Origin of the sequence: Deinococcus arboris (genome assembly GCF_009755355.1) — a bacterium.
Taxonomy (GTDB): domain Bacteria; phylum Deinococcota; class Deinococci; order Deinococcales; family Deinococcaceae; genus Deinococcus; species Deinococcus betulae.
Genome location: NZ_WQLB01000006.1, coordinates 56185 through 113855 on the forward strand (window position 1 = coordinate 56185; position 57671 = coordinate 113855).

The 57671-nt window shown below is 64.8% G+C and carries 47 protein-coding genes (2 of these 47 only partly in view); 31 read left to right on the forward strand and 16 right to left on the reverse strand.

Features of this window, described 5'->3' with window-relative positions; all coding sequences use genetic code 11:
- On the forward strand, window positions 1-2055 hold the 3' portion of the coding sequence (locus GO986_RS06275) for an efflux RND transporter permease subunit (RefSeq protein ID WP_157458433.1). The gene continues 1362 nt to the left of window position 1, outside the view; the window shows 2055 of its 3417 coding nt (coding positions 1363-3417); its start codon lies off the left edge, out of view; the stop codon is at window positions 2053-2055.
- 473 nt (window positions 2056-2528) lie between these two features.
- On the opposite strand, the gene GO986_RS06280 is transcribed toward GO986_RS06275, so the two are convergent.
- Window positions 2529-3245 carry a DUF6923 family protein gene (locus GO986_RS06280; protein WP_157458434.1) on the reverse strand — a complete coding sequence of 239 codons (717 nt, stop codon included), beginning with the start codon at window positions 3243-3245 and terminating at the stop codon, window positions 2529-2531.
- Window positions 3246-3564: 319 nt separating this feature from the next.
- Here GO986_RS06280 and GO986_RS06285 point away from each other — a divergent pair, with 319 nt between their 5' ends.
- A complete protein-coding gene (locus GO986_RS06285) occupies window positions 3565-4584 on the forward strand; it encodes a GAF domain-containing protein (protein WP_198170446.1) in 1020 nt (339 codons plus the stop codon).
- Between the two features lie 547 nt (window positions 4585-5131).
- Here the strand turns inward: GO986_RS06285 and GO986_RS06290 are convergent.
- The gene (locus GO986_RS06290) at window positions 5132-6106 is read right to left on the reverse strand and encodes a FadR/GntR family transcriptional regulator (RefSeq protein WP_157458436.1); all 975 of its coding nucleotides are present in this window, start codon (window positions 6104-6106) and stop codon (window positions 5132-5134) included.
- Window positions 6103-7053 carry a methyl-accepting chemotaxis protein gene (locus GO986_RS06295; protein WP_157458437.1) on the reverse strand — a complete coding sequence of 317 codons (951 nt, stop codon included), beginning with the start codon at window positions 7051-7053 and terminating at the stop codon, window positions 6103-6105. The genes GO986_RS06290 and GO986_RS06295 overlap by 4 nt, the downstream gene beginning before the upstream one ends.
- 203 nt (window positions 7054-7256) lie before the next feature.
- Between GO986_RS06295 and GO986_RS06300 the strand changes: the two genes are divergently transcribed.
- The 8 genes from GO986_RS06300 to GO986_RS06335 all read left to right on the forward strand — a co-directional run bounded on the left by GO986_RS06300 (window position 7257) and on the right by GO986_RS06335 (window position 15918).
- Complete coding sequence (locus tag GO986_RS06300) at window positions 7257-8426, forward strand: ABC transporter substrate-binding protein (RefSeq protein WP_157458438.1); 1170 nt, start codon at window positions 7257-7259, stop codon at window positions 8424-8426.
- A gap of 75 nt (window positions 8427-8501) precedes the next feature.
- The gene (locus tag GO986_RS06305; protein ID WP_157458439.1) at window positions 8502-9476 is read left to right on the forward strand and encodes a branched-chain amino acid ABC transporter permease; all 975 of its coding nucleotides are present in this window, start codon (window positions 8502-8504) and stop codon (window positions 9474-9476) included.
- Window position 9477: 1 nt separating this feature from the next.
- Window positions 9478-10404 carry a branched-chain amino acid ABC transporter permease gene (locus GO986_RS06310; protein ID WP_369409192.1) on the forward strand — a complete coding sequence of 309 codons (927 nt, stop codon included), beginning with the start codon at window positions 9478-9480 and terminating at the stop codon, window positions 10402-10404.
- Window positions 10401-11174, forward strand: a complete 774-nt coding sequence (locus GO986_RS06315; RefSeq protein ID WP_157458440.1) for an ABC transporter ATP-binding protein — start codon at window positions 10401-10403, stop codon at window positions 11172-11174. Before GO986_RS06310 ends, GO986_RS06315 begins: the two co-directional genes overlap by 4 nt.
- Window positions 11171-11875, forward strand: a complete 705-nt coding sequence (locus tag GO986_RS06320; protein ID WP_157458441.1) for an ABC transporter ATP-binding protein — start codon at window positions 11171-11173, stop codon at window positions 11873-11875. The genes GO986_RS06315 and GO986_RS06320 overlap by 4 nt, the downstream gene beginning before the upstream one ends.
- A gap of 268 nt (window positions 11876-12143) precedes the next feature.
- Complete coding sequence (locus tag GO986_RS06325) at window positions 12144-13331, forward strand: aminotransferase class I/II-fold pyridoxal phosphate-dependent enzyme (protein WP_157458442.1); 1188 nt, start codon at window positions 12144-12146, stop codon at window positions 13329-13331.
- Window positions 13332-13510: 179 nt separating this feature from the next.
- Window positions 13511-14278 (forward strand): uroporphyrinogen-III synthase, encoded by a 768-nt coding sequence (locus tag GO986_RS06330; protein WP_157458443.1) that lies wholly within the window; start codon window positions 13511-13513, stop codon window positions 14276-14278.
- A 443-nt stretch (window positions 14279-14721) separates the two neighbouring features.
- Window positions 14722-15918: an acyl-CoA dehydrogenase family protein gene (locus tag GO986_RS06335; RefSeq protein ID WP_157458444.1), complete on the forward strand. Its 1197-nt coding sequence runs from the start codon at window positions 14722-14724 to the stop codon at window positions 15916-15918.
- Between the two features lie 206 nt (window positions 15919-16124).
- On the opposite strand, the gene GO986_RS06340 is transcribed toward GO986_RS06335, so the two are convergent.
- The 6 genes from GO986_RS06340 to GO986_RS06365 form a co-directional block, all read right to left on the reverse strand.
- Entirely contained in the window at window positions 16125-16778 is a 654-nt protein-coding gene (locus GO986_RS06340; RefSeq protein ID WP_157458445.1) for a hypothetical protein, read from the reverse strand.
- A gap of 8 nt (window positions 16779-16786) precedes the next feature.
- Complete coding sequence (locus GO986_RS06345; protein ID WP_157458446.1) at window positions 16787-18187, reverse strand: selenium-binding protein SBP56-related protein; 1401 nt, start codon at window positions 18185-18187, stop codon at window positions 16787-16789.
- A 134-nt stretch (window positions 18188-18321) separates the two neighbouring features.
- Window positions 18322-19308, reverse strand: a complete 987-nt coding sequence (locus tag GO986_RS06350) for a sulfate/molybdate ABC transporter ATP-binding protein (RefSeq protein ID WP_369409193.1) — start codon at window positions 19306-19308, stop codon at window positions 18322-18324.
- The gene (gene cysW, locus GO986_RS06355; RefSeq protein WP_369409194.1) at window positions 19305-20117 is read right to left on the reverse strand and encodes a sulfate ABC transporter permease subunit CysW; all 813 of its coding nucleotides are present in this window, start codon (window positions 20115-20117) and stop codon (window positions 19305-19307) included. The genes GO986_RS06350 and cysW overlap by 4 nt, the downstream gene beginning before the upstream one ends.
- Window positions 20114-20959, reverse strand: a complete 846-nt coding sequence (cysT, locus tag GO986_RS06360) for a sulfate ABC transporter permease subunit CysT (protein WP_369409195.1) — start codon at window positions 20957-20959, stop codon at window positions 20114-20116. The genes cysW and cysT overlap by 4 nt, the downstream gene beginning before the upstream one ends.
- 4 nt (window positions 20960-20963) lie before the next feature.
- Entirely contained in the window at window positions 20964-21944 is a 981-nt protein-coding gene (locus GO986_RS06365; protein WP_157458448.1) for a sulfate ABC transporter substrate-binding protein, read from the reverse strand.
- 173 nt (window positions 21945-22117) lie between these two features.
- Between GO986_RS06365 and GO986_RS06370 the strand changes: the two genes are divergently transcribed.
- From GO986_RS06370 to GO986_RS06400, 7 genes are all read left to right on the forward strand, one after another.
- Window positions 22118-22639, forward strand: coding sequence for an RrF2 family transcriptional regulator (locus GO986_RS06370; RefSeq protein ID WP_157458449.1), 522 nt, complete (start codon window positions 22118-22120; stop codon window positions 22637-22639).
- A 545-nt stretch (window positions 22640-23184) separates the two neighbouring features.
- Entirely contained in the window at window positions 23185-24201 is a 1017-nt protein-coding gene (locus GO986_RS06375) for a hypothetical protein (RefSeq protein WP_157458450.1), read from the forward strand.
- 11 nt (window positions 24202-24212) lie between these two features.
- Window positions 24213-26846 (forward strand): VcbS, encoded by a 2634-nt coding sequence (locus GO986_RS06380; RefSeq protein ID WP_157458451.1) that lies wholly within the window; start codon window positions 24213-24215, stop codon window positions 26844-26846.
- A gap of 9 nt (window positions 26847-26855) precedes the next feature.
- The gene (locus GO986_RS06385) at window positions 26856-27365 is read left to right on the forward strand and encodes a phage tail protein (RefSeq protein WP_157458452.1); all 510 of its coding nucleotides are present in this window, start codon (window positions 26856-26858) and stop codon (window positions 27363-27365) included.
- Window positions 27366-27379: 14 nt separating this feature from the next.
- Complete coding sequence (locus GO986_RS06390; protein ID WP_369409196.1) at window positions 27380-27901, forward strand: phage tail protein; 522 nt, start codon at window positions 27380-27382, stop codon at window positions 27899-27901.
- A 7-nt stretch (window positions 27902-27908) separates the two neighbouring features.
- The gene (locus tag GO986_RS06395) at window positions 27909-28424 is read left to right on the forward strand and encodes a phage tail protein (protein WP_157458453.1); all 516 of its coding nucleotides are present in this window, start codon (window positions 27909-27911) and stop codon (window positions 28422-28424) included.
- A gap of 62 nt (window positions 28425-28486) precedes the next feature.
- Window positions 28487-29608, forward strand: a complete 1122-nt coding sequence (locus GO986_RS06400) for a type 1 periplasmic-binding domain-containing protein (protein WP_157458454.1) — start codon at window positions 28487-28489, stop codon at window positions 29606-29608.
- 62 nt (window positions 29609-29670) lie between these two features.
- Here the strand turns inward: GO986_RS06400 and GO986_RS06405 are convergent, their stop codons facing one another.
- On the reverse strand, window positions 29671-31077 hold the full coding sequence (locus GO986_RS06405) for a replication initiator protein A (protein ID WP_369409197.1): 1407 nt from the start codon (window positions 31075-31077) through the stop codon (window positions 29671-29673).
- A 687-nt stretch (window positions 31078-31764) separates the two neighbouring features.
- Between GO986_RS06405 and GO986_RS06410 the strand changes: the two genes are divergently transcribed.
- The 3 genes from GO986_RS06410 to GO986_RS06420 are packed head-to-tail and all read left to right on the forward strand — an operon-like array spanning window position 31765 to window position 34308.
- Window positions 31765-32541 (forward strand): ParA family protein, encoded by a 777-nt coding sequence (locus tag GO986_RS06410; RefSeq protein ID WP_157458455.1) that lies wholly within the window; start codon window positions 31765-31767, stop codon window positions 32539-32541.
- Window positions 32538-33410, forward strand: a complete 873-nt coding sequence (locus GO986_RS06415) for a ParB/RepB/Spo0J family partition protein (RefSeq protein WP_157458456.1) — start codon at window positions 32538-32540, stop codon at window positions 33408-33410. The genes GO986_RS06410 and GO986_RS06415 overlap by 4 nt, the downstream gene beginning before the upstream one ends.
- A gap of 13 nt (window positions 33411-33423) precedes the next feature.
- Window positions 33424-34308, forward strand: coding sequence for an N-acetylglucosamine kinase (locus GO986_RS06420; protein WP_369409198.1), 885 nt, complete (start codon window positions 33424-33426; stop codon window positions 34306-34308).
- Between the two features lie 6 nt (window positions 34309-34314).
- Here GO986_RS06420 and GO986_RS06425 read toward each other — a convergent pair whose 3' ends face one another.
- Both GO986_RS06425 and GO986_RS06430 read right to left on the reverse strand, forming a co-directional pair.
- Entirely contained in the window at window positions 34315-35442 is a 1128-nt protein-coding gene (locus GO986_RS06425; RefSeq protein ID WP_157458457.1) for an HD domain-containing phosphohydrolase, read from the reverse strand.
- A 111-nt stretch (window positions 35443-35553) separates the two neighbouring features.
- Window positions 35554-36519: a sugar-binding transcriptional regulator gene (locus GO986_RS06430; protein ID WP_369409199.1), complete on the reverse strand. Its 966-nt coding sequence runs from the start codon at window positions 36517-36519 to the stop codon at window positions 35554-35556.
- 125 nt (window positions 36520-36644) lie between these two features.
- On the opposite strand from GO986_RS06430, the gene glpK reads away from it, so the two are divergent.
- Genes glpK through GO986_RS06445 form a run of 3 tightly spaced genes read left to right on the forward strand, consistent with a single transcriptional unit; the run spans window position 36645 to window position 41428 of the window.
- Window positions 36645-38144: a glycerol kinase GlpK gene (gene glpK, locus GO986_RS06435; protein WP_157458459.1), complete on the forward strand. Its 1500-nt coding sequence runs from the start codon at window positions 36645-36647 to the stop codon at window positions 38142-38144.
- Window positions 38141-39748: a glycerol-3-phosphate dehydrogenase/oxidase gene (locus GO986_RS06440; protein WP_157458460.1), complete on the forward strand. Its 1608-nt coding sequence runs from the start codon at window positions 38141-38143 to the stop codon at window positions 39746-39748. Before glpK ends, GO986_RS06440 begins: the two co-directional genes overlap by 4 nt.
- Before the next feature lie 12 nt (window positions 39749-39760).
- Window positions 39761-41428: a M3 family metallopeptidase gene (locus tag GO986_RS06445; protein WP_157458461.1), complete on the forward strand. Its 1668-nt coding sequence runs from the start codon at window positions 39761-39763 to the stop codon at window positions 41426-41428.
- 3 nt (window positions 41429-41431) lie between these two features.
- On the opposite strand, the gene GO986_RS06450 is transcribed toward GO986_RS06445, so the two are convergent.
- Window positions 41432-41746, reverse strand: coding sequence for a GNAT family N-acetyltransferase (locus GO986_RS06450; protein WP_157458462.1), 315 nt, complete (start codon window positions 41744-41746; stop codon window positions 41432-41434).
- 107 nt (window positions 41747-41853) lie between these two features.
- On the opposite strand from GO986_RS06450, the gene GO986_RS06455 reads away from it, so the two are divergent.
- Window positions 41854-43221: a DUF2252 domain-containing protein gene (locus tag GO986_RS06455; protein WP_157458463.1), complete on the forward strand. Its 1368-nt coding sequence runs from the start codon at window positions 41854-41856 to the stop codon at window positions 43219-43221.
- A 207-nt stretch (window positions 43222-43428) separates the two neighbouring features.
- On the opposite strand, the gene GO986_RS06460 is transcribed toward GO986_RS06455, so the two are convergent.
- Together GO986_RS06460 and GO986_RS06465 are read right to left on the reverse strand one after the other, a co-directional pair.
- The gene (locus tag GO986_RS06460; protein ID WP_369409200.1) at window positions 43429-43863 is read right to left on the reverse strand and encodes a MerR family transcriptional regulator; all 435 of its coding nucleotides are present in this window, start codon (window positions 43861-43863) and stop codon (window positions 43429-43431) included.
- Window positions 43860-44834 (reverse strand): NADPH:quinone oxidoreductase family protein, encoded by a 975-nt coding sequence (locus GO986_RS06465; RefSeq protein WP_157458464.1) that lies wholly within the window; start codon window positions 44832-44834, stop codon window positions 43860-43862. The genes GO986_RS06460 and GO986_RS06465 overlap by 4 nt, the downstream gene beginning before the upstream one ends.
- A 116-nt stretch (window positions 44835-44950) precedes the next feature.
- Here GO986_RS06465 and GO986_RS06470 point away from each other — a divergent pair, with 116 nt between their 5' ends.
- From GO986_RS06470 to GO986_RS06500, 7 genes are all read left to right on the forward strand, one after another.
- Window positions 44951-46747, forward strand: a complete 1797-nt coding sequence (locus GO986_RS06470; protein WP_157458465.1) for an acyl-CoA dehydrogenase — start codon at window positions 44951-44953, stop codon at window positions 46745-46747.
- A 424-nt stretch (window positions 46748-47171) separates the two neighbouring features.
- Window positions 47172-48173: a peptidoglycan-binding domain-containing protein gene (locus tag GO986_RS06475; protein ID WP_157458466.1), complete on the forward strand. Its 1002-nt coding sequence runs from the start codon at window positions 47172-47174 to the stop codon at window positions 48171-48173.
- Between the two features lie 3 nt (window positions 48174-48176).
- A complete protein-coding gene (locus GO986_RS06480; RefSeq protein ID WP_369409201.1) occupies window positions 48177-49274 on the forward strand; it encodes a peptidoglycan recognition protein family protein in 1098 nt (365 codons plus the stop codon).
- Window positions 49275-49796: 522 nt separating this feature from the next.
- Window positions 49797-52115 carry an Ig-like domain-containing protein gene (locus tag GO986_RS06485; RefSeq protein ID WP_157458467.1) on the forward strand — a complete coding sequence of 773 codons (2319 nt, stop codon included), beginning with the start codon at window positions 49797-49799 and terminating at the stop codon, window positions 52113-52115.
- A 75-nt stretch (window positions 52116-52190) separates the two neighbouring features.
- Window positions 52191-54284 (forward strand): S8 family serine peptidase, encoded by a 2094-nt coding sequence (locus tag GO986_RS06490; protein WP_157458468.1) that lies wholly within the window; start codon window positions 52191-52193, stop codon window positions 54282-54284.
- Between the two features lie 289 nt (window positions 54285-54573).
- Complete coding sequence (locus GO986_RS06495) at window positions 54574-55968, forward strand: DEAD/DEAH box helicase family protein (RefSeq protein ID WP_157458469.1); 1395 nt, start codon at window positions 54574-54576, stop codon at window positions 55966-55968.
- The gene (locus tag GO986_RS06500) at window positions 55955-57202 is read left to right on the forward strand and encodes a DUF790 family protein (RefSeq protein ID WP_157458470.1); all 1248 of its coding nucleotides are present in this window, start codon (window positions 55955-55957) and stop codon (window positions 57200-57202) included. Before GO986_RS06495 ends, GO986_RS06500 begins: the two co-directional genes overlap by 14 nt.
- A 329-nt stretch (window positions 57203-57531) precedes the next feature.
- On the opposite strand, the gene GO986_RS22560 is transcribed toward GO986_RS06500, so the two are convergent.
- A protein-coding gene (locus GO986_RS22560; protein WP_198170449.1) for a fibronectin type III domain-containing protein crosses the window boundary here: on the reverse strand, window positions 57532-57671 show its 3' portion. 1813 nt of this gene lie beyond the right edge of the window; only the last 140 of its 1953 coding nucleotides appear in the window; its start codon lies off the right edge, out of view — the gene reads right to left on this strand; its stop codon occupies window positions 57532-57534.

Consider the following 57671-nt stretch of genomic DNA (forward strand, 5'->3'; position numbering starts at 1 on the left):
GTGACCGCCGCCAGCTTCTCTCTGTTGGCCGTGCTGCTGCCCCTCAGCTTTATGCCGGGCATCCTGGGTCAGTTTTTCAGTCAGTTTGGGCTGGGGATTGCGGCGGCCATTGCGCTGTCGTGGCTCGAAAGCCTGCTGTTCCTGACCGTGCGGATGGCGTACACCCGTGACCCCGAGCCACTTACCTGGCGCGAGGTGCCCGGTGTGCTGGGGCGCTTTCCGCACCTGCTGCGTGCCAGTCTGATCGGCGTTCGCACCCTGCCCGGCCTGCTGGGCCTGGCCCTGGCCGGGGCTGCGCTCACGGCAGTGCTGGACCGCGTCGCTGGTCTGGCCCTGCCGTTGGCCCTGGGCCTGGGGGCAGTGCTGGCACCGCTGGCACTGGCGGCCGGGCGCTACCTCTTGACTGTCCTGTACGCCACCCTGGAGGCCCTGACCGGCACCCTGCACGGCGTGACCAACCGGGGCGTGCAGGCGGCGGCGCGCGCCTACGCCCGCAGCCTGGGCGGCGCGCTGCGGCGGCCCTGGGCGGTCATGCTGGTGGCGGGCCTGTTTCTGCTGAGTGCCGGCCTGGCCGTGCGCGGGCTGGGCTTCGCCTTCGTGCCTCAGACCGACAGCGGCTCGCTGAGCGTGGATCTGGAACTGCCCACCGGCACCGACCTGACCACCACCAACCGCCTGACCGGGCAGCTGGAAGACAACCTGCTGGCCCGGCCCGAGGTGCGCCTGGTGCAGACCAGCGTGGGCTCGGGCGCCCTGACGGGCGGCAACACCCCCAACTCGGCCAGCCTGACCGTAACCCTGGTGGACCGGGAGGCGCGCCCCGGCATTGAGGTGCTGGTGGCCCGGTATCTGGCGCAGTTGCGCCCGGTGACTGCCAGCGTGCCCGGCACCGAGCTGCTGGTGGCTTCCAATCAGGGTGGTCCAGGCGGCAGCGCCGACATTACCCTGGCCCTGACCGCCCCCAACCAGGCGCTGCTGATCGAGCGCAACCGCGCGGTGGTGCGCCTGCTGGCCCGGGACCCCAACCTGCGCAGCGTGGACAGCAGCCTCAGCGCCACCCGCCAGGAGCGCACCTTTGTACCGGACAGCACCGCGCTGGCAGGCACGGGCCTCAGCGCCAGCGACGTGGCCCAGGCGCTGCGCACCTACAACGACGGCAGCGTGGCCGGGCGCGTGCGCGACGGTGACCGCAGCGTGGACATCGTGGTCCGCCTGGACCCGGCCCTCATCAGCGGCGAACAGAGCCTGCTGACCCAGACGGTCTACTCGCCCGCACTGGAGGCCAACCTGAATCTGGGTGATCTGGGCGCCTTCTCGCTGGCCCAGGCGCCCGCCACCCTCAGCCGACTGAACAAGGCTTACACCGCCACGCTGGACATCACGCTGCAAGACGGCGGGCCCAACCCCTTCGCCTATCAGCAGGAACTGGTGGACCGGGTCGAGAAGGCGGGACTGCTGGCAGGCGGCGTGACCCTGGGCAACGCCAGCGCCTTTGGCAGCGCAGGCCTGACCGGCGACCTCGTGTTTTACGGCCCCATTCTGATGCTCGTGGCCGTGCTGCTGACCTATCTGGTCCTGGGCAGCCAGTTCAACTCGTTCCGGTATCCGGTGTATCTGCTGCTGCCCGTGCCGATTGCCATTGTGGGGGCGCTGTGGACCCTGAACTTCTTTGGGGTCAACCTGGACGTGATTACGGTACTGGGAATGGTGATTCTGCTGGGGCTCTCCACCAAGAATTCCATCCTGTACCTGGAATTTGTGACCGAACGCATCCGCACCCTCCCCCTGCGCGAGGCGCTGATTGAGGCGGCCGAGTTGCGGTTCCGGCCCATCCTGATGACCACTCTGACCGTGCTGGTCATCAGCATTCCCCTGATTCTGGGCCAGGGCGACGGCGCCGAGTTCCGCCGGGGCCTGGGCATCGTGATTCTGGGCGGCGTCATCACCTCAACCCTGCTGACCTTCTATGTGGTCCCCAGCGTGTTCTGGCAGTTCGAGCGGCGGCGGGTGGCACCTGCACCTTCAACTGCACCTGTGCTGGGCGCCGGCGACTGAGGTTCGCCAGTCACAGGAAGCAAAGCGAAACTGACAGTGACAACTCTTGTTTCCGCTCCGACGACACCCTCTTTGCCACAGCAGAGATGAACAGAAACTCCCTTTGATGCACCACCCTAAATAGCTCAGAGCCACCCTCAGGTCATCGTAGGGTAGCTCTGAGCTTTGGTTTGAAAGGTAGAGGTAATGCCTCTGAGCGGCGGCGTTGGCGAAGACCTGTTGTCAGAAAGAGGGGGTGACGTATACCGTTAGCTGTGTCGGGTACGTCAAGCCTAGCGACCTCTCTGCGCACGGCCCTGAGTTTTCAGGGTGCTCGCCAGCTCCTTCGAGCTTGTCGCAATCAGCTATGAAGACTGCTTCTCGTTGTCTTGCCATTTCCAGTGTCTACTTTTGATCTTGCATCCTGGTGGAGCAGTTTGACAGCTGGGTTCTAAAGCCAACCGGTTGCGCCAAGTCGCATTCAGGTGAAGCTCTCACTCCAGCCCGTAGACCCGCCGGACTGTGCTGCGGCGCAGCAATCTCGCGGCGCCTGTCGCCTGGTCGAGGATGAGGACTTCGCCAGCAGCCGTCATGCCGTACAGCACGCCATTGACGAAACTGAGGCCATAGATCCCCTCAAAGCCTGTCAGGCCCACGTTGCTGACTGCCCCAGTCTCTGGATTCACCGTGACGAGGCGGTCAGACGCACCAGCGACAACGGTTGCATAGAGCGTGCCATCGGGCGCAAACGCCAGGTCACCGCTCAGAATCTCGCTGTGTGCCTCTACATTGAGCTGCGTGGCGACTCCCTGGACAGGATCGATGCGGTAAAAGTGGCCATACTCGTCACCAGCGAACAGTTCGCCCTGGGCATTAAAAGCAAGCGCATTGAGGGCGTTCATATGTTTGCCCCCCACAGCAGTGGCGGCGCCCGTCTGCGGATCAACGCGGAACAGCATATTGCTTGTGACCGCGTACAGGTTTCCTGATTGGGGCTGCCGGGCGAGATCAGAGAACTGGATGGCGGGGACCAGCGTGGCAACCTGGACGTCGGCGCCGCCCGACAAATTGACGGCATAGAGATGATGCCCAGACACAGCGAGAACGTGCGCCTCAGGTGCTGGCGGCTGTGTTGGTGGGGCCGCCGAAGGCGAGCATGCAGCAAGGACGGCGGTGAAAAGGGCTAAATAAATCGTGGTTTTGAGAGACATACCCAACTCCTTGGACCAGCAGGCTGGCCTGATGTCGTCACCGTATGGAGAAGCGGGTGACATGGAAGTGACACCGGGCTCCTGCCACTGCTCCAGGGAGTGTGTTGATGTGCGCCCAAAGACTCCACCGCTCCCGTTGTTCGTCGAGCATCATTTGGTAAGCCAGATAGCGCCATCGCCACTCCGCCCTTAGATGAAATCCAGACTCGTCTGCGCTCGGAGCTGTGGCAAGTTGTTGACATAAGGTGCTCCGGCGATGAGTGGCCAGAAGATGCGGCGCCCCAGCGTTCTGTCATCCATATTCTTTAAGCTCAGTGCTGTGACTGCGTCTGTGCTGCCTGAAAACGAGTTCACCCGCCTCCTTGACCTCGCGCGGTATCAGATTCTCGATACAGGCACCGAAGAGTCGTTTGACCGCATCACCCGCCTCGCTGCCCGGCTTCTGAACGTGCCAGTCGCTATGCTCAACCTCGTTGATCAGCACCGCGTCTGGGGCAAAGCCGCGCATGGCCTTCCCCGCGTCACCGCCAACCGGCCGGACGTCTTCTGTGCCTGGGCCATTCTGGATGACCAGCCCCTCGTGGTGGAGGACGCCCAACGGGACGGACGGTTTCAGCACAGTCCCATCGTCGTGGGTGAACCGCATATCCGCATGTATGCGGGCGCGCCCCTCACCACCCCGGCTGGGCACCGGATCGGCACTCTGTGTATCCTCGACGCCGAACCCCGGCAGGTGCAGGCTGGTGACGTAGAGGCGCTGCAAGACCTCGCGGCTATGGCCATGCAGGAGCTGGAGTTCCGCCGCCTCACCCTTGAACTAGACCGGGCGGCCCAGGCGCAGAGTCTGCAGGTCACAGAGCTGCGCCGCACCCTGGAACAGGCCCGGATTCTCGAAGGCGTCAGCAGTGTGATGGACCTTGACCTGGACCCAACCGAGGCGGTCGCCGCCGCTGCGCCCCTGTTGGCTGAAGCCGTGGGAGCAGACGCCACCGCGCTGCTGCTCTGGACAGAGGACCGGATGGACGTGCAGTGGCTGGGCGACGCACCGCGCCATCAGACAGAGTCTCTGACGGCCCACGTGCGGGCCCTGGCCTGTCCGTATCAGACCGCCCGCACCCCAGCGTTTTTGGATGCTGGCCAGAGGGGCAATGACCCAGCCCTGGCCTGGTTGCCACTGGGCACTCTACAGGGGCAGACTTGCCTGCTGGTGCTTGTGCGGCCGACTGAACCAGGGCTGGCGACTTGGCGACCAAGTGAGCAGGCGCTGCTGTCTGCGGCCAGCCGCACAGTGGCCTATGCGCTAGCTCGTCAGGAAAACCTGACCAGAGTGCAGAGCTAGCAAGGGCATTTTCAGGGGCCTGATTATCCCGCCATCTGCTAGGGGTGCAATGCCTCTAGAGGGAAGGGTCCAGCGACTCAAGGCGAGGAGGCTGGCTGGGCTGTGCGTGGCCGGAAGCCTGATCGCCCCCGTTCTCTCCTTATCGTCATCGGTGACGTCCCACCGCAGTCCCACCGCTCTCCCTCAGCCAGTTGGGTGTTCAGCAACGGCTTCATCACCGAGGCGCCGTGGTCAGGCACGAACCCTTGGAGCAGTGGAACATCAAGTCTGCGCCGCTCCTGACCGAGGAACTCCGCCACTGGGAACCCTGACGTGGTTCCCGATGGTCTCTGGACAAGGTCAGCGCTTGGGGTGGTGAAAACAAGCAGTGGCTTTGGAGCGGTGAGGATCAAGACGGCGCTGTCTTTGTCATGCTCCTTCAGCAACGTCAAGCTAACGAGGCAGTCAAATGCTTTTTTGTCCACCTCCCCGATGAAGGTCGTGTCCCGGAGTCTGTATCATTTGCGGCAGACGAGACCGTAATAGGCAGACGCAGGACCACAACCCCTCACCTGTACCGCTTTTCCAGCAATTCGGCCAGGGCCTGCCACTCGGCCTGTTTGGCGCCGGGCAGTTGCCGCGCCAGGGCGGCCAGATAGCGGTCCAGGTGGGTGCGGGTCAGGCCGCCAGGGTCCACTCCCAGCTCACTGGCCGCTTCCGGAATCAGCACGTCGGCCATCGGGCCAATCAGCCGGGTGAGGTTCCACTGCAGGTCTTCCAGAAAGCCAATGCCTAGAGGTGGCTCAGGCGCGGCGCCCCCACCCAGGGCGCGCTCCAGGGTGCCGCCTTCGGTGGTCTGGTCCAGCATCCGGTCAAAGGCGCGGGTGGCTTCGGCCGCGTCCCCACGAACGATGCCGTGAATGATGTCCTCGTGGGTGGCGTAGAGCGCTGGAAAGCGGCCACCCTGCAGCAGTTCAGTGCTGACCGCCCGCAGCAGATTGGCGAGGGGCATGTGAATGGCCCGTAAGAGGCGCAGCACCACCGGGTTGCCCGCCGCCTGGGCCACCGCCAGGTGCAGCGCCAGGTCGGCCTGGATAAAACTTTCCGGGTCGCCCTGCACGTCCCGCATGGTGTGCAGGTGCTCTAGGAGTTCCGCGTGCTGCTCGGGGCCCGCGTGACGGGCGGCCTGCGCAATGGTGTAGTGCTCCAGCACCTGCCGGGTGTCGAGGAAGGCGCGGGCCTCGACTTCGTCGTGCACCGCCCCCAGCCAGAGGTTGATGCTGGGGGCCTGCTGGGTCACGGGCAGCACCACGGTGCCGCGCCCAGGCCGGGCGTCCACCACGCCACTGGCCGAGAGAATACTGATGGCCTCGCGCACCGCCGCCACGCTGGTACCGTAGCGCTGGGCCAGCTCCCGCTGACTGGGCAGGGTATCGCCAGGACGCAACTGGCCGTCCAGCAGCAGCGTTTGCAGGTGCACGGCGATGTGTTCGCCCAGCGACCGTTTGTCCAGCGCTTCGGTGGGAAAGGTGCCCTCGCTCATGGCCGGCCCCCAGGGCGCAGGCGGCTCAGGGCCAGGTGTAGGCTTACGCGCAGGCGCTCGATGGCCGTCACCAGATCTCCCAGTTCGTCGGGACGGCCCCCTGACCGAATCTGGATGGGGCCATCCAACTGGCCCAGGCTGGCCTGCTGCGCCGCGTCGGTAATCGCCAGGATGACCCCCACCAGACGCCGCACCGCGCGGTAGGCCAGCCCGGCCGCCGTCAGCGCCGTGACCGCGCAGGCCAGCAGCACCAGCCACAGTTGCCGCGACAGGACCGCGTTCAGATCGCCCAGCGTGACCCCAATCGTCAGGTGAAACAGCAAAGTTCCCTGCGGCGCGGCCTGTCCCGGCAGCCGCAGGGCCCGGCCCGCCTGGGTGTCGTACACCGCCAGCTGCGTCACCTCGTAAGTCTGGCGTTGCCCACGGGTGGCGTCCAGCGTCGTCACTGCTGCCTGGAGGTGCTCGCGCACGCTGTCGGGCGCCGCCGCACTCAGGGTGGCCTGGGCCGCGCGGTAGGCGTCGGCGCGCGTGTCTGACAGCGCCAGGTGGCTGCCCGCCGGCTGGGCGTTTAAGAAAGCGTCCAGTTGCGCCCGCAGCAGCCAGTCGGTCTGCGGCGCATCGCTGATGAAATATCTGGGGACGTCACCCGCTGGCTGAATGTCAAGAAAGGCCACGCTGGGCGACGCCACCGCTGCGCGCAGCTGCATATTCACCTGGGTCAGGTCTGTGACATCCAGACTGCTGGCCAGCACGCTTGCCACCGAAGCACTGAGGGACCGCGAGACAGCATTCAGTTCGGCGCGGCGCTGAGCCACCAGGGTCAGGGCCACCAGCAGGCCCAGCAGCAGAATTGGCAGCACCGTGATGAGCAGGGCTTTGGTGCGCAGACCCAGGCGGCGCTCTGAGCGGGGAACGATGAGGGGCACACGGGTGGTGGTGACGGTCATAAAGACTCCAGGTGATTCAGGCAGAATCTTTGAACTCAGTCCATTGATCTGAACATTGAAACAGTTGACTTGAAAGTAAGTGCAGCCTACACTCGCCGTGTCCTTCAACACAAGTTCGCCGCAGGGCACCGAAGCCTAAAAGTGCGTGCCGAACACCGTTTTTCGCTGCCTGGAGACACCAGGACAGCCCCTAAGGAGTTGCCATGATCCGGACCACTCTTCCCCGTTTGCTTTCTGCGGCTCTGCTGCTGACCCTGGGCTTGGCTCAGGCCCAAAAGGTTGACACCATCAGCATTGGCGTCGCCGTGGCACAAACCAGCAACACGGCGCTGCTGGGCCAGGAACAGGTGATCGGGGCCAAATTTGCCGAGAAGTACCTGAATGCGCGCGGCGGCATTAACGGCACGCCTTTCAAGCTGGTGTTTCAGGACACGGGCGGCGACGAGGCCGGCGCCATCAACGCCTTTCAGAACCTAATTACCAAAGACCGGGTGCTGGGCATCGTGGGGCCTACCCTGTCGCAGCAGGCGTTTGCCTCTGACCCCATCGCCGAGCGCGCCAAGGTGCCAGTACTGGGCCCCAGCAACACCGCCAAGGGCATTCCGCAGATCGGCAATTTCGTGGCGCGGGTGTCGGCTCCAGTGGCCGTGGTCGCCCCCAACGCCGTGAAACAGGCTCTGAAGCTGGACCCCAAGATCAAAGACGTGGCCGTGCTGTACGCGCAGAACGACGCTTTTTCCACCAGCGAAACCGGCACCTTTCAGGAGACGGTCAAGGCCCAGGGGCTGACCCTCTCGACCGTGCAGAAGTTCCAGACGACCGATACAGACTTCACCACGCAGGTCACGGCCGTGCTGAACGCCAAGGTGGACCTCGTGATTATCTCGGGGCTGGCGGCCGACGGCGGCAACCTCGTCAAACAGCTGCGCCAGCTGGGCTACAAGGGCCTGATTATCGGGGGCAACGGCCTGAACACCTCCAACATGTTTCCGGTCTGCCAGAAGCTGTGTGACGGCGTGATTATCGCCCAGGCCTACAGCCCCAATCAGGGCAGCGCGGCCAACCAGGTGTTCGTGAAGGAATACACCGCGCAGTACAAGAAGGCGCCGCCGCAGTTTGCCGCCCAGGCCTATGCCGGCGTGCAGGTGATGGTCGAAGCCCTGAAGGCCATTGACCGCAAGAAGAAGCTGACCACCTGGGACGTGGACGACCTGCGCATAGAGCTGAACAAGCAGATTCTGCTGGGCAAATACAACACGCCGCTGGGCCTGATCTCCTTTGACAAGGAAGGCGAGGTCATTCAGAAAGAGTTCTATGTGGCGCAGATTCGCATGAAGGACGCCAAGAACGGCAGCTTTGTGTATCTGAAGTAACGGCGCCCCAATCGCCTTTTTCCCCGTGCCGCCAGCTTGCCCTCCAGGCTGGCGGCTCCCCTTTGAAGGAGTCACATGGAAGCCAGTCAACTGGTGCAGAACCTGCTGAACGGCCTGGCGATTGGCAGCGTGTATGCCATCTTCGCGCTGGGCTACACCCTGGTGTTTTCGATTCTGGGCATCATCAATTTCGCCCACGCTGCCGTGTTTACCCTCGGCGCCTACTTCACCTACACGCTGGTCGTGGGTCAATTTGAGAACAACGGGCTCCTGAAAGGCGTGAATCTGTTTCCAGACGGATCGCCGTTTTCGGGCCAGCCTCTGACCTTCGCCCTGGCCACCCTATTAGGCGCGGTGGGGGCAGGTCTGGTGGCGGTGCTGATTGAGCGGTTGGCCTTTAGGCCCATGCGCTCGCGCGGCGCCGACCCCCTGCTGGCCCTCGTCAGTTCGCTGGGCGTGGCGCTGGTGATCGTGAACCTGATTCAGCTGCTGGTGGGCGCCGAAATCTACAACTTCCCTTCTGACGCCTACGGCGAAACGCCGCCCGCCCTCTCGTTCACGCTGGGCGGCAACGTGGTGATTCTCCGGACCGTCCAGGTCATCATTTTTGCCGTCAGCTTGGTCATGCTAACGGTGCTGGGCTTTGTCATCGGCCGCACCAAGATTGGCAAGGCGCTGCGAGCCGTGGCAGAAAATCCGGGCACCGCCAGCCTGCTGGGCATCAGCGTGGACCGCTTTATCGTCATTACCTTTTTCCTGTCGGGCTTCGTGGGCGGGCTGGCCGGCACCCTGGTGGGCACGGCGTTCGGCGTGGCTGGACCGTATTTCGGCGTCAGTTACGGGCTCAAGGGGCTGGCGGTCATCGTGCTGGGCGGGCTGGGCAGTATTCCGGGCGCAGTGCTGGGCGGGCTGGTTATCGGGCTGGCCGAAGCCTTTGTGCCCGCCGACTACTCGGCCTACAAGGACGCGGTGGCCTTTGCGCTGCTGTTCGCCATTCTGCTGGTGCGCCCGCAGGGGCTGCTGGGCCGCAGCGCCATTCAGAAGGTGTGACGTGAACGATTTTCTCCAAACCTATGGTTTTCTGATCGCCACCATGTTGCAAGCGGGTCTGCTGGGCCTCAGTCTGTACTTCCCGCTCCAGGCAGGGCAACTGAGCCTGGCCAGCCCCGGCTTCTATGCTCTGGGCGGGTACGTGGCCGCCATTCTGCTCACCAACCCCTCGTTCGCGGGCCTGCGGGACACGCTGGGGCAGGGCATCTTTCCGCTGACGTGGCTGGCGGGGGCCGTGCTGGGCGGCCTGCTGGGCGTAGTGGTGGGTGTGCCGGCGCTGCGGCTGCGCGGCATTTACCTGGCGCTGGCCACCATCGCCTTCGTGGAAATCCTGCGGGTGGTGGCGCTGAACCTGACGGTGACGGGCGGCGCCGTGGGTATCTTCGGCATTCCGCAAACCTTCGGGTTTCAGGACCGCTGGCAGTACATCTTTCTGTTCGGGCCCCTACTGGCGCTGACCCTGCTGTTTGCGCGGCAGCTGGAACGCTCGCGGGTCGGCCGGGCCCTGCGCGCCCTCCGCGAGGACGAACTGGCTGCCGACGCCATGGGTGTGCCGCCCACCCAGTACAAGGTGCTGGCTTTCGTGATTGGCGCGGCCCTGGCGGGACTGGTGGGGGCCATGAGCGCGCCCTTCCTGAACACCTGGAATGCCAAGCAGGGGACGTTCGACTCGTCCATCACCATCCTGGCCGCGGTGCTGATTGGCGGCAGCCGCAACATCTGGGGCCCCGTGGTGGGCGGCGCGCTGCTGGCCGCCGTGCCCGAGGTGCTGCGGTTCCTGGCCGACTGGCGCCTGGTGATCAACGGCCTGGTGCTGGTGGTGGCCAGCCTGTATCTGCCGCAGGGCATTGTCGGGGCCCTGGCCCGCCTGACCCGGCCCCGCCCCCCGCAGCGTCCCCTGGCGCCGGCCTACGAGAAACAGCCATGACAGCCTCCTCCACTCCTCTCCTCCAAGCCCGCGAGATGACCCGGCGCTTCGGCGGTCTGGTCGCCGTGGACCACGTTTCTTTCGATGTCCATGAGGGTGAGATCTTCGGTCTGATCGGGCCCAACGGCGCGGGCAAGACCACCCTGTTTAACCTGATGACCGGCCTGACGCCTCCTTCCAGCGGCACCCTGAGCTACCAGGGCCAGCCGATTACGGGCCTGCCGCCGCACCGCGTGGCGCAGACTGGCCTGAGCCGCACCTTTCAGAACATCCGCCTGTTCCGGGGCCTGTCCGCGCTGGAGAATGTCAAGATTGCCCAGCACACCCGCACCCACGCGGGGCTGTGGCGCGGCGTTTTTGGCGGGGCGCGGGCCGAGGAAGTGGCCGTCGAGCGCCGCGCCTGGGACCTGCTGGACCTGGTCGGCCTGAGCGACCGCGCGGGCGAACTGGCGGGCAATTTCAGCTACGGCGACCAGCGCCGCCTGGAAATTGCCCGCGCTCTGGCCACCGAGCCGCGCGTGCTGCTGCTGGACGAACCGGCCGCTGGCATGAACACCGCCGAGAAGGGCCAGCTGACGGCTTTTATCCGCCAGGTGCGCGATCAGTTTGACCTAACGGTGCTGGTTATTGAACACCATGTGCCGCTGGTTATGAACCTCTGTGACCGGGTGGCAGTGCTGAATTTCGGCAAGCTGATCGCTGTGGGCGACCCCGCTACCGTACAGCGCGACCCGAAAGTGATTGAAGCGTATCTGGGAGGCGAAGAATGACGCTGCTGGAAATCGAGAATCTGAGCGTCAACTACGGCGCCATTCAGGCCGTGCGGGGCCTGTCGCTAACTGTGCAGGAGGGCGAGGTGGTGACGCTGATTGGCGCCAACGGAGCCGGGAAGACGACCACCCTGCGCGCCGTGTCCCGGCTGCTGCGCCCGGTGGCCGGCCAGATTCGCTTTGCAGGCCGCGATATCACCCGCGCGCCTGCTGATCAAGCTGTGCGCCTGGGCATTGCGCAGAGCCCGGAAGGCCGGCAGGTGCTGGCCCGCCAGAGCGTGCAAGACAATCTGGAACTGGGCGCCTACACCCGGAAGGGCAACTTCCGGGCGGACCTTTACGAGATGTACGAGCGCTTTCCCCGTCTGGGCGAGCGGCGCACGCAGCTGGCGGGCACCTTGTCCGGCGGCGAGCAGCAGATGCTGGCCATCGCCCGCGCCCTGATGAGCCGGCCCAAACTGCTGCTGCTGGACGAACCCAGCCTGGGCCTGGCCCCCATCATCGTGCGCGAGATTTTTAGCATCATCCGCGAACTGAACGAACAGGGCGTCACGATTTTGCTGGTGGAGCAGAATGCCCGCCTGGCCATGAATGCCAGCCACCGCACCTATGTGCTGGAGGCCGGGCAACTGACCTTCAGCGGCGTCAGTGCCGACTTGGTCAACGACGAACGGGTGCTGCACGCTTATCTGGGCGGCTAATGGCCTTTCTTTGAACCCGGCGTGTCCTCGTTCAGTCGGCGGGGACACGCCGCACCTATGTCTTGAGCTGGTTGGTGCGGCTGCTTTTCGCACCCTGGGTCTTCTTCATCAGCAGGCGCCACAGGGGTCAGCCACAATTTAGGGGATCCCAACCGTCAGCCTGTCTTGATACCAGACAGGGCATCTCTCCTGTCGTTCGACCCCTCTTCAACTTCTCGTCATCGCGGCAAGGACACCCTGGCCTTCACCCGCTACAGTGAACTCCACTATGAAGCCACTGGCGACCCGCCTGGCCAACTTTGGCCCTTCTGTGTTCAGTGAATTGACCCGGCTTGCGGCGGTTCATCGGGCCGTAAATCTTGGGCAGGGCTTTCCTGACTTTGCCCCTGAGCTCTTCGTGCTGGACGCCTTACGGAGTGCAGCAGGCGGCCCACAGCAGTATGCGCCGCCTGCCGGTCTCCTTGAGCTGCGGCAGGCGCTGTCCACCTTCCTGACCTCCAGTTGCGGGTTTGCCCCTGACCCCGAGACAGAAGTGACGGTGACCGTGGGCGCCACAGAGTCGATGCACGCCGCTGTCCAGGCCCTGATCAACCCAGGCGACGAAGTGGTCATTCTGGAACCGAGCTATGACATGTACGCGCCACAGGTCGAATTTGCGCAGGGGATCGTGCGCCGCGTAGCCCTGGTGCCTGACGACGCTGGTCACTGGTGCCTGAATCTGGAGGCCGTGCGGGCCCTCGTGACGCCCAAGACCAAAGCGCTGATTCTAAATACCCCCCATAATCCAACCGGCAAGGTGTTCTCGTACGCCGAACTGGCCGGCCTGGCCGAGCTGGCGCTGGAATTTGACCTGTATGTGCTGGCCGATGAGGTCTACAGCCACCTCGTCTACGAAGGCGAGCACGTCTCGGTCGCGTCGTTGCCGGGCATGCGTGAGCGGACCATCACCATCGGCTCGGCGGGCAAGCTCTTTTCCGTGACGGGCTGGCGGGTGGGCTGGGCCGTGGCCTCTCCTGAGGTAAGTACGGCCCTCCGGGCGGGTCACACTTTCGTGACGTTTGCGGCGCCCACGCCTCTTCAGGTCGCCTTGACTGTGGCCTTGACCCACATGCAGACCCTATCAGTGACGGCACAGACCTTCCGGCAGCGGCGTGACCAATTGGCGGCGGCGCTCACGGCTGCCGGTTTACCGCCTTATCCCGCGCAGGGCGGCTACTTTTTGACCGCAGATGTCTCTGCTCTGGGCCAGGATGAGGCTGAAGTGGCCCGGTTCCTTCTCACCGAAGCAGGAGTGGCCGCGCTGCCAATGGGCGTGTTTTACAGCCCGGCGACCCGTCCTCTGGTCCCAAGACTACGCTTCGCCTTCTGCAAGTCCGGTGAGGTGCTGGACGAGGCCGCCCGCCGGCTGGCCCGAGTGCCAGTACCTTCAGCGACTGCCGAGGTACAGCACAGCTGAACCCCGGCAGAGTCCCCTCAAGCGGATCGGAGCAGCTCTAGTCGTAATCCATCAATAATTGACAAAACTTGTAATCTTCTCGTAGGGTCTGGAAGCATGAGCACCTGCCCCAGAGGTTTCCTATAGCTGCGCTCGCTGGTCTCCATGTCCTGAGCCTGGAATCCCGCCGCAGCGAGGACATGCAGGCCCTGATCCGCACCTACGGGGGAAGCCCTCAGGTTGCGCCCAGCATGCGCGAACGGCCGCTTGATCTGAGCAGTGCCCTGGCCCTATTTCAGCGGCACCTGCTGACCGGAGATATACACGCTATCGTTTGTCAGGCTGGCGTGGGCACCCGGACGTTCCTTCAGGCGCTGGCTCCTACTCAACTTGAGGCCCTTCAGAACGTGCCTTTTCTTGCGCTCGGCCCCATATCAGCGCGTGTGCTGAGCGATTTCGGGCTCAGCCGCGTTCAGGTGACCCAGCCTCACCTGTGGCCCCAGGTGGCTGAACACCTGCTGGCCACCCTCTCGCGGGGCCAGCACGCGGTCATCCTCGAATACGGCGAGGCCATGCCAGCCGCCCTGGTCCGTAAACTGGGTGCCGCTGGTATTCGGGTCACCAGCTTGCCCGTTTACCACTGCGCTTTTCCGATCAATCCTGTTCCCCTCGCTCAGGCGGTCCGTGACGTTGTGCTGGGGGGGCCTGATGTCCTGCTGCTTTCGAGAGGCACGCAGCTGCTCCATTTCTTGAAATATGCGGAGAGGCTTGGTCTTCAGGCAGAAGCCCGCGCCGGCCTGAACCGTCTGGTCACGGTCAGTATTGGCCCGGCGTGCAGTGAGGCGGCCACCGACCTGGGCCTCCGGATTGACCTGGAAGCCGACCCACACACCATGACCACGCTGGTACGGCTGGCGGCGGAGAAGGCCCACGGCGTCCTGGCCCAGCGCCTGAGCCGCACCGGATAGCCCATGCGGTTACTCGGGGACGCCCCCCTTAATTAAGTCGGAGCGATAGGATGGCGCTCCGGTGGCAGCCTTGCGCCTCAGTCACGGCCTGGACGTATTTTTCAGGTGGTTCGTTTATTCAAGGGCCGAACGACTGCTCGGAAGAACAGGCTGCGCGTGTCACAGAGTTGCTCTAGCGCAGCGGAGAAGCCATTGGTGCGCTGGACGGGCGGTCCCGATGGCCCAGACGGCGTCAACCTCTCAGACTCACTGCCAACTCCAGGCGCCCGCCGAAAGGCCAGTTCGGCTTGATTAACCCTCGACGGTCAAGACCAAGAACGGCATCTAATTGACAGCATTAGTCAACTAGAATGTGGTCGCTTGCCAGGCCACCAATCCGCTTCCATTCTCCCTTCACCTGCTGACCCTTTCCAGGCTCGGCGTGTCTTTTTTCAGGATGCCTCATGACCAGTACGGACTATCAACCCTCCATCTTTTCGGGGCACACACCGCTTGAACGGGCTCGCCAGGTCGTTGGTGCGCTGGCGGCCACGGCAGTCCAGCGCGACCGCGATGCTGGTCTGCCTGACCTAGAAGTGCGTCTGCTGCGCGCGGCGGGCCTGCTTGACCTGGTGGTGCCCCAGCACTACGGCGGTCAGGGCGGCACCTGGCCAGAGGCGCTGGAAGTCGTGCGGGCACTGTCTCATGACAGCGGCTCTCTGGGCCAGTTGTATGGCAATCACCTGGGTCTGCTGATTGCGCCTCACCTCTCGGGGAGCACGGCGCAGCAGGCCTTTTATTACCGGGGCACCGCCGAGCACCAGTGGTTCTGGGCCAATGCGCTGAACACCCGCGACCCCAGGCTGCGGCTGACGCAGACCGGTGCAGGCGAATTCCGCCTGAATGGCGTTAAGGGTTTCGGCACAGGCGTGGCGGTGGGCGACCAGCGACTCTTCAGTGCTGTGCCAGTAGACGGCGGGGACCCGGTCACCTTTGTCCTGCCGCAGGACCGCGAGGGGGTGCACGCTCAGGAGGACTGGGACTCGTTTGGGCAGCGCCGGACAGCTAGCGGCACGGTCAACTTTGATGGGGTTCAGCTTAGGCCAGAGGAAATCCTCAGTGGCTCGTCGTCCGAGCAGGCGTTTTCGACATTTTCTGGCGTTATCTCGCAGGCCACCAAGACGTTTATCTACCTGGGCATTGCCGAAAGTGCGCTGGTTTCAGCCCGCGACTACCTGCGCACCCAGGCCCGGCCCTGGTTGACGTCTGGCGTCACGCAGGCCAGCCACGACCCTTACGTGCTGCGACAGTACGCCGAACTCTGGGTGGCGCTTCAGGGGGCACTGGCGCTGGCCCGTCACGCGGCGACCACGGTCCAGGCCGCCTGGTGCCAGGAGTGGGCTCTGACCGCCGCCGAACGCGGCGCTGCAGCGGTTGACGTCTTCGCCGCCAAGGTCAGCGCAACCCAGGCGGGCCTACAGATCACCAGCCGCCTCTTCGAACTCCTGGGGCCGCGCGCCACGACGACAGAACTGGGCTTTGACCGTTTCTGGCGGGACCTGCGGACCTTTACCCTTCACGACCCTGTAGACTACAAGTTGAAAGAAATTGGCGACCAATTGCTGAATGACACCTGGCCGGCAGTGACTCAGTATTCCTGAAGAGATTGGCCACACGACACTCGGAAGAGGATGTGTGTGGCCTTCTTTTGGACTGTTGGGTGCGATGAGGGCACGTTCAGGGGAACGCGGCGACTGGACGGCCCTTCAAACTCAGCAGCCTTTGGCAGGGGATCTGGGCCAACCCTTGACGACCTGCATATGGCGTGGTTGGCGTTGGTGTGACTTCATGACAGAGGACATCAGGCTCAGCGCCACAGAAGAGTCGCTGTGCCAGCTGCCAGCAGGGCAGCGGCCCAGACCCGGTCCAGGTTGACCCACGCCTGACGCAAAATGGTCAGGCCAACGTAGTGGTAGACCAGCAGCGCCACAGCGGCCATGACGGTGAACATACCCAGCGTGTGTACGGCCACTGCGCCCAGCCCAGCCCAGACGGGCGCCGTGCTGGCCATCAGGTGGCCGCTGTGAGCGGCATGGTGCAGGGCACCTGCGTGCCCGGAAGATGGCAGCACCAGCGGCAGCAGCATCAGCCCGGCGCCGTGGGCGGTCGACATCAGAAACGACCAGAGCGTCAGGTCGCGGAAGCCGACTTTCATGCCCACCCAGCGGGGATGGGCGTCGGGCCGCAGCAGTTTGTAGGCCCCAAATGCCAGGATGGCGCCTGCACCCACCCACCGCAGCACCAAGCTGTCCAGTACCAGGCCAGCCAGCCCCACCAGCACCAGCACGAGGAGAATGGAAAGCGCGTGGCCCAGCGCGATAGGCAGCAGCGCGCGCCAGACTGCCTTTGGCGCCCGCTGCTGCAGGCCCAGTGCGACGGCGAACAACCAACCCATCGCGGGGTTGAGGCCGTGCAGGCCGCCGAGGAGCAGCAGCGCGGGCCAGGTGACCGCATCGTTCATGCCGGCACTCAGGGGTTGGGGTAACAGAATGAGTCGGACGAGGCGTCTCCGCCTTGCAGGCGCACCTGGTGGGCCCGTTTCTCCCCAAAGTCCACCAGAAAGTCAGGATCAAGGGTCAGGCCTCCGCCAGGCTGCACGTCCAGTTTGGCCGCCCAGCCCCGAATTCCCGCTGGATAGAACTGGTCGTCCCAAGACGCGTACAGAGAATTGGTGACATAGACGCGCTGCCCGTCCCGGCTGACTTCCACCATCTGCGGCCCGCCGGTCAGCGGCTCATCCGAGCGGGGGTGGCCGGTGCGCCGCACAATGCCGCCCAGGTGTACCGAGCCCACCAGGCGCGGCTCGAACGGATTGCTCACGTCGTACTGCCGCAGTTCGCCAGTGCCCCAGCACGAGACATACAGGAACTGGTCATCCAGCGAGAGATTGATGTCGGTAATCAGGGGCGGCACAGCCCCAAACCCCTGCAGCAGCGGCGGCAGGTCAGCGGGGTCGGCCGGTTCAGCGGGCACCTCAATCACCTTCTGAATCTTCCATTCGGTGCCGTCCAGATGCCACAGCCATACAGACGCCGAAAGGTCGGCCAGGCTGGTCACCACGCCCACAAAGCCGTAGGTCTGCCGGGGGTCGTGGGCGGGGCGCAGTTCCAGCACCATCTGCTGCTCGGCGCCCAGATCCAGGGTTTTGACATGCTCGCGCGTGCGCAGGTTCCAGATATGAAGGCTGTGGCCGTAGCCGCCCGCCAGCAGAATCTCGGGATTCAGTCCCTGTTCCACCATGTTCGGTGTGCCCCACTCGGAAGTCAGCATGGTGTCGTGCCCTAGGTGCCACCAGAAATCGTAGGAGAGGTGCTGCGGCCCACGGTTCTTTTCCCAGGCGCCTTTGATGTCAAAAGTGGTGTGGTCCAGCACAAAAATGCCGCCGGGTCCGTCGCCCGAAGGCGACCCCAGGGCGTTCATGTACACGGCGTCGGGGCCGCAGTGCACCGTATGGGGCCGGCTATAGCCCGTTTTGGCCTCCAGCTCCTGCGGCTCGATGATCTTGTGGATCGTCGGCTGCCGGGGATCAGGTTTGGTGTCGATGATGTACAGCCGCGAAGAGCGCAGGCCCGGCACCAGCAGGTAACGCCGCTCTACGTGGGGGTGGGGCATGGTGGGGCACAGCGCCGCGCTACACGCGTTCCAGCCAAAATGGTGCAGCTCATCGCCCAGATTGGGCATGTCCAGGCGGCCCACCTCCTGTGCGTAGGTGGGGGAGGTCGGGTCAAGGTCCAGGACCACTAGGGCGTCTGGGGTGCGGCCGGTGGCGTCAATCTCGACCACGTAGGCCAGGGTTTCGCGCGGCGCGCTCTGGGCCATGCTGGGCGACGGGTAGAACGTGGGGTCTGGCCGGAAGGTTCGTGACGACATGGAAGCTCCTGTCTGAAAAGGCCCTGCAAGGATGGTTGACAAAAGTTATCAAATTTACTTTGGGGATGACCGCACAGCTGGGAGGAGGCGAAAGGCGCCCCTGAGCAGCGAAAGAGCCGCCCTGCCGGCGAGCTCTACTTGGTTGGCCGAGCGAACGCTGCAGTGTGCTGGGCCGTGACATGCACCGGCTGGCCCACCTGCACGGTTACGGCCGCTTTCGGCAGGTGCAGTTCCAGCGGCGGCAGACTGGCTGCCCGCTGCACCTCAATGCGCGCCTCATGGCCCACCACATGCACCCGCGAGATGGTGCCCGCCTGGCTGTCGGCGGCGGGCTGCGCGTGCAGGGTCAGGTCCTGAGGCCGCACCAGCACCTCGGTCTGCTGGTCTTGTGTCCAGAGGTTGGCGCGGCCCAGAAAGCGGTAGGTAAACGGCGTGGCCGGGGCGTCGTAGACCTCAGCCGGGGTGCCTTCCTGCTCTATGCGGCCGGCATTAAACACCACGATGCGGTCGGCAATTTCCATCGCTTCGGCCTGGTCGTGGGTCACGAAGACACTCGTGAGGTGAATCTCGTCGTGCAGTTGGCGCAGCCAGTCTCTGAGTTCCTGACGGACGGCGGCGTCCAGCGCCCCGAACGGTTCGTCCAGCAGCAGCACGCGGGGCTCGACGGCCAGGGCGCGGGCCAAGGCCACCCGTTGCCGCTGACCCCCGCTGAGCTGAGACGGGTAGCGGCCAGCCGCCCAGTCCAGCTGCACGAGCCCCAGCAGCCGCATGACTTTCTCCCGGATCACGGCGGCGGGCAGGCGAGCGGCGCCGCGCTTGACCCTCAGGCCAAACGCCACGTTCTCAAACACCGTCATATGCTTGAACAGGGCGTAGTGCTGAAACACGAACCCGATGCCCCGGTCGCCGGGGCCGGCGTCTGTTACGTCCTGGCCCGTCAGGTGCACGCGGCCGGTGTCGGGGTGCTCCAGGCCGGCGATCACCCGCAGCAGCGTGGTTTTGCCGCTGCCGCTAGGGCCCAGCAAAGCCACGAGTTGTCCGTCGGGGACATGCAGGGTCACGTCGGCCAGGGCGGTGAAGGTGCCAAACTGCTTGCCAATGTGGGTGACGTCAATACTCACGTGTGGGCTCTCCCGATGCGGGCTTCAATCAGGGCCTTGACGGCCAGGGTGATCAGGGCGAATAGGGCCAGCAGCGACGCCACAGCGAAGGCCGCGACTGTCTGGTATTCGTTGTAAAGAATCTCGACGTGCAGGGGCAGGGTGTTGGTCAGGCCGCGAATCTTGCCGGACACGACCGACACCGCCCCAAACTCGCCCAGGGCGCGGGCGTTGCACATGATGACGCCGTACAGCAGCGCCCAGCGGATATTGGGTAGGGTCACGCGGGTAAAGGTCTGCCAGCCGGTGGCGCCCAGGGTCAGGGCCGCTTCCTCATCGTCGCGGCCCTGAGCCTGCATGACCGGAATGAGCTCCCGCGCCACGTAGGCGAAGGTCACGAACGTGGTGGCCAGAATGATCCCGGCCGGCGCAAAGATGATCTTGAGGTCGTGGGCCTCCAGCCAGGGGCCCAGCCAGCCCTGACGGCCGAACAGCAGCACGTACACCAGCCCGGAAATAACGGGCGAAATAGCCAGCGGCAGGTCAATGAGGGTCAGCAGCAGGCTGCGCCCCGGAAAGTCGAACTTGGCGGTGGCCCAGGCCGCGCTGACCCCGAACAGGGTATTCAGCGGCACGGCAATCAGGGCCGTCAGCAAAGACAGCCGCACGGCGGCCAGGGTGTCTGGGGTGTGCAGCGCCTGCCAGTAAGGCCCCAGGCCACTGCGCAGAGCTGTCAGGAACACCACCGACAGCGGCAGGACCAGCAGCAGTCCCACCAGCAGGAGGGTCAGGCCGACCATAAAGGTGGGCCACCAGCGGGCGAGCTTCACCGCTCGCCCCGGCGGCCCAGGCGGGCCTGCGCGGTGTTGGCCAGCAGCAGCAGCGTCACAGAGATGACCAGCATCGCGACGGCCACAGCGGCGGCACCCGCGTAGTCGAACTGTTCCAATTTGCCGACGATCAGCAGCGGCGCAATTTCTGTTTTAAAGGGCAGGTTGCCACTGATAAACACGACCGAGCCGTATTCGCCAATGGTGCGGGCCAGCGCCAGCGTAAAGCCGCTGAGCAGGGCCGGATACAGGGCGGGCAACGTGACGCGCCAGAAGGTCTGGCTGGGGGTGGCCCCCAGGCTCAGGGCCGCTTCTTCGGGTTCCGGGCCCAGGTCTTCCAGGACCGGCTGTAGGCTACGCACCACAAACGGCAGGCCAATGAAAATCAGGGCAATGACGATGCCCGCCGGGGTGTACGCGAGGCGAAGGCCGGCCTCGGCCAGCGGTGCGCCCAGCCAGCCGTTGGGTGCCAGCAGGGTGGTCAGGGTGATCCCCGCCACCGCTGTGGGCAGCGCAAACGGCAGGTCAATCAGGGCGTCCACAAAGCGCTGGCCGGGCACACGGTAACGTGTCAGGGTCCAGGCCAGAATCAGCCCAATCGGCAGATTGATGAGCGAAGCCGCCAGCGCCGTCAGGAAGGACACCCGCAAAGCGGCCAGCACGCGCGGCGTGTTCACCGCGTCTAACATGCCGTCCACGCCCAAGGAAGCGGCTTTAAAGACCAGGGCGGCCAGGGGAATCAGCACGATCAGGCTGAGGTACAGCGTGGCGTACCCCAGGGTGAGGTTCAGGCCCGGCAGGACATGCCTGCGGGCCTGCCGAACGGCGGGAACGGTGGTCACGCCCTCAGCGTCCGGTGTACACCTGATCGAAGACGCCGCCGTCGGCAAAGAATTTCTTCTGGGCCGCGCGCCAGCCCCCAAACTGCGCGATGCTGAACAGGTTCACCTTGGGAAACTGGGCGGCGTATTTGGCGGCCACTTCCTGGCTGCGGGGGCGGTAGTAGTTTTTGGCGATCAGTTCCTGCGCTTCTGAGCTGAACAGGAACTGCAAGTAGGCTTTGGTGACCTTTTCCGTCTTGTGCTTGGCGACGTTCTTGTCCACCCAGGTGACCGGCGGCTCGGCCAGGATGCTGACGCTGGGCACCACAATCTGGAATTTGCCCTCGCCCAGTTCACGGGTGGCCAGCAGCGCCTCGTTCTCCCAGGCGATCAGCACGTCTCCAATGCCGCGCTCGACAAAGGTCGTCGTGCTGCCGCGCGCCCCAGAGTCCAGCACGGGCACATTCTTAAAGAGCTTGGTGACGTAGTCCTTGGCGCCAGCTTCGCCGCCGAGTTTCTTCTGGGCCCAGCCCCAGGCCGCCAGAAAATTCCAGCGTGCGCCGCCACTGGTTTTGGGGTTGGGCGTGATGACCTGCACGCCGGGCTTCACCAGGTCGCCCCAGTCCTTAATGCCTTTGGGGTTACCCTTGCGTACCAGAAACACGATGGTGCTGGTGTACGGGCTGCTGTTGTAGGCCAGGCGCTTTTGCCAGGCCTCGGGCAATAGGCCCTTGTCGGCAATTGCGTCAATGTCGTAGGCCAGCGCCAGGGTGACAACGTCGGCCTCCAGCCCGTCAATGACGCTGCGGGCCTGAGAACCGCTGCCCCCATGCGAGTTATTGATCTTCAGCGTGTCGCCCGTTCGGGTCTGCCACTGCTTGGCGAAGGCCGCATTGATGTCCTGATACAGCTCGCGGGTGGGGTCATACGAGACGTTGAGGATGGTGACGGTGGCCGCCGTGGCCGCAGAGGTCAGAAGCAGAGCCGTGAGGAACAGGGGTTTCATGGGTTCTCCTTGCGAGGTGAAGGCTGGTCGAGAGCTGACAGCAGAGAGGCGCGACCTAGATGTCGTGCCAAGCGCTAAAGCAAGAGGTTCATGAAAGAAGATGCTGCTGCCTCACACCATGTCTTAGTTGACCAAAGTTGTCAACTGTTTGCGAGAAGAGGTTAGAGTGGGGCATGCGTCTCCTGAGCCTTGATGTCTACGCCTTTCAGGCCGTCGGCTACCTGGGCGCCCATCCGGAGCGGTGGATCACTGCGGCCGAACTGTGCGCGCAGACGGGCCTGCGCCGGGCGTTCATGGTCCGTGTGCTGGCCAGCCTGGTGCGGGGGAATGTCGTGCTCTCGAAAAAGGGATGCAGCGGCGGGTACCGCCTGGCCCGCGCGCCGCAGGTGGTCACCCTCTATGACGTGGTCCGCAGCCTGGAGCGGCCCGTGGCGCCCCTGTCGTGCGTGAGCCTCAGCGCGCCGTCGCAGTGTGCGGCAGCCCAGTGCTGTCAGGCCCGTCAGGGGGTCTATGAGCAGCTGCGCGCCGCGACGCATCAGGTGCTGGCGAGGTCCACTGCTGCGGACCTCGCGCGAGATGTCCAGGGTGGTGTCACGTACGACACCTGCCTTAAACATCTCTGGCATCCCCAATTTGAATCTGCGCTCCACCGCCCTTTCGAGGGCGACCAGGCTCAAGTGCTGGCGTCGGGCTAGCCGACGGCCGTCATCCTGTCTGGCGAACACTCAGGCTTGATTGTTGGCGCTCCCCATCCCATCTGCGACTCCACGGTGGACTTATCCCTAAAAGGCTGATCGCCACTTCACCTCAAACTCCTGTAAAGGCGAGCACAGACGTCCTCAGGCATTGTCCTCTGCGGTCTTTATGGACATGGGAGATGGAGATTCAAGAGGATAGACAGCGGGACATGCTGCGCAGCGGGAGAGAAGCCCTCTTCGTAAGGCTGAGTGGCAGCAGACACTTTAGACTTTCAAACTGTCGCTCCAATTTTCCAGGTCATGAATACGCAGACCTCACTTCGACACAGGGCCACTGGCCTGAGTCAGGTGTCTGTCCTTTCATTCTGGTAGATGGGTGTGATTACAATGAAGAATGTCACAAGAAGCCGAAACGTCCTCTTCACCGTCGCACCCACCGTGTCCTTCCTATACGGCACCGAAGCTGACTGAGCTAGGCGCCTGGACCAGCCTAACTCTGGTCATTTCAGTTCCCATTCTGCCGGGGATGGTCGGAGACGGCTATGAAGGCCGGTAAACGCTGGGCCGCCTGGGCCGGACTGGCCCTGCTGACAGGCTGCGCGCCTGCGGCAGCGCCCACGCCCGCTGCCTTAAAGCCCCTGGGGCTCGTAGAAATCAGCTTCGACGGCCTGGGCAGTACACAGGCGTCCTCACAGGTGCGCCCGCTGGCCCTTAAAGAAAACAGTGGCGGCCTGGACCTCTCCCCCCTCAGCGTCAGCGTGACGGATGTAGGCGTGCGCGGCAGCGGCGGCACCCGCTACATCACGGCCACCTACCGGGTGCGCAACGCGGCGGCCGACGGTACACCATCAGCCCAGGCGCGCAGCAACATCACCCTTCTGGCGGCCGGCGTGGCAGATAACGTGGACGGCACCGCCCTGCGGTCCATGACCACCTTCAGCGGCGCGCCTGTACCGACCAGTGTGGCCCGCACGGTGCTGCCCACGCACGCAGTGGAATATGCACCCGCCACCGAGCGCGTGGTGACCGTGGCGGGCGGCGCCCACCTTCAGGTTCTAACCGAGGCCGAGGTGGTGCCGGGCAATCTGACGCAGGGTGGCGTGCCGGCCGCGTCCTATGCGGCGCTGGGCGTCACGACGGTCTTCCCTTACGGCTACGTGACACATACGCGAACCGGGGGCCGTACCCTGGGCGCCAATCCAGCGGCCGGGCAATATGACGGCCGCGTCGCCCTGAGCGTGCGCGTGCCGCTGCAGGCCAATGACAACGCCCAGACCCCCACGCAGGGCAGTCAGCGCGATCCCTGGGCCTTCAAGATGACCTTTCTGGTGGTTGAGGACCCGGCCACCCGCATCACCCAGAGCCTGGAAGAGCAGAGCTTCAGTGACACCAACATTCTGGCGCGCGGTGTGGAAACAGGCGCCACAGAAGTCAACCTCCTGCCAGGCAGCGCTTACGCCTCGGGGGCCACCCTGCCGTCACGGCGGGTCTGTCAGGTGCGGACCGCTGGCCTGGCAGGCGCCGGCACCGCGTCTTACCTCGTCAACTCGTGCCCCTAAGCGGAGGTTCTATGCGTCACGTTCATCTCTTGCTGGGCGCTCTTGTGCTGGGCAGTTGCGCCGCGCCTCAGACGGCCCCACCTCAAGCTGCGCCGGCCCCCGTGGTGGGCACGCCGGCCCCGGCCCCTTCACCCACCGAACCCGCGCCGGCCCCCGCGCACGAGCTCACACCGCTGGGCACCATACAACTGGCCTTTTCGGGTCTCAATGACCCAGACGGCTTTACGGCCGAACTCGTGTCGCAGGCCCTGACCGATATCGGCGGCATTCAACTTGAACCGCTGGCGACCAGTTCCTTTACCGTGGGCACGCGGGGCGCGGGCGGAATGCGCTACCTCTCGGCTTCTTTTCGGGTGCGAAATGCAGCGGCGGGCGGCGCCGCCTACGCTGTGGCCCGTCAGAACCTGACGCTGGTGGCCGCCAGCACCGCCAGCACCATCGGCGAGACAGCCATCAGTGGCCTGCAGCGCTTTGACGGCAGCGCGGCCAGCCCAGCCATCGCCCAGAGCATCCTGCCCACCCACACCATGACCCTGGACCGTACCACGGACCTCGTGCGGCCCAAGCTGGGCGGCGAGGACCTGCAGGTGTTTGCCGAGGATGAGGTGAGTGTGGCCCCGGCCGGGACGGTGAGGCTCTTTCCCTACGGTTTCGTGGTCCGGAAAAAAGGCGCCATCAATACCCGGCAACTGCCGGCCAGCCCGGCTACCGGACAATTTGACGGCGTGGTCACGGTGGCGGTCAAGCTGCCCCTCCAGGCCAACGCCGCTGATGACCCTTTCCGGTTCAGTATGAATTTCGCGGTGATGGACGACAGCCGCACCCGCGTCACCGAGAGCGTGGAGGAACAGGGCGCAAGCAGCGACGCGGCCGTTCGCGCTGGGGTGCTGGGGGCAAATACGCCCATCATGACCCTCTGCGGCAGCAGCCTGAACACGGCCACAGGGCAATTTATCGGCTCGGCCACCACCGCTGGCAACACGGCACGTCTGGCCAAGTTGGGCGGCAATATCGCTCTGAAAAAGGTGGCCCTGGCCTACGGCGTGCCGGGCAATACCCGCCTGAGCGTCAACACGGCAGCGGGCCTGGCCAGCGCCTACAGCACGTACAACGGCGCCGCACTGAGCTTCGGCAGTGGCAGCAGTCGCCGGGGTGGCAGCGTCACCCTGGACGCGGGTGGGGACTTCACGTTCGTGTCCAAAGCTGGGGACGGCGCCCCAGCGGTCACCGACCAACTGGTTTACCGGGTGGCCGATAACCAGGGATGCAGCAGCACTGACACCACCGCCGACGTGAATGTCAGCGGGCGCGTCTGGTTTGTCAACAATACTGGGGCGGCTGGGGACGGGCGGCAGACCACACCGTTTAACACCCTGCTGGCGGCACAGAACGCTTCTGCAGCGGGAGACTACCTGTATGTGGCGCAGGGGAACGGCACGACCAGTGGGCAGAACAGCGGCCTCATCCTGAAAACTGGTCAGACCCTGATCGGTGCGGGCGCGGCCCTGACCATTGGGGGCGTCACATACGCCGCGGCTGGGCAACCAGCAAGCATCGGCAACAGCGGCGGCGTGGGCCTCACGGTGGCCCAGAACAATGCTGTTCAGGGCCTGAGCATCAGCGGCACGTCGGGCGGCGTCAGCGGCACGGGCTTCGGCACCCTGACCCTGACCGTGCCCAGCGTCAGCGCCTCCGCTGGTCCAGCCCTTAACCTGACCACTGGCACCCTGACGGCAACCCTGGACACCCTGAACTCTAACAACTCGGCGACTTCAGGCGCCTTGCTGACGGGCGTAGGCGGCACCCTGAGCGTCACGGGCACCGGCACGGCGGGCTCAGGCGGGACCATTCAGGGAGCGGCAAACCACGGCGTCTCCATCTCGCCACAGAATCAGACCCTCACCGTCACCCTCGACCGCCTGAATATTCAGAACAACAGGGGAAACGGCCTTCTGGCCAGGACGACCAGCAATGAAACTGGACGCGCCCTGCTAACGGTCCGCAACAGCAGTTTCACCAGCAATGCCCAGGCGGCCCTGAGTGTCGAGCAGGCGGCGGCCAGCGCTTCGCGCACGGTGCTGATCGACAACACAGTCAACAACCTCACCTCAGACGGGAGCGGCTTCAGTGTCTCGACAGCCCACGCGGCGGCCCAGACCGACGAGTTCATCGCGCAGAACAACACCATTACGCTGGACCCCGGCAGAGGCAGCACCATCGGTATCCGGGGCCTGGTCAGGGGACAGGGGACGCTGCGCGCCAGTGCCAGCGGCAATACTGTGACGGGCTTCAGTGCCCACGGCCTGGCCTGGTACGCCCTGGCCAGCGGCGCGCGGGCCGACGTGACCATGACCGGCAACCGCGCCAGTACGTCTTCAGGCAACGCCCTCGAAGGCGCGCTGGTTCAGGACGGCGAGGCGACCATCAGCACAGAGGTCTGCCTCAATGCCAGTGGGAATGTGCTGTCCGGCCCCCCTGGTCTCGACTTCGATGGTCTTTATCTGTGGATTCCCTCGGGGACGCCCATGCAGATTCAGGGGCTCACCGGAAACGCCCGGAACTACCTTCAGGGCCAGAATCCAGGCACTACAGTCTTTGTGGACGGTGGCGCTGCCGCCGGCACCTGCGCTGTGCCAACACCCTAAAGGACAGCCATGCAAGAACCCTACATCGGTACGATCCAGATTTGCAGTTTCCCCTTTGCGCCTAAAGGCTGGGCCTTTTGCCAGGGGCAGACGTTGCCTATCGCCCAGAACCAGGCTCTGTTCGCTATCCTGGGCACCAGTTACGGCGGCGACGGCCGCACCACCTTCGCCCTCCCCGACCTGCGCGGGCGTGTCCCGCTGCACTTCGGTACTCAGGGCAACCTGACGGTGACTGTCGGACAAACCGGCGGCGCCCCCACCCACACGCTGAGTCAGAACGAATTACCTCAGCACACCCATGGCCTGCAGGCGTCGTCTCAGGCGGCCAGCACCACCCTGCCCGACGGCGCAGCCCTGGCCAGTGCCCCTCTGTACGTCACCAGTGGCGGCTCGCTGAGCGCCCTGGCCAACACCACCCTCTCGCCGGCGGGAGGCAGTCAGCCGCACAACAACATGCCGCCTGTGCTGGCCCTAAATTTCATCATTGCCCTGCAGGGCATCTTTCCTTCTCGCTCTTAACATACGGAGATGCTGTGGAACCTTTTATAGGAGAAATCAGGCTCTTTGGCGGCAACTTCGCTCCTGTCGGTTGGGCCTTCTGTGACGGTAGCCTCCTGACTATCTCGGAGTACGAGACGCTCTATACCCTCATCGGCACGACCTATGGAGGCGACGGGCAGACAAACTTTGCCGTCCCGGACCTGCGGGGCCGCCTGCCGGTGCATGTAGGCACGCAGCAGGGCAACACCCTGGCGCTGGGCCAGACCACTGGCAGCGAAACCGTCACGCTGAATAGCACGCAGATGCCGGTGCATGGTCACGCCCTGCAGGCCAGCTCTCAGACTGCACCACCCGGAGGCGGCGTCACTGCCGGCGCCTTGCTGGCGCAGCCCGAGGCCGGCGAGCTGTATGCCGGCACTGGCCGGCGCCCAAAGACCCTGAGTCCCCAGACCATTGGGGTCAGCGGCGGCAGTCAGCCGCATTCCAATCAGTCGCCGTATCTGTGCGTCAACTTCATCATTTCGCTCTTCGGGATTTACCCGTCTCAGGGCTGAGGCAGTCATGGAACCTTTTCTAGGCGAAATTCAGATGTTTGCAGGCAACTTCGCTCCCCGTGGCTGGGCCCTGTGTAACGGTCAGCTCCTGCCCCTTGCACAGAACACAGCGCTGTTTTCTCTGCTTGGCACCACCTACGGGGGCGATGGGCGCACCACCTTTGCCCTTCCCAACCTCCAGGCCGCCAGTCCTATGGCGCCGGGCCAGGGACCGGGGCTCTCGTTCCATCAACTGGGCGAGCAAGGTGGCAGCGCAGCCGTCACCCTGCTGAGCCAGGAGATGCCAGCCCACATCCACACCGTCAATGCCTTTGACATTCCGGCCACCAGCCCAGTGCCTGCCGACCGCTCCCTGGCCCGAAGCGTGCAGTTCAACGCCTATGCACCTCAGACACCAGCCACTGTCCTGAACCCCAGCAGCGTCAGCGTCACCGGGGCGGCCCAGCCTCACAACAACATGCCCCCCTACCTGACCATCACTTTCATCATTGCGCTTCAGGGCATCTTTCCGCAGCGGCCCTGAACCCTTTCGTCTGAGTCTCATCCCCGAGGAGAATTCATGTTTGCCCTTCCCCGCTGGCCGCTATGACCCCACCTTCCCGCCGCAGTGTCCTGAAAGCCGCTGCCCTGGTGCCCGCTCTGTTCGGATCTGGCCAGGCGCGCGCTGTGGCCGTGCGCCCCCTGCATCTGGCGGCCCTGGTGCCCGAGCATGACAGCGTACCCGGCTTTACCGCTGCATTTTTAGCAGGGCTGCGCTCGTCTCTGGACACCACCAGAATTGTCCTGCAGGTTGCGGCCAGTGGCCCGCGCCCCAGCCAGCTGCGCCGGGCTGCACAGGAGGTCTTGCAAGGCACCCCCGACCTGCTGCTGACCCTGGGCGACGGCCTTCCCGACCTGCTGTCGGACGTTCTGCCTCTGGCTGGCCTTCCCACCGTGGCCGCCGGTGCAGGCGTGGCGCCCACCCGCATGGCCGGGCGCCCCGGCCTGCTGACCGCCACCCTGCACGCCTGGGAAGCCGAGTGGCTGCTGGGACAGACCTTGGCCCAGCGCCGCCTGCCCACTTTCCTGCTCATGAGCCAGCAGGACAGCGGATACGACCTGCCCCTGGCCTTCAGTCGGGGTCTGCTGGCGGCGGGCGGCACTCTGAGTGGCAGCGGCCTGATCGAGACGGCAGCAGACCAGCGCGATCTGATTCACAGGGCGCAAAGTTCAGGCGCGCAGCACCTCCACATTCAGGACACGGCGCAGCGTCACGCGTCGGCCCTCCTGCGCGCCGTACGGGTGGCAGGCCTGACCGTCAGCACCACTGCTCTCAGTGCCACCCCGGCGCCAGCCGAGCGGATCAGCACTGTGACTGACACAGGCAGCGCCCTGTGGGGTGGCTTTCAGAGGGCCGTTGGGCCTCACGCTTCGCACCCAGCGGCGGCGCTAGGCCACGATATCGGGCTCTGGGTGACCCACAGCGCCGCGCAATTGCCCCAGCCCAGCCCAGTGGCCTTGATAGCCGCCCTGAGTGCCCAGCAGTTTGCTGGTCTGCGCGGCGCGCTCTCTGTGACGGCTGACGGGCACCTCAGCGCGCCGCTGGCCCTGCACACATCGGGCCGCGCGGCCCAGCCTATGACGAACCGACCCCACGCCGCAGCCCTGGCTTCTGGTGAGCTGCGCAGTGGTCATCTGTTCGCTTTTCCCCACGCCTTTCCAGGCTAAAGCCAGCCCAAAGGCAGGAGGCGACGCAGAACATTCGGTGCGTCGCCTCCTGCTTTTGTCGCTCAGTTGGACCGGGGGAAGTTGAGACTCAATCGCGTGCGAAGGTCGCGCACAATGGCACTCTTTTGCCCACTACTGATTCCCTTAATGACCCAGGCCTTGATCTCCAGCGGGTCTTCCAACTGCTCATCCAGTGCCAGACGCAGAGTATCCAGTTCCTGCAATTTCAGATCGTTGCGAAACAGGAAAGTCAGGGTCCGCATCACTTCTTCCACCTGTTTGGCTCTGGGTTGCGCCCTCAAACGGGCATCCTCGTCAATTTCCTCTTCAGAGGCACCAGAAGGCCCTTCGAACAGGGTAGGCTGGGGCTGTATCGCTGTTTTACTTCGCTGAGCCTTCTGGGCCGGTTTCTGAGGCGGCATGACCCCTTCAGGCACAACGTATTTACTCGGATGCTTGAGAACATCTACAAAGAAGGCGGGTCTGGACCGGGGCTTGTAGCCTGTAGCCAGAATAGCTTTGCAGCGCCCTGCAGCGTCTTCCACCGCCACCTCGCCGTACTCACGCACCAGCTGGAGAGCGCGTGTCTGAGTCACGCCGAGGTCAGCGAGTTCCTGGAGCAGCGCAGGGTCCGGCGGAATAAACGCCTCCCCGAAGGTGTATTGCAGCACTTTCTTTTTGCCGCGTCCCACGTACTCCACGCTCTTAAGGAACCCTTTTTCCAGCAATTCCTCGTGGGCAGCGTCCAGCGTACGCTGAGCCATGCTGGGCCGGTCAGTCACGATTTTGCAGGCCTCGGCCCATTCCATCAGGCCCACCTGATACGCCATCGCCACAGCGTCTGGATTTTCAGGGTCGCGGCGCTGGGCATCCAGCAGGCGGTACAGCGCGCGGGTTGGGGGACGGCGAAGGGTCTGCATGAACGACAGATCCAGTGATTTGAGGAACCCAGCCCGCACACTCCGGGCAATTTCCTGCGGCAGCGTGATGCGCAGCACACTGGTGGCGTCCAGCCGGTCGGCCTGTCCCGAAGTGAATTCGATGCGGTCAATGTACCGAAAATTCACATTGGTCCAGCGGCCGCGAGGGTGATCTCGCCACCCTTCCGAAATAAAATATGTGGTGGTGGTCAGTCTTTTTAGACTTTCATCCAGAGCCGAATAGTACCGGCCGCTGGTATCCAGGCCTGCCATTTGCAGCAGCTGATAGGGCGTACAGGTGACGACGCCGTCGCCGAGTGAACCCTGGTCAATGTACAGGTTGACCAGAGCTGCGCTGATGTCAGTGTCGATGCCGTGGGGTACGCCGTACTCGGGGAGGGCCTGGCAGGTCACACGGTAACGGCGGTCGCCATCTTCGAGCTCCACACTCCAATCACGGTAGTCAGCCGGAATGCGTTCCTGCACGCTGATGAGACTCAACCGAGCGATGTTGAGTTCGTCAAAGTGTCTGATGCCCTTGTCTGCCACTGCCCCCCCCTGTTGTTGTTTTTCTTTTAGATGTTTTTATCTCTTTTAAAAGATATATGTTGACAACCACAAGCGGCCCAACCCGACCCGCGCCAGGAGCAGAAAAAAGTGCCCAAACGGCGCAAGATGTCCGATAGTTTGGCGCAAGATGTCCGATAGTTTTGGGGTGTTTTCGGCGCAAGATGTCCGATAGTCGTGGCCAAACGGCGCAAGATGTCCGATAGTTTCGGCGCAAGATGTCCGATAGGTAGAGTAAGAAAACGGCGCAAGATGTCCGATATGCACGCGGCCAAACGGCGCAAGATGTCCGATAGTTGCGACTCAAACGGCGCAAGATGTCCGATACCCTCTCTGACAAGGAAAAGCCAACATCTTAATCCTGTCTGGTACGGTATTTCCCGAAAAACGGCGCAAGATGTCCGATATGAGCCTATTTCAAAATGGCGCAAGATGTCCGATAGGTAGTTTTAATGTTTATAGCTAAAAATAGTATAATTTATAGTTTAATGGCATAATAATCTCAGCCTACTTTCTCCTCCTCCGTCTTTTCTTCTCCCCTCTGCCTCCTGCCAAGGTTTCAAAAACGGCGCAAGATGTCCGATACCCATAACCCTTTTGCTCGTCACGTGACGAGCACACTCAGCGTTTGAGAGCAAACTCCCTCCCGGCGCGCTAATCTGAGCAGCAATGCGGACTCTCACGCTTTTTAATCACGCAGGCGGGGTTATGAAATCCAGCTTGACCCGCGACGTCGGCTACACGCTGGCGGCTGCCGGACAACGCGTGCTTCTGATTGATCTTGACCCGCAGGCCAATCTCACGGACTGGCTGGGCGTTAGTGGCGTGACCCGCGATCAGACGGTCTACAACACCGCCACACGCGGAGATGATTTACCGCCGCCCGTTGAAGTTCACGGGCTGCATGTGGTGCCCAGTGACGTGTCGTTAGCACTGGCCGAGGGACAGATGCTGGGTGTGGTGGGGGCTCATCTGCACCTGCGGCAGGCGCTGGCGAAATGGGCCGACCGGTACGACGTCGTCCTCATTGACAGCCCGCCCAGTCTGGGGCAGCTGTCTATACTTGGCGCACTGGCGGCTGACCATCTGATTGTGCCGGTGCCTACTCGGCAAAAAGGCATGAATGCGCTGGCCGGGCTCGGGGAGGCAATGGCTACGTACCGCAAATTGCGCCCCGATCTCACCGTGGCGCTGTATGTCCCGACCCTCTACGACGCCCGGCGCTCTCATGACCGGGAAGCGTACGCGGCCCTGAAAGAGCTGCTCAGTCCACTGGCCAGCCCTATTGCTGATCGGGGCGCCGTGTGGAATGACAGTGCCAGTGCGGGCCAGCCAGTCGGCGTCTATGCGCCTGGCAGTCCTGTTCACCGCGATGTGCTGCGGGCCAGCGCGGAGATCGCCCATGCGGCGGGCCTCAATGTGCAGATTGAAGGGGCCACGGCATGAAAAAGGCGCGGCCCGTTATTGGGTCACGGCTCAGTGGCCTGGTGCCTGGAATAGACACCCTGGCGCAGCCAGCCACGACGACGTTGCCCACCGATCAGCTGACGCCGGGGGCGTTTCAGCCGCGTCTTCACTTCAGCACCGAGAGCCTGGCCGAACTGAGCGCCAGCATCCGGGAACAGGGCGTGCTGCAACCTCTCCTGGTGCGTCCATTACCGTCAGGGGCCTATGAAATTGTGGCAGGTGAGCGCCGCTGGCGGGCCGCGCAGCAGGCGGGTCTGGACGAACTCCCGGTGCTGATTCGGCGCCTGAGCGACCTGGAAGCCCGGCTGGCGGCAGCGGTCGAGAATTTGCAGCGCGAGGACCTGAACGTGATGGAAGAGGTCCGCGCCAAGGTGCAGGTCGCGGCCGCCACCCTAAATGTTCCCGAAGACGCGGCCGTGGCCCGGCTGTTTGCCCTGGAACGCGATCCCGATCCGGCTCTGGTGGCGGCGCTGGACACCGCCTTTGGCGCCCTGGGCCGCGAATCGTGGCGCAGTTTTATTCGCAACCGCGCGGCGCTCCTGAACCTGCCTGAAGACGTGCAGATTGCCGTGCGGGCCGGGCTGGACTACCGCAAGGCGCTGATTATTGGCCGCGCGCCTGCCGTTGACCGGGCCCACCTGATCGAAGGGGCGCTGGCGGGGGCCACCGTGGCCCAGCTGCGTGAACAGGTGGCCGGCCGACAGGATGCCGAGCCGGATCTGGGTCAGCTGGTTGCCCGTCAGCTGCGGGACCGCCGCGTGCTCAGTCGTCTGGATGACCGCCGCCGTGCCAAGGTGCAGAAACTACTGCGGCAGTTGCAGGACCTGCTGACCCAGGACGAGGCGTGAGCCTCGGTCGCCTGTGACTGCCGCTGGTCTGAGTTTAGGGCTGGACGCCGGAGGCAGCGCGACCAAATGGGCGCTGCTGCGCGGTGGAGCCGTGGTGGCCTCGGGGCGTACACCGCCCCTGACGGCTGCCCTGCTGGCCGCGCCACAGGGCCAGGCCAACGTGCAGGCGCTGCGGCAGGCCCTGCCGGCCCGGCCTGAACGCCTGCACGCTGGCGTCCCAGGTCTGAGCGCTGCGTCGCCCCAGGCCGAACTGGTGGCCGGGCTACTGGCCGAGGCCCTGGGCCTGCCCCGCACACAGCTGAGTGTCGAGAGCGACCTGGACCTGGCCTACCGCGCACACCTGGCCCCTGGAACGGGCGTGCTGCTGTATGCGGGCACCGGCAGCGTGGCCTATCACGTCACGCGCGGCGGCGAGGTGCGGCGGGCGGGTGGCCGCGGTTACCGCATAGGCGACGATGGGGCCGGTTTCAGTCTGGGCCGCGCCGCCCTGCGCTGGGTGACGGACGCCCTGGACGAAGGGCTGGTGCCTGCCACACCTCTAGCCCAAGAGGTGGCGGCCGTGACCGGTGGTCTGGACTGGGACATACTGCGCGCTTTCGCCTACGACACCCCAGGTGCAGGTGCTGTGGCCAGCCTGGCTCCTGCTGTAGGCCGCGCCGCCGACGCAGGTGACCCAGCCGCCCAGACCATGCTGGAAGACGCCGCGCAGGCGCTGGCTGGCCTGGCCCGGCGTGTTCAGGCGCGCGTGGGTGTATTGCCGGTCACCGCCACCGGTGGCGCGCTGCGGATGTCTGGTCGATTTATGGCGGCGCTGGGACGGGCGCTGCCGGGCGTGGCGGTGCAGCAGCGCGACCATGCAGAGGCGGCGGCGCGCTACGCCGAGAGCCGGCTGGCTTAGGGCCTTCTACGCGAGGAGAGAGTCTTCTGAAGTCTCGGTGACGGCGATCATCAGCTCTACCAGGGTTGGGTCGAACTGCTGGCCCGCCTGGGCGCGCAGTTCGGCCACCGCTTCCTCGTGGGTCCAGGCCCGCTTGTAGGGGCGGTGGCTGGTCAAGGCGTCGTAGACATCGCACAGGGCGAAGACGCGGCCTTCCAGACTGATGGCCTCGCCCGCTTTGCCCGCCGGGTAGCCGCCGCCGTTCCATCGCTCATGATGGTCCTGAATCACGTCCAGCGCCGCTCCGGGCAAAAAGGTCAAGGCGCTGGCAAAGCGGCCTCCGGCCTCCACATGTGAGCGCATGACCACCCATTCGGCCTCGGTCAAGCGGCCCGGCTTGAGCAAGATGGCGTCGGGCACCGCAATCTTGCCAATGTCATGGAGGTAGGCGCCCCAGCGCAGCGCTTCCAGGCGTTCTGGCTCCCAGCCCAGCCGGGCCGCCACGCGCAGCGCCAGACTGGTCACGCGGTCGGTGTGGCCCTGCGTTTCCCCGTCGCGGGCCTCCAGGGCGAGGCCCAGGGCGCGCAGGGCGGCTTCATGCGCCTGCCGCGCGTGTTCCTCGGCGACCAGCCGGCCCGACAGCGCGGCAATCGTCCCCGAGACCATGGTGAACAGCGCGGCTTCCTCGCTGCGCCAGGTGTGCGGCGTCAGGGTGTGCATCAGGAAAGCGCCCAGCAGTCGGCCGTCGCGGGTGCGCACCGGCGCGGCGGCCACGCTGGCCACCCCCAACTCGGGAAAGCCGGCTGTGTCAGAGCTGGCGGCGGTGTCATCGTAGAACAGAGGCCCCGCCGTCTGTTCCAGGGCCAGCAGCAGCGGTGTGCCTGCTGGCAGCCCGTGGGCCGCAATGGCCTGCATGCCGGGTGTGGCAGGCATCTCGCCCGTGGCCGCGCGCACCCGGTAAGCCAGCTCCCGGCCTTCCAGCTGAAAATAGGCCGACCCCACCGCCGCCGTCTCGCTGACCAGCTTCTCCAGCGTTGGAGTCACGCCGGCCGCCAGGGACGGCGCCGCCAGGGCCAGCTGGGTCAGTTGCAGGAGGTCACGGGCGGTGTCCTCGCGCGACAGAGCAGGGGGCGAGGAGAGGAAGTCGGCGCTCATGGCAAAGAGTCTAGGAAAACGGGTCTTTCAGCTTTCGTGCAGAGCTTGACCGTGAGGATGGGTGTGGCGGGCAACGGTCCTGCTTGAATGGTCGAGGCCGCTGGCCCATCCTCACCCCTCCTGAAGCAGGGCGTGGGCGGTGCGGTCGTCCACCACCAGGGTCGTCATCAGGCCACCCGCCAGGGCGGCGCGCAGGGCCCTGACTTTGCCCAGGCCACTGACCACGCAGACCGAGTGCCCAGCGCGCAGGGTGCCCAGGTCTGGGCCGCTGCTGCGCGCGTTGATCGGCAGCCCAGTCCAGGTGCCGTCGGTGCGGAAAAACACGGTGGCAATGTCGCCGGCCACCCCCTGCGCCAACAGCGCCTGCTGGTCTGCCCCGCTGAGGTAGCCGGCCGCGTAGACATGGCTGGGCACCTGTGCATGGGCCGACCCCACCGAATACAGGCGCACATCGGCGCGGGCCTGAAGGGCCAGCACCTGCCCCACGCTGCGTTCGCGCCACATGGCGGCGCGGGTGGCGGGGTCGTCAAAAAAGGTCGGCACCGGGAACAGGTGGGCGCGCGCGCCGTAAGCCCCAGCAAAGCGCGTCATGGTGTCAGTGACAAAGCCGTCTGTAAAGTCCAGCGCGCTGGCACTGCCGTTGAGCTGCACCACCTGCAAGCCGGCCAGCGGGCGCGGCGTCAACATACGCGACACGGCGTCCAGGGTGGTGCCCCAGGCCAGGCCCAGCACCTGCCCAGGCCGCAGGGTCTGGTCCAGCAGCCGCGCAGCGGCCACAGCCACCCGTTCCAGCCAGACCGCTTCGGGGCTGTGCGGCGGCACCGGGACCACGTGGGGCGTCAGGAATGGATAGCGGGCGCGCAACTGCGCCTCTAAGCTCTGCGGCGCGGAATGCGGATCGTGAATGCGAATCTCAACCAGACCACTGCGGCGGGCGTAGGTGAGCAGGCGGCTGACTTTGGGCCGCGACAGCCGCAGTTCCTGGGCAATGGCCTCTGTGGTCAGGCCCTGGTGGTAATACAGGCGGGCCACCTGCGCCGCCTGTGCGGCCTGGTCGTCCCGGAGCGCCTCTGTCACGTCCCGCAGCATACGGCAAGACCAGAGGCTGATTCTGAACAAATGTTCAGAGGGTTTGACTTTTTGTTCAAGGGGTGGTGTGCTGGTGCCTGCGTCTCGCCTCTCCCCTTTCCCGCAGGAGCCACATGACCAGATACATCCTGGCCCTTGATCAGGGCACCACCAGCAGCCGCGCCATCGTGTTTGACCAGCAGGGCCAGATTCGGTTCACGGCCCAAAAGGAGTTCCCGCAGCATTTTCCTCAGCCGGGCTGGGTTGAGCACGATCCGCGTGACCTCTGGAGCACCCAGATTGGCGTGGCTCAGGAAGCCATCAGCGGGGCAGGGCTGCGGGCCTCTGACCTGGCGGCGATCGGGATTACCAATCAGCGCGAAACCGTACTCGTGTGGGACCGCGCCACAGGGGAACCGATTCACCGCGCCATCGTGTGGCAGGACCGCCGCACCGCGTCCCTGTGCGACGCCCTGCGGACCCAGGGTCATGAGGGGCTGATTCGGGAGAAGACGGGGCTGCTGCTGGACGCCTATTTTAGCGGTACGAAAATCGCCTGGATGCTGGACGCCGTGCCCGGTGCGCGTGACCGTGCTGAACGCGGCGAGCTGGCCTGCGGCACGGTGGACACCTGGCTGGTGTGGCAACTGACGGGCGGTGAACTGCACGTCACCGATACCTCCAATGCCAGCCGCACCCTGCTGCTGAACATTCACACCGGCGACTGGGACGATGACCTGCTGGCGCTGCTGCGGGTGCCGCGCGCGCTGCTGCCCCAGGTGCGGCCCAGCAGCGAGGTGTACGGTGAAACCGCGCCGGGCTTGCTGGGTGCCCGCGTCAAGATTGCGGGCATTGCCGGAGACCAGCAGGCGGCGACCTTCGGGCAGGTGTGCCTGCACCGGGGGATGGCCAAAAACACCTACGGCACCGGCTGTTTCATGCTGATGAACACGGCTGACGAGGTCGTGACCAGTCAGAACCGCCTGCTGTCCACTGTGGCCTGGCAGCGCGGCGAGGCGCGGACCTACGCTCTGGAAGGCTCGGTGTTTGTGGCGGGCGCGGTGGTGCAGTGGCTGCGCGACGGCCTGGGCCTGATCCGGGACGCGGCCGAGGTCGAGGCGCTGGCCACGAGCGTGCCCGACAGTGGCGGCGTCTTTTTTGTGCCGGCGTTTGTGGGCCTGGGGGCGCCGTACTGGGACCCCTACGCCCGTGGCACCGTGGTTGGCCTGACACGCGGCAGTACTAAGGCCCACCTGGCACGCGCCGCGCTGGACAGCGTGGCCTTTCAGGCCGCAGACCTGCTGGACGCCATGGAGCGGGACAGCGGCGTAAGGCTCAGCGACCTGCGGGTGGACGGTGGGGCCAGCCGCAACAACCTGCTGATGCAGGTGCAGGCCGACCTGCTGGGCGTGACGGTCACCCGCCCGAAGGTCACCGAGACCACGGCGCTGGGGGCGGCTTTTCTGGCTGGCCTGGCTGTGGGCTACTGGCAGGATGAGGCCGAACTGGAAGCGCTGTGGCAGGTGGACTGTCAGTTCGAGCCGGGGCTGGACCCGGCCGAGCGGGAACAGCGCCTGGTCCGCTGGCGCCGCGCCGTGGAGCGCAGCCGCGCCTGGGCCGAGGAGGACGTATGAAGACGCTAACTGACCCCCGCGCCTTGGCGCTGGCCCAGGCCACAGGCGGCCACCTGTGGGACCTGCTGGTGATTGGCGGCGGCGCCTCTGGGCTGGGCACCGCGCTGGACGCCGCCACACGCGGCTACCGGGTGCTGCTGCTCGAAGCCCATGATTACGCCAAGGGCACCAGCAGCCGCTCGACCAAACTGGTTCACGGCGGCGTGCGCTACCTGGCCCAGGGCAATGTCTCGCTGGTGCGCGAGGCGCTGCATGAACGCGGGTTGCTGCGCCGCAACGCGCCTCATCTGGTGCGCGATCTGGGCTTTCTGATTGCGGCTTACCGGCCCTGGGCTCTTCCCTTTTATGGGGTGGGCCTGAAACTGTACGACCTGCTGGCGGGCCGCCTGAACTTGCGCGCCAGTCGCCTGGTGGGCCGGCAGGAAGCCCTGAACCTCGCGCCGACCCTGACCCGCGAGGCCCTGAAGGGCGGCGTGCTTTATTTCGACGGGCAATTTGACGACAGCCGCCTGGCCGTGACCCTGCTACGCACCCTGGAGAACTTTGGCGGCGTGGGCCTCAACCACGCGCCTGTGGTCGGCCTGGTCCAGGAAGGGGGCCGAGTGGTGGGCGCCCGCTTCCGCGACGCCGAGGGCGGTCAGGATCACGAGGTCCGCGCCCGCGCAGTCGTGAATGCCACCGGGGTTTTCGTGGATGAGGTGCGGCGGCTGGAGCAGCCGGACGCGCCGGCCATGCTCTCGCCCAGCCAGGGGGTGCATGTGGTGGTGCCTCGCCACTTCCTGCCTGGAGACAGCGCGCTGATGGTGCCGCGCACCGACGACGGACGGGTGCTGTTCGCAGTGCCCTGGCATGACCATGTGGTCATCGGCACCACCGACACCCCGGTGCCCGGCACCAGCCTGGAACCGCGCGCGCTGCCCGAGGAGGTCGAGTTCATCCTGAACACTGCCGCGCAGTACCTCTCGCCGGCCCCCACGCGCGCTGACGTGCAGAGCGTGTTCGCGGGCCTGCGCCCCCTCGTCAAGGCGGCGCCTGGCACCGACACCAAGAGTCTGTCGCGCGACCACACCATTCGCGTCAGTGAGGGCGGCCTGCTGACGCTCACAGGTGGCAAGTGGACCACCTACCGGCGCATGGGTGAAGACACCGTGACCCGCGCCGCCGTCCTGGCCGGCCTGCCTGCGCGCCTGAGCCTGACAGAAGGCCTGTCTCTGCACGGCGCCACCACGGATGACCTGCCTGAACCCTGGCGGGTGTACGGCACCGACGCCGAACGTGTGCAGGCGCTGCCGGGCGCCGACACGCCGCTTCATCCCGCCCTGCCCTACGTTGAGGCGCAGGTGCGCTGGGCCGCTCGCCAGGAACAGGCCCGCACCGTGGAGGACGTGCTGTCGCGCCGCCTGCGCGCCCTGCTGCTGGATGCCCGCGCCAGTCTGGAGGCGGCGCCGCGCGTGGCGCAGCTGCTGGCTGAAGAACTGGGGCGTGATGAGGCATGGCAGGCTGAGCAGGTACAGGCCTACCGGGCGGTGGCCGAGGGCTATCTGCTGCCCGGTGGGCCTGAGGGGGCCGCCTCAACTGCGGCGGCGCCGACTGCTCTTGCGTGACAGATTGGAAGGGTGACTGCTCCTCCCACTGATTCCCTGGCGACCCTGGACGGGCAGGCTTCGGCGCTGCTTGACCGTCTAGAGGCGCTGCGCCGCCAGCCCGTGACGCCCCAGACCCTGCCCGAATGGCTGAGCGCCTGGAGCCGGATCAAATGCGACGTGCAAACCCTGTGGGGGACGCAGATCTGGGCCACCAATGTGAACACCAGAGACGCCGAGGCCCAGGCCTGTTACCGCCACCTCATGAGCGTCTGGATTCCGCAGCTCGGCGCGCACGACGAGTCGCTGGCCCGTCTGGCCCTGGACGCGGGGGTGGCTGACCGCTTTCCCGGTATTGCCCTAAAATTGCGGGCAGACCTGGGGGGCCAGCAGAGTGATACTTTGCAGGACCTCTTTTCTCAGGAGCGCCTTCTGGGCAGCGAGCACGACGTCATCACGGCCAATCAGGTGGTTTCGTGGGCAGGCGAATCCCTCAGCCTGCAAGAGGCGCAGGCCCGCCTGAACCATATGGGCGACTCGCCCGAACGCCGCGCGCTCTGGGAGGCCGTGAACACGTCCACCCTGCAAGGCGCGCAGGAACTGGATAAGCTGTTCAGCCGCCTGCTGGGGCTGCGCCAGCAGATGGCAGCGGCAGCGGGCGCGGCCACCTACGCCGACCACGTCTGGCAGCAAACTGGGCGGGAATACACTATTGCCCAGACCGAAACGTTCGTGGATGACCTGGCCCAGCTCTTTGCGCCGTTGCAGACGCTAGTCGCCGAGCGCCGGGCCAGGCAGCTGGGCACAGACAGGCTGCGGCCGTGGCACCAGACGGTGCGGGTCAACGCGCTGACTGACACGCCTCTGGCTGTCGAGGAGTACCTGCCCGCCGTACGGGAGATCCTGGGCGCGCTTGACCCAGCCTTTGCCGCCGTCGTGGACAAGTTGAAAAGAGAAGGAGGCGTTGACCTCGTGCCCCGCCCCGGCAAGGTCCAGGGCAACTTTGCGCTGCTACTCTCGGCCCAGGCCACCGCGCGGGTGCTGTGCAATGTCACGGGCGGCCTGGAGGAATTTCGCGCCCTATTGCACGAACTGGGGCACGCCATTCACTTTGTCACCCTGTCCAGTCAGCCTGAAACCACCCTCTGGGATACCTACGATTTTCAGGAAGTCTGCGAATTCTACGCTTTCGTGTTCACCATGCTGGGCACCGAGCAGGCTGCCAGACACTTTGACCTGAGGCCCGACGACCACCAGAAATACCGGCGGTCTCTGGCAGAAAGTTTCCTGACGCGGCTGCGCTCGGTGGATGAGCGGGTGCGGTTTGAGCTGTGGGTGTACCGGCAGCGCGGCGCGGTCACCCCCGCCGAGATGGACGCAGCCTTCCTGTCGCTGAGCCAGCAAGCCAGCGTGGACTGGACTGGCCACGAGGCCACGCTGGCCAAAGGCTGGCAGAGCCCGTTTCTCTTCCAGTTCAGCTTTTACAACATTGAGTACGCCATTGCGACCATCGCGGCGCTGCTGTTCTTCAAGGCTTACCAGGAGGCGCCGCAGGAGACGATGGCCAGATTCAAACGTGCCATGCGGATGGGCGCGACCGCCGGACCAACGGCCATCTTTGCGGAAGCGGGTATCTCGTTTCCCTTCTCGCGGGCGCAGCTGGAAACCGCCCGCGCCGTGCTGGCGGACTGGCTCAGCTAGGTCCTATAGCCCAAAGACCCCGCGCTGCTGAGGGTGCACAAGGTCCGTGTACTCCGGGTGCTTGCGAATGTAGCCAGCAATAAAGGGGCACATGGGCACCACCCGCTTGCCCTGGGCGCGAACATCGTCCAGGGCAAAGCGGGCCAGCTGGCTGCCCAGACCTTCGCCCTCGTGGCCCTCTTCAATCACCGTATGGGGCAGCATCACGGCGCCCTCGCCGGCGGGGCGAAACTCGGCGTAGCCCAGCACCTGCTCGCCCCGGAGCAGTTCATAGCGCTGGGTGTCGTCGTTGCGGCGAACTTCAGGGGTTTGGGTCATGGCCTATGGTGGCGCATAGCGGGCCGGACAGGCCATAGACAGGTTCTTCACGCAGCGTCTTCTGGCTGGCGCCTCCTTCTGGGCGCGCGGCGTGTCACCATGCCCCTATGCATGACCCGTTTTCGCCGCTGCCTCTGCCCAGCCGTCAGGAGCGGCGCGCCTTGGGCCGCGCGCTGCGCGTCACCCTGCCCCGGCGAGACCATGCCCAGTTCGAGGCTGCTGGCGACCGCACCGACCACATCCTGGCGGCCCTGCACGCCGGGGCCAACGGCTGCATGACCCACCTGCTGCCGCTGCGCTTTGGGCGTATGGTGGCCAGCCCCTTCGCTTTCTTTCGGGGAACGGCCGGCCTGATGGCCGCTGACCTGGCCGGTACACCGGTCACGGGCGAACGGGTGCAGGCCAGCGGCGACGCCCACTGCGCCAATTTTGGTGCCTTTGCCACCGGCGAGCGCAACCTGGTTTTTGACCTCAACGACTTTGACGAGACCCTGCGAGCACCCTGGGAATGGGACGTGCGCCGCCTGGCCACCAGTCTGGTGCTGGCCGCGCGTGAAGCCGGGCACAGCGAGGCCGACGCCTGCTTTGCGGCGCGCAGCGCGGCGCGGGCCTACCGCCTGCACCTGCGCACCTATGCCAGACAGCACCACCTGGACGTGTGGTACGACCGCATTGACGCCTCCGAGGCCCTGGCTGACATGGCCGCCGACGCCCGCGCGCACGGTCAGGCCATGTTTGCCAAGGCCAGTACCCGCACCCACCTGCATACGCTGAAAAAACTGGCGGTGCAGACCCCGGCGGGCTGGCGCCTGCGCGACGATCCGCCGCTGCTGGTCCATACCGACGACGCGCTGGCCGAAACCATGCTTGACGGCGTTCGCGCCGGCTACTTGGACAGCGTGGCGCCCGACCGCCGCGCCTTGCTGTCCCGGTATCACCTGGCCGACTGGGCGCTGAAGGTGACGGGCGTGGGCAGCTGCGGGCGCCGGGTGCTGGTGCTGCTGCTGGCCGCCGACGGCGACGACGTGCTGTTCTTGCAGGTCAAGGAGGCCCGGCCCAGTGTGCTGGAGCCTTACGCTGGCCCGACTGTGGCCCGCAACCCTGCGCACCGGGTCGTGCGCGGCCAGCAGCTGATGCAGGCGGCCACCGACCCTTTCCTGGGCTGGGCGTCCGGAGAGGGCTTCTGCGGGTATGTGCGCCAGCTGCGCGACCTCAAGGGCCGCTTTGAGCTGCAGGCGGTGACCCCACGCACCCTCGAAGAAATTGCCGAGCTGTGCGGCTGGGCGCTGGCCCGTGCGCACGCCCGCACCGGGGACGCGGTGGTCCTGGGGGCCTACCTGGGCCGCCGTGAAACTTTTGACGAAGCCACAGCGGCTTTTGGGGTCGCCTACGCCGATCAGGCCGAGCGCGACCACGCAGTGCTGGCCCGCGCCGTGAGCAGAGGCGAGATAGCCACTGAGGCCGACCTCAAGTAACTGGAAATGGAAATGCACCTGCTCCCTCTCAAACCACTGGCGAGGCGGCGCTTGTCGTATTGACCTCCACGTCCATCCTTTGTAAAAGCGGTTCAACCTGCGTGGACTTCAAGAGCCCCGCAGCAGGGTAAGCAGGAGACGCACAGGTTCCGCCGGGTTCGTTGCCAAAGCTGTCCTGGTCTCCGAACGGCAAAGTCGAACGCTATTTCAGCCTTCCAGGCTCTCTGCCGCGCCCCCGGTAAACCGCTTGGTCAGCCAGCGGTCAAAGCGGGCCAGGTTGTCGGCCTGACGCTCGTAGGCGCTCTGAATGGTGCGCAGTCGGGCTTGCAGCGCTTGCAGCCGCTCATCGCTGATAGGCACGTCGGCGCGGGTCCAGTCGTGGCGATAGGTGCCGTCTGGGGTGTGGGTGGCGCGGCGCAGAGTCACCATGTCGCGCGCCTCTTCCAGAGTCAGGCCCAGCGCCCGCAGGTCCATCAGGTCGCGCAGCAGCCGCAAGGCGTAGGGGCCGTAGAGCGCCCGTCCGGAGGCCGTCACGCTGTCTGGGGTCAGCAGGCCCAGGTCGGCGTAATGCATGACGGTGCGCCGGGTTACGCCCGCCGCGCGGGCCAGTTCGGCGGTGGTGTGGTACGGCGTCCCTGTCACGGTACGACCACCACTTTGCCAGTCACGCGGCGCTCCAGCAAGTCCCGTAAGGCGCGCGGCGCATCGTCTAGGGCATAGCGCGCGCTGACCAGGGGTCGCACCTGGCCTGCTTCTATCCAGGCCATCAACTGCGCTAAGTGCTCTGCGTTGCCCCTGGGGTCGCGCCGCGCGTATTCCCCCCAGAACACGCCGACCAGGCTGGCCCCTTTCAGCAGCGGCAGGTTAAGCGGCAGGCGCGGAATCTCACCGCCCGCAAACCCCACGACCAGATACCGCCCGTTCCAGCCCAGCGCCCGGAAGGCGCTCTCAGCCCAGTGGCCGCCAACAGGGTCCAGAACCACGTCCACGCCCGCCTTGCCGGTCAGGGTCTTCAGGGCCTCTTTGAGGTCGCCCTGCTCGTAATTCACCGTTTCGTCGGCGCCGTGGGCGCGGGCAACAGCCAGCTTGTCCTCCGTGCTGGCTGCGGCAATGACCCGCGCGCCCAGCGCTTTGCCAATCATCACGGCGGCCAGCCCCACCCCACCCGCCGCGCCCAGAACCAGCAGCGTCTGCCCGGCTGTCAGGTGGCCCCGGTCGGTCAGTGCGTGCAGGGCGGTGCCGTAGGCCAGAGGCAGGGTCGCGCCGACCTCAAAACTCAGGGCGCTGGGCAGTGCAAATGCGGCCCTAGCCGGGGCTTTCAGGTGCGTGGCAAAGGCGCCGGTGCCGGTAAAAGCCGTCACGCGCTGGCCCACGCGCAGGTGCGTGACTCCCTCGCCGACGGCGGTCACCACGCCCGCTGCCTCAGCACCTGGGGTGAACGGCAGTGGCGGGCGCACCTGATACTGCCCGGTCACCATCAAGGCGTCGGGATAGTTCACGCCGGCGGCGCGCATCTCCAGCACCACCTCGCCGGGGCTGGGAACTGGCGTGGGAAGGTCTTGAACCGTCAGGGTTTCAGGCTGGTCAAAGGCGGTGCAGGTCAGGGCGCGCATGGGGAAACCTCCAAAGGAACGGGCGAAAGAGGCAGAATAGAGGCATCTTAACGTGAACGTCCAGAATAGACGTGAACGGACACCCTGGCCCCTCCCCTTTTCCTGCAGGAGACCCCATGACCCCTTTTCTGAACCGGCGCGACCTGAGTTTTCAACTGTTTGAGGTGCTGGCCACTGGCACCCTGCCTCGTCGTCCCCGCTTTGCCGACCACAGCCGTGAGGTCTACGAGGACATTCTGAACGTGGCCCACACCGTGGCCGAGCGGCATTTTGCCAACCATACGCGCGAGGTGGACAGCCATGAGCCGCAGGTTGTGGACGGCAAGGTTGTGCTGCCTGCCGCAGTGGCCGGCGCCATGCGCGCTTTCCGCGAGGCCGGCTTTTTCAGTGCCCACCACGACGAGGCTCTGGGCGGCTTGCAGCTGCCGTGGGTGGTGACGCAGGCGGTGCAGGCGCATTTTCAGGCGGCAAACATCGGCTCTAGTGGCTACCCCTTCCTGACCATCGGGAACGCCAATTTGCAGCGCCTGTTCGCCTCGCCGGAGCAGCAGCGCCGTTACATGCTGCCGCTTCTGGAGGGCCGCTGGTTCGGCACGATGGCGCTCTCGGAACCGCAGGCGGGGTCCGGGTTGGCCGACATCACGACCACCGCCACGCCGCGCGGTGACGGCACCTACGACATTTCTGGAACCAAGATGTGGATTTCAGGCGGCGAACACGAACTGACCGAGAACATCGTGCATCTGGTGCTGGCCCGCATCGCGGGTGGGCCGGGGGGCGTGCGCGGCATCAGCCTCTTTCTGGTGCCGCGCTACCGGGTCCAGGACGACGGCCGCCCCGGCGAGCCCAACCATGTCGTCCTGGCTGGCCTGAACCACAAGATGGGCTACCGGGGCACCGTGAACACCCTCCTGAACTTTGGCGAGGGTGGCGAGACGGTGGGCGAGCTGGTAGGCGAACCGGGGCAGGGGCTGGCGCAGATGTTCCACATGATGAATGAGGCGCGGATTGGGGTCGGTCTGGGCGCGGTGATGCTGGGCACCGCCGGTTACCTGCACAGCCTGGCGTACGCCCAGGAGCGGCGTCAGGGCCGCCTGCCGTCGGGCAAGGACCCCCATGCACCCCCGGTGGCCATCATTGACCACGCCGATGTGCGCCGTCTGCTGCTGCGTCAAAAGGTGTTCGTGGAGGGGGGGCTGGCGCTCGGGCTGTACGCCTCTTCACTGGTGGACGACCTTCAGACTGGCCCAGAGGAAACGCGCGGGGACACAGGTTTGCTGCTGGACCTGCTGACGCCCATCGTCAAAAGCTGGCCCAGCCGCTACAGCCAGGAGGCCCTGAGTGACGCCATTCAGGTGATGGGCGGCGCTGGCTACACCCGCGACTTTCCTGTGGAAATGTACTACCGCGACAACCGCCTCAACCCCATTCACGAAGGCACTGAGGGAATTCAGGGCAACGACCTGCTGGGCCGCAAATTGACCCAGAAGGGTGGGCGCGGCCTGGTGGTGCTCTTGGAAAAAATAGAGACAGACCTTGCGGCGAGTGACGGCTTCGAGAGGCTGGAGGAGATCCGCGCTGCCCTGCGGCAGGCACTGACCCAGACCCGCGAGGCCATCACGTCGCTCCTCAGCCGCGCCGCCGAACTGGGGCCTGACGTGGTGCTGGCCAACGCCAACAGTGCCCTGGAAGCACTTGGGCATACGGTGGTGGGCTGGATGTGGCTGCGGCAGGGGGTGGCTGCGGCGCGCGCCCTGCCTGACGCCCGTGGCAGCGACGCTGATTTCTACCAGGGCAAGCTCCACGCCGCGCGCTTCTTCGCCGTGTACGAACTGCCGAAGGTACGGGCGTACGCCGAACTCCTGCGCAGCGCCGACCTGACTACTCTAGAAATGCAGCCAGGGTGGTTTTGACGAGAGTGCTCAAGGCTGAGATGGTTCACGGGTGTGGCCCTGCATGGCCGGGCTGCTGAGGTGCGCTGCGATAGGTCTACTTCGTCTTCACAGCGGTATGGTGTTACAGCAACAGTGGGAAAGCATCACCTATTCCCCGAAAGACGCTCTTTCTGGTCGGAGACTGACTTTCTTGCACCGCCTTCCGCTCAAAGCACAGCTAGAGCCGTGCTCAACTCCTCGCGTTTGCACACTTCATCTGCAGGCAGGAACAGCCTGTCTTAAGTTCACTTAACTGATTGGTGTCAACCACTCCCTGCACCTCCGCTGGCGCGGCTGAGTTAGGCTCAAGCTCCACGTCAGTTTAAGTTTTGTCACCGGTTTCATAACCGGCGGCGGGCTCTGTTGACGTGCCGGCACGCCCCGCGTGTGCCCCGGAGGTGACATGACGAAAACCCTGCGTTTTTCTGCTCTCTTTGCCGTCCTGCTGCTCGGTGCGTGCAGCGCCCCGACCTCGCCCGAGGTGGCCGCCAGCCCAGCTTCGGGTACGCTCTCCGCGCAGTCGGTCCTCACCTGGCAGGCGCTGCGTCAGGGCGACAGTGGCCGCGACGTGGTCACCCTGCAATACCTGCTGCGCCACCGGGGCCAGACGGTGACGGTCGACGGCGCGTTTGGCGCCGGGACCAACACCGCCGTGCGGAATTTTCAGACCGCCAACGGCCTGACCGTGGACGGCATCGTGGGTGGGAACACCTGGGAAAAACTGATTGCCACCGTGCGTCAAGGGGACAACAACAACGCCGTGCGGGCCGTACAGGACCAGCTCCGCACTGGGTACAGCTACAGCAGCGTGACGGTCGACGGCGCGTTCGGCCCTGGGACCGACACGGCTGTGCGCGATTTCCAGACCAAGCGTGGCCTGGGCGCCGACGGTATCGTGGGCCTGAACACCTGGCACGCGTTGGTCACGGGCAGCAGCACTGGCGGCACCGGCACGACGGCCAGCCTGGCCAGTCAGATTCTGAATAACAGCCGGATCACGCTGGGGACTAGCAGCTCAACCTCGGGTGGCAATCCACGCCAGAACATTGCGGACACCGCCGCTGGGCGCCTGGCCAAACGCGGCTGCGCCGGCAACGCCAACTGCGGACTGACGGTGGCCCTCAAACGTCCCTTGCTGCAGGCCATGCTGAACATCGCGGGTGGCAATTCGTATTACGTGACCTCGATTGCTGGCGGCGTTCACTCGGCCAACTCGGACCATTACGCGGGTCTCGCTTTTGACATCGGTACTTGGAATGGCGTGAGCCTGGCGAGCCCCAACAGCGCCCACACGGCGGCCCGCAACGCCTGTCTCGCGGCGGGCAGCGACCCCAGCCAGACTTTTAATGCGTACTACGACCCGCCCGGCGGCCACAGCAACCACGTTCACTGCGCCTGGAACTGAGCTGTGAGTCAGACTCCTCTCAATGTTCTCAACCGGCGCGATGTCCTGCGCCTCGGTGCCCTGCTGGGCGGCAGCGCCTTTCTGGCGGGTTGCGGCCTGAATGTCCCCTCCGCCAATCTGCCCGCTTCGCCGCTCAACGCGCTGGCCGTGACGCAGCCGTCCGTGGCCGGAACAGTGGCCTGGTCGGCGCAGGCGCCCAAGTCGCCGGTGGTGCTGCTCAGTGCCCGGCCTACCCGCATCCTGATTCACCATACGGCCAGTGCCAACACGGCTGACCTCTCGCGCGCCCAGGCCTACAGCCTGGCGCGCAGCATTCAGCAAAGTCACTTCTCGCGTGGCTGGATTGACTCGGGCCAGCAGTTCACCATCAGCCGGGGCGGGTATGTCGTCGAAGGCCGTCACCGCAGTCTGGAGGCGGCGCAGGGGGGTCAGCAGCACGTTCAGGGGGCCCACTGCGACGGCTTCAATGACGTGTCAGTGGGCATCGAGAACGAGGGTACATACATGACCGTTTCGCCTCCGGGTGGGCAGTACAGCGCCTTGGTGGGTCTGTGTGCGTGGCTGTGTCAGCAGTACGGGATTCCAGCAAGCGAACTCTACGGCCACCGGGATTTCAACAACACGGACTGCCCAGGCGACGTGCTGTATGCCAAATTGCCGCAGCTGCGGGCTGATGTGGCGGCCCGGCTGGGGGTGAGTCTGCGCCTCTGGCCCACCACCCGCGCCCCCATGACGGGCGAGCGCGTTCGGAGTGCCCAGCGTTTGCTGCTGGCTGCGGGCCAGACCCTGACGACGGACGGCACCTATGGCAGTGGCACGGCCAGCGCCGTGCGTGCCTTTCAAAGCGGTGTGGGGCTCACCCCCGACGGCGTGATTGGCTCGGTGACCTGGGAGCGCCTGATTCGGACGGTGCGTCGCGGCGACAGTGGGCCAGCGGTGCAGGCCGCGCAAGGGCAACTGACCGCGCGAGGCTACAGCGTGACGGTGGACGGCATCTTTGGCTCCGGCACCGAGAACGCGGTGAAATCATTTCAAGCCAGCCGTAGTCTGACCGCCGATGGCGTGGTGGGGCCGAATACCTGGTTTGCTCTGCAGAGCTGAGGTCTTTTCTTGCGCTGCCCGATTCCTATTTGGGCAGCGCTCATCAGTCTTTGAGGTCTTTACACAAACCCTTATCCAGTCGCGGCAAGCAGTCCTACTGGCAAATGTCAACCTAACCACTCATGACTGTGAGCCTCTATGGCCTGCATTGCTGGACGGGTTGTTAAGCCCGCATGACCACGACCGGCGAATAATTTTTCTTAGACAAAAATTTAAAATGCAGCCTTGACAGTGGAAAAACTATTCAGACGGCATCCAATCTAGATAGTATATTTGAACACAGTCTAAAGCTGTCTAGAGAAGGAGCGTTCATCGTTCCAGCCTCAACCCACTGAATTCATTGACCTTCTTCTGATGGCGCTCTAAGATTCGCTTCACGAGTTACATCCGCAGTTCATCTGCACCGAGTCTGTACCGACGAACGGTTTTCAGTCGTGTTCCGCTTCTTGCTGTTCACTTCCTCTTTCCGGTTAGCTGACCGCCGTTCTCCGCCCATTTCTCAGGAAGGAGTTACTTCACCCCATGGCCCTGAAACCTCTGTCTGTCGGTTCTGCCTTTTTGCTCGGCACCCTTCTCATCGGCTGTAACCCTGCACCGACCCCAGTGGCCGATACCACTGCCCCCACCATCACGCTGAGCGCTACACCTAGCCCAGTGACGGCCAATGGAACGTTTACCTTGAAAGCCACTGCCAGCGACAACGTGGCGGTGACGAAGGTGGAGTTTTACGACGGAGCAACCAAGCTAGGTGAGGACACCACTGCGCCTTACGAACTGCCGGTTAACGTCACTATTGCCAATAACGGCAAGAAGACCTACACCGCTACTGCCTATGACGCGGCTGGAAACAAGGCTAGTGCCAGCTTTGAAGTCACCGTCAACATCACAGACGTAACGGCTCCCACGGTCACCTTGAGTGCTGCGCCTAACCCCGTGACTGCTGCAGGGACCACCACGCTGACTGCTACGGCCACTGACGACGTTGGTGTGGCCAAGGTGGAATTTTATGAGGGCGCCACCAAGCTCGGTGAGGACACCACCGCCCCCTACACCTTGCCCGTTGTGCTGAATGCTGTTCAGAACGGCAAAAAGACGTACACTGCCACCGCTTACGATGCCGCTGGCAACAAGACCAGTGCCAGCACCGATGTGACGGTGAACATCACTTCGACCAGCGCGCCTCTACGCGGCACTGTGGTAGACCAGCATATTGGCGCTCCTGTGGCTGGCAGCACCATCACGGTCATGCAGGGTAATACGACCCTGGGCACAGTCACCACTGATGCCAATGGCCAGTTCTCCCTGCCAGGCCTGACTGCTGGCACTTATGACCTGGCAGCGCGCAAGACAGGTATGGCCGGTTCCAACCTGTACGGCGTCACAGTCGGCACTGAAACCCCCAGCGTGGAACTGGTGCAGCGCCCCGCCTTTGACACAGCGGTGAGCCCTGAGCCCGCCAAGCTGACCCTGACCCGTGCTGACGGCAGTGCCCTGGCTGGAGCGACGTTCACGAACAACGTGGACTTCAAGATTGTCACCAACGCTGATTACACTGGCCCCATCCGCATTATGTACGCTCAGCTGGGCCGCACGCCGGGTTCGGGCGTGATTACGTCAGCGGCCACGGCGAACAACTGGAACTTCTCTCCGCCTCAGGACAAGCAAGGTGCCGTTGACTCTGGGGCTGTCACCGTTCCTAATGCCGCCTCCCCTAACTTCATCGCGGGTTTTGGCAGCGCAGCAGGCGAGACAGTTTACCTGCAAGTCATGGTTGTAGATTTCAATTACAACTACTCGCGCTACGTGGTACCGATTAAGCTGATCAACACCAATTCGGCCACCGCTAACACTGTCGTGGCCCCGACAGCTGCCGCTGCCACAGCCTTTACCCTTAAGCAGGAAGGCTCTTGGACCACGCCATACAGTGTTCCTGGCGTTGACGCTGCTCCTAACGGGTCTGGTGTATTCGTAGAAGTGCGTTGGTGCTACACCGACACCAGTGCCGCTGCGCGTCCCTTTGCCTTCGACATTGAGCGTTCTAGTGACGGCACCACCTTTAGCAAGATTGGAACAGTGGGCGGCGGCTCTAGCGCCAGTTGCTCAGCCACCAACCAGGCCACCCGTCCTTTTAACTTCCGCGATACCAGTGCTGAATTGACTGCTGGCAAGACCTTCACCTACCGCGTGAAGGCGCGCGGCGCCAACACGGTGGCCAGCAACACCACCCAGACCACGCCGCTGGCTCAGTTCCAGCCGACCTTTATCGCGCCTGGCGATGAAACCACTGGTGTGAGCATTAACCCCACCTTCGTCCTTGGCCAGAACCAGACAGCTATTGGGGCAGACGGCGCGGCTTATAACATCCGCCTGCGCGACCTGATGACCCAGACGGGCTACAACCTGCCGGGTGCCGCAGGAAACGCCCTGATCCGTGTGGAAGAAGGTACGGGCCCCAACGGCAATGGCATTGCTGCTGGTCAGAGCTTGGTGTTCCTGAGCACCGGTGCTGTTCTGGGTGCACCGACGGCTGCAGCCAACGTCCTGACCGACACCAGCGCCAAATACGGGACAGTCAAGAACCTGTATCCCGTGGACACGACCGCTCACACGGTCAGCATGCCCTGGAACGTCTTGGTGGCTGCGCCCTTGCAACCGCTGCGTCCCTACAAGTGGGAAATGTACTCGGGTATCGCTTACAAGTACGCGCCCACTGAAGGCAACCGCATCTCGGCCTACTCGACTTACACCTGGGCGGCTGATGCCAACGGAAATCCAGTGGCACCCATCAACCAGACCCGTCCCGTCAACATCAACTGGGACTTCATTACCGGCGAGAAATAAGGCTGGCCCTGGGAGGTTCCCCACTTCCCAGGCCACGGTCCCATCTGCTTTCCCTTTCCCTGTGAGGCTCTGAACATGCGTAAGAACTTTCCGCTGACCCTGGGTGTGCTTGGCCTGACGGCCATGCTTGCCGCCTGCTCCAGCCAGAATGCTCCTGTGGCCGCTGCGCCCAGCACCCCCGCCGCCGACCTCCAAGTGGCCAAGAGTGGCAACCTGCAATACGTGAAAAACCAGGTGGTCGTGGGCTACGACTCCGAAGCCGGTCTGGCTGCTGCGGCTAAGGCCATGGGCGGCACCGTGCTGCGGACCATCCCTGAAATCCGCGCCGCACTGATTCAGGTGGACGGCGACGCCCTGAAAATGACTGGCCGCGGCAAGGTGGACGGCGTACGTTACGCCCGCATAAATACAGTGGTGACCCCTGACCGCGGCGAACCCGTAGTGGCTCCGGCCAGCCTGGCGCCTCAGGCGGCCAACGCCGATCAGGTGTTTGACGTGCTGCCTCAGTACGCCCTGGACCCCCGCCACCTGAATGCCAAAGCGGCCTGGGACAAGGGCCTGACCGGCAAGGGTGTGGTTGTGGCCGTCATTGACGATCCGGGCGACGTGACCCACCCCGACCTGGCCCCCAACTGGGCAGGCAAGGCTTTCGACCCCCGCCAGAACAAGGTGTACACCGATGGCGCTGCCTGGAAAGGCTACTTCCAGAAGCCAGAGAACTCTCACGGCACGTTCGTGGCGTCCAGCATCATCGCCGCCAAGAACGGCAAGGGCATCGTGGGTCTGGCCTATGAAGCCAAGTGGATGCCTGTCGTGATGTTTAACCCTGGTGGCTACTCCAGCTTTGAAATCGCGCTGGGTGCTGTGTGGGCGACCAACAACGGCGCGCGTGCCATCAATAACTCGTGGGGCGGCGGCGTCTCCTTCGGGCCGGTCAAGGACGCCTTTGACTACGCGATGGCCAACGGCACGACCGTTGTGGCCTCCATGGGCAACTCCTACCACGATGAGTTCCAGTATCCAGCGGCGCTGCCCGGCATCATTGCCTCGGGTGCACTGGACGCCAGCAACCGCAAGGTGACCTTCTCAACCAGCGGCCGCCACATTTCCAGTGGTGCACCTGGTCAGGACACCATGCTGGCCAACCCCACCTGGCTTTCCCCGGTGACCGCTGATAAACCCGACGGCGGCTACGCACTGATTTCAGGCACTTCTTTCTCCTCGCCCTATACCACCGCCATCGCCGCCCTGATTCTGCAGAAGTGCCCAGCCGCCACGCCCTACCAAGTGCGCCGCGTCATGGAACTGAATGCCGACGGCACTATCGGCACCAACCCGAACGGTTTTGACCGTGAAACCGGTTGGGGCCGTCTGGATGCAGGCAAGATTGCCCAGAACCTGACTGACTGCGCCGCGCTGCCTGCCAAGGGCGCCAACGTGAAGATCAATCTGACCTACACCAGTGGGACCAACGGCACCCAGAAGGGCATTCTGGGCGACGTGATTCTGCGCGGCCAGGGCATGCGCGCTGGCGCCACCGATGACCCCACTCCGCTCTACCTGTCCCCCACCGATGACAACGGCGACGTGCGCTTCAGTGAAATTGCTCCTGGCACGTACGACATGTACGTGGCTGGCCCCGACCTGAGCACCACCGGTGGCAAGACCGAGGAGCGCGGCACCTTTGTGGGCACCCTGACGGCCACCAGCGGCTCGACCTACTACGCCCCCAATGAGAAGCGCATCCTGCTACCAGCGGCCTTCGTCGACACCAATCCTGTAGACCCCTACGAGCCCAACGATGATTTCCCCGACGCCAAGACGGTGGCTTACGGTCAGACCACAGACCAGGGCTACATCTTCGGTCAGCCTCAGGACTACGACTTCTTCAAGTTCACGGCTGCCGCTGGCGACCAAGTGAAAGCTGAAGTCCTGGCCCGCGAGCAAATTGGCGGACAGCTGGATTCCTACCTGTTCCTGCTTGATGCTACGGGCAAGATTGTGGCTCAGAACGATGACCGTGCCAGCGGCACCGACTCGGAAGTCACGGCAACTCTGGCCACGGCAGGTACGTACTACCTGGTTGTTACCAGCTTCGATGTTGCTTCGGGTGGCACTGACGACAGCCCCTTCAACAAGTTCCGCCTGAAACTGACCAAAACGAACTAAAGCCTCTTGCTGCGCGGCGTCCCGGACTTCTGGGGCGCCGCTTTTTGGCTTTTTGATCTGGCGTTCTCTGCCAAGCGCGCCACTGGCATGGGGCTTAACCACGCCACCGGCCCTTAAGTTGGCTTTCTTTGTCCACCTCCCACCATTGCGCCGAGTAACGTGGTCTGCCAGGATACGTGGCTCCCCTGATTGGGCCGCGACATCCTGCTTCGTCCTCCACCCCGTACCAGCCCCAAATGCTGCCCGGCGCACGGCGGGGCCCTCGCCACCCAGGTACGATGCCGCTGCAATGGTTCCTACCCTGCGCCTGGACCGGGGCACCCTCGTCATGACCGAGGTGCCGGCCTGTGTTCGCGACCACTTCCTGTGGGACGCGCGCAGTCAGTCGTGGCGCGCGCCGGGCCGGGCTTACCGTGAGGTGGTCGAGGCCCTGCGCGCCAGCGAGGTACCCTTCCGGGATAGCGCCTCGGCCTTCGAGAAACTGGAGTTGTCGTTTGCCCGCGACGTGACCCCTTACCCGCACCAGACGCGCGCCTTGACTGCCTGGAAACGGGCCGGGCGCCGGGGCGTGGTGGTGCTCCCTACTGGCGCGGGCAAGACGCTGGTGGCCCAACTGGCGCTGCGCGACACCCCCCGCAGCGCCCTGATTTGTGTGCCCACCCTGGACCTCCTGCACCAGTGGTATGCGGGGCTGGTGGCGGCCTTTCCTGACCTGGCAGTGGGCCTGCTGGGCGGCGGCAGCCACGACGAAACGCCGCTGCTGGTCAGCACCTACGATTCGGCGGCCATTCATGCCGAGACACTGGCGGGGCGCTACGCCCTTCAAATTTTTGATGAGGCGCATCACCTTCCCAGCGACTTCACGCGGGTGATTGCCGAGATGGGCGTGGCGCCGTACCGCCTGGGCCTGACCGCCACCCCCAAGCGCAGCGACGGCCGCGAGCGCGACCTGGAGTCACTGATTGGCCCCGTGGTGTACCAGGCGGCCCCCGAAGACCTGGCCGGCGAGACCCTGGCCCCTTACCGTGAGGTGCTGATCCGGGTGACCCTCAGTCCCTTCGAGCAGCGGCGCTATGACGACCTGGTGGCCCAGCGCAACGAGTTCCTGCGCCTCAGTGGCATTCGACTGGGGTCGCTGGAAGGCTGGAAGCAGTTCGTGATGGCCAGCGGCAGCCCCCACGGCCGCCGCGCCATGCTGGCCCACCGTGAGGCCCGCTCGCTGGCCTATGGCACCGACGGCAAACTGCGGGTGCTAGAGGAAGTCCTGGCCAACCATCCCCAGGCCCGGACCCTGATCTTCACGGACGACAACGCCACGGTGTACCGCATTAGCCGCGAATTTTTGATTCCCGCCATTACCCACCAGACGCCTGTGAAAGAGCGTCATACGCTGCTGGAAAAGTTCCGGTCGGGCGACTACCGCATTCTCGTCACCAGCCGGGTCCTGAATGAGGGGGTGGACGTGCCCGAGGCCAGCGTGGCCGTCGTGCTGTCAGGGACTGCCACCGAGCGCGAGCATATTCAGCGGCTGGGCCGTATCCTGCGCCGCGCTGAAGGCAAGCAGGCTGTGCTCTATGAAGTTATTACCCAGGGCACCAGCGAGGAACGGGTCAGCCAGCAGCGGCGCGGGCAGTGGTCGCCGCCTGGCTTAGAGGACTTTGGGGTCCTGAATGCTTCCGACTGAGCTATTGCTGTTCCGGGTCAAGGCGGGCCTGGTTGAACCCCGGCGCCTGAAACCCACCCCGCAGAACCTCGCCCTGGCTGAAACCCTGATTGCCGCCTTTGAGGCCCATGTGGGCAAGCGCCGCTGTGACCTGGACGAGGAACTGCGCGCCCTGGAAGCTGGACGGCAGGATTTTAAGGTGGTGCGCGGTCTGGCCCACCTCCTGAGCAACCTGGGCACCTTTGAGGCCAGTGGGCCGCTGGAGCCGGGTACTGTGCGTTCGCGCGTCTTTGAGCTGGCGCAGACCGGCGTCCCCAGCCGCCGGCATACGGCGCAGGTGCTGGAGCAGGCGGCCCGCTCCCTGACGGCCCAGGCCACTGGCAGCGGGCGTCCCCTGAACGCCGACGAACTGCTGGGGGCCCTCTACGCTGACCTGCCGGACCAGCAGACGCTGGTGGCGTTCGAGCCGCCTGCGCCCCTGGAACTCATTCACCGCTACGATTTGGCCCAGGCGCAGGGCACCCTCTACCGCGCCTATGAGCTGGTGATCACCGCCCGGCGCAACGAACCGGCGCGCTACAAGCAGCTGCTGAAGTACCTGAAGTTCTTTGGCCTGATGGCCACCGTCGAGGGGGACGCCAATCTGGGCTTTACCCTGACGCTGGACGGACCTGCCAGCCTGTTCGGCGGCACTACGCGCTACGGCCTGGGCATGGCCAAGTTTTTGCCGGCGCTGCTGCATGTGACGAAATGGGACCTGAGCGCGAGCCTCAAGCCCCGGCGCGACCTGGCCTGGGTGGACCCTGCCGACACCGAATGGTCGTTTCAGCTGACCAGCGAGGACGGTTATGTCAGCCATTACGCCCCCCCCCAGGAACACGACAGCGCCCTGGAATCGGGCTTTGCCGAGCGCTTTGCCAAACTGGAGACGCCCTGGCAGCTTGAACGTGAGGTGGACCTGGTGCCAGTGCCGGGCGGCGTGATTCTGCCGGATTTCCGCTTAGTGAACGGCGACCGGTCCGTGCTGGTGGAAATCGTGGGCTACTGGCGCCCCGAGTACCTGCGCAAGAAATTCGAGCTGCTGCGTAAGGCTGGACGCACGGACGTGATTGTGTGTGTGTCTGAACGCCTGAACCTGGAGCGTGCGGGTGTCAACCCCGCTGATTTTGGCGAGCGCCTGGTGTGGTTTAAGGGTGTGCTGAACCCCAAGGAGGTGCTGGCCCTGGCCGAGCGCCACGCGGTGACCGAGACCTAGTCTGTGTGGTCTTGTGCAGCTGGGTAGTAGGGCGGTCAGAGTGCGGCCTCTCCGTCTACAAAAAGCTGGGCGCCCGGTGAGGGGCGCCCGTATCTTGGTGTGGTGGGGGTTCACTGCTGCGCGCGGTCCGGAGTGGTGCGGCCCGGAAACAGCACCGGCAGAGAAATCAGTGGAATGGCGATGGCAGCCAGCGCGAACAGAATTTCCATACGGTTAGTGTGCCTGCCGGTCGCGCCGCCCAGATGACCTGACCTTCAGTCAGCGTAGAGCCGAGCTTGAGCTGAGGTAAAGCTGGCCTTCAAGGTGTCGTCAGGTCAGAGGAGAGTGCTTCACCACGTCTGTCCCTCCACCCGCCCTAGACTGACCGCGCTGCTGTCTGCCCGGAGACTCAGGGTTTTGGGGCCGCTCGTGACGGCCTGGAAATACACGGTGATCGTTTGCCCGGCGCTGATGGCCTGCTGTACGCTCT

Excerpts from the sequence above, each read along its gene's own strand:
- GO986_RS06305 (WP_157458439.1), top strand. The coding sequence starts at position 8,502 with ATGGAAGCCAGTCAACTGGTGCAGAACCTGCTGAACGGCCTGGCGATT.
- GO986_RS06315 (WP_157458440.1), top strand. The coding sequence starts at position 10,401 with ATGACAGCCTCCTCCACTCCTCTCCTCCAAGCCCGCGAGATGACCCGG.
- GO986_RS06470 (WP_157458465.1), top strand. The coding sequence starts at position 44,951 with ATGACCCCTTTTCTGAACCGGCGCGACCTGAGTTTTCAACTGTTTGAG.
- GO986_RS06320 (WP_157458441.1), top strand. The coding sequence starts at position 11,171 with ATGACGCTGCTGGAAATCGAGAATCTGAGCGTCAACTACGGCGCCATT.
- GO986_RS06345 (WP_157458446.1), bottom strand. The coding sequence starts at position 18,187 with ATGTCGTCACGAACCTTCCGGCCAGACCCCACGTTCTACCCGTCGCCC.
- GO986_RS06400 (WP_157458454.1), top strand. The coding sequence starts at position 28,487 with ATGACCCCACCTTCCCGCCGCAGTGTCCTGAAAGCCGCTGCCCTGGTG.
- GO986_RS06500 (WP_157458470.1), top strand. The coding sequence starts at position 55,955 with ATGCTTCCGACTGAGCTATTGCTGTTCCGGGTCAAGGCGGGCCTGGTT.
- glpK (WP_157458459.1), top strand. The coding sequence starts at position 36,645 with ATGACCAGATACATCCTGGCCCTTGATCAGGGCACCACCAGCAGCCGC.
- GO986_RS06450 (WP_157458462.1), bottom strand. The coding sequence starts at position 41,746 with ATGACCCAAACCCCTGAAGTTCGCCGCAACGACGACACCCAGCGCTAT.
- GO986_RS06465 (WP_157458464.1), bottom strand. The coding sequence starts at position 44,834 with ATGCGCGCCCTGACCTGCACCGCCTTTGACCAGCCTGAAACCCTGACG.
- GO986_RS06380 (WP_157458451.1), top strand. The coding sequence starts at position 24,213 with ATGCGTCACGTTCATCTCTTGCTGGGCGCTCTTGTGCTGGGCAGTTGC.
- GO986_RS06475 (WP_157458466.1), top strand. The coding sequence starts at position 47,172 with ATGACGAAAACCCTGCGTTTTTCTGCTCTCTTTGCCGTCCTGCTGCTC.
- GO986_RS06300 (WP_157458438.1), top strand. The coding sequence starts at position 7,257 with ATGATCCGGACCACTCTTCCCCGTTTGCTTTCTGCGGCTCTGCTGCTG.
- GO986_RS06375 (WP_157458450.1), top strand. The coding sequence starts at position 23,185 with ATGAAGGCCGGTAAACGCTGGGCCGCCTGGGCCGGACTGGCCCTGCTG.
- GO986_RS06455 (WP_157458463.1), top strand. The coding sequence starts at position 41,854 with ATGCATGACCCGTTTTCGCCGCTGCCTCTGCCCAGCCGTCAGGAGCGG.
- GO986_RS06365 (WP_157458448.1), bottom strand. The coding sequence starts at position 21,944 with ATGAAACCCCTGTTCCTCACGGCTCTGCTTCTGACCTCTGCGGCCACG.
- GO986_RS06335 (WP_157458444.1), top strand. The coding sequence starts at position 14,722 with ATGACCAGTACGGACTATCAACCCTCCATCTTTTCGGGGCACACACCG.
- GO986_RS06290 (WP_157458436.1), bottom strand. The coding sequence starts at position 6,106 with ATGAGCGAGGGCACCTTTCCCACCGAAGCGCTGGACAAACGGTCGCTG.
- GO986_RS06495 (WP_157458469.1), top strand. The coding sequence starts at position 54,574 with ATGGTTCCTACCCTGCGCCTGGACCGGGGCACCCTCGTCATGACCGAG.
- GO986_RS06490 (WP_157458468.1), top strand. The coding sequence starts at position 52,191 with ATGCGTAAGAACTTTCCGCTGACCCTGGGTGTGCTTGGCCTGACGGCC.
- GO986_RS06485 (WP_157458467.1), top strand. The coding sequence starts at position 49,797 with ATGGCCCTGAAACCTCTGTCTGTCGGTTCTGCCTTTTTGCTCGGCACC.
- GO986_RS06415 (WP_157458456.1), top strand. The coding sequence starts at position 32,538 with ATGAAAAAGGCGCGGCCCGTTATTGGGTCACGGCTCAGTGGCCTGGTG.
- GO986_RS06425 (WP_157458457.1), bottom strand. The coding sequence starts at position 35,442 with ATGAGCGCCGACTTCCTCTCCTCGCCCCCTGCTCTGTCGCGCGAGGAC.
- GO986_RS06440 (WP_157458460.1), top strand. The coding sequence starts at position 38,141 with ATGAAGACGCTAACTGACCCCCGCGCCTTGGCGCTGGCCCAGGCCACA.
- GO986_RS06325 (WP_157458442.1), top strand. The coding sequence starts at position 12,144 with ATGAAGCCACTGGCGACCCGCCTGGCCAACTTTGGCCCTTCTGTGTTC.
- GO986_RS06330 (WP_157458443.1), top strand. The coding sequence starts at position 13,511 with ATGCAGGCCCTGATCCGCACCTACGGGGGAAGCCCTCAGGTTGCGCCC.
- GO986_RS06395 (WP_157458453.1), top strand. The coding sequence starts at position 27,909 with ATGGAACCTTTTCTAGGCGAAATTCAGATGTTTGCAGGCAACTTCGCT.
- GO986_RS06370 (WP_157458449.1), top strand. The coding sequence starts at position 22,118 with ATGCGTCTCCTGAGCCTTGATGTCTACGCCTTTCAGGCCGTCGGCTAC.
- GO986_RS06410 (WP_157458455.1), top strand. The coding sequence starts at position 31,765 with ATGCGGACTCTCACGCTTTTTAATCACGCAGGCGGGGTTATGAAATCC.
- GO986_RS06340 (WP_157458445.1), bottom strand. The coding sequence starts at position 16,778 with ATGAACGATGCGGTCACCTGGCCCGCGCTGCTGCTCCTCGGCGGCCTG.
- GO986_RS06385 (WP_157458452.1), top strand. The coding sequence starts at position 26,856 with ATGCAAGAACCCTACATCGGTACGATCCAGATTTGCAGTTTCCCCTTT.
- GO986_RS06280 (WP_157458434.1), bottom strand. The coding sequence starts at position 3,245 with ATGTCTCTCAAAACCACGATTTATTTAGCCCTTTTCACCGCCGTCCTT.
- GO986_RS06295 (WP_157458437.1), bottom strand. The coding sequence starts at position 7,053 with ATGACCGTCACCACCACCCGTGTGCCCCTCATCGTTCCCCGCTCAGAG.